This is a genomic window from Pantoea eucrina (assembly GCF_002095385.1).
Taxonomy (GTDB): Bacteria; Pseudomonadota; Gammaproteobacteria; order Enterobacterales; family Enterobacteriaceae; genus Pantoea; species Pantoea eucrina.
In genome coordinates this window covers 1-54776 of record NZ_MIPP01000002.1, presented here as the reverse complement: position 1 = coordinate 54776, position 54776 = coordinate 1, and the positions used below count along the sequence as shown (strand labels likewise).

The 54776-nt window shown below is 57.4% G+C and carries 56 protein-coding genes, 5 pseudogenes and 1 riboswitch (1 of these 62 running past the window's edge); of the genes and pseudogenes, 34 read left to right on the top strand and 27 right to left on the bottom strand.

What is annotated here, in order from left to right; all coding sequences use genetic code 11:
• Positions 1–368: the 5' portion of a cysteine hydrolase family protein gene (locus HA43_RS01565; RefSeq protein ID WP_094110781.1), read on the bottom strand. The gene continues 175 nt to the left of window position 1, outside the view; only the first 368 of its 543 coding nucleotides appear in the window; its start codon is at positions 366–368; the stop codon falls past the left edge of the window.
• 351 nt (positions 369–719) lie between these two features.
• Here HA43_RS01565 and HA43_RS01560 point away from each other — a divergent pair, with 351 nt between their 5' ends.
• Positions 720–1400, top strand: a complete 681-nt coding sequence (locus tag HA43_RS01560) for a DUF2268 domain-containing putative Zn-dependent protease (RefSeq protein ID WP_223811781.1) — start codon at positions 720–722, stop codon at positions 1398–1400.
• 119 nt (positions 1401–1519) lie between these two features.
• Here the strand turns inward: HA43_RS01560 and HA43_RS01555 are convergent, their stop codons facing one another.
• Together HA43_RS01555 and HA43_RS01550 are read right to left on the bottom strand one after the other, a co-directional pair.
• The gene (locus tag HA43_RS01555) at positions 1520–1879 is read right to left on the bottom strand and encodes a VOC family protein (RefSeq protein WP_342039319.1); all 360 of its coding nucleotides are present in this window, start codon (positions 1877–1879) and stop codon (positions 1520–1522) included.
• A gap of 19 nt (positions 1880–1898) precedes the next feature.
• Positions 1899–2882, bottom strand: a complete 984-nt coding sequence (locus tag HA43_RS01550) for an MFS transporter (protein WP_094110779.1) — start codon at positions 2880–2882, stop codon at positions 1899–1901.
• 67 nt (positions 2883–2949) lie between these two features.
• On the opposite strand from HA43_RS01550, the gene HA43_RS01545 reads away from it, so the two are divergent.
• The 3 genes and pseudogenes from HA43_RS01545 to HA43_RS01535 all read left to right on the top strand — a co-directional run bounded on the left by HA43_RS01545 (position 2950) and on the right by HA43_RS01535 (position 5081).
• Positions 2950–3258, top strand: a complete 309-nt coding sequence (locus HA43_RS01545) for a DeoR/GlpR family DNA-binding transcription regulator (RefSeq protein ID WP_094110778.1) — start codon at positions 2950–2952, stop codon at positions 3256–3258.
• 154 nt (positions 3259–3412) lie between these two features.
• A pseudogene (locus tag HA43_RS01540) lies at positions 3413–4094 on the top strand (hypothetical protein).
• Positions 4095–4121: 27 nt separating this feature from the next.
• Positions 4122–5081: a sensor domain-containing diguanylate cyclase gene (locus HA43_RS01535; protein ID WP_094110777.1), complete on the top strand. Its 960-nt coding sequence runs from the start codon at positions 4122–4124 to the stop codon at positions 5079–5081.
• Between the two features lie 24 nt (positions 5082–5105).
• Here HA43_RS01535 and HA43_RS01530 read toward each other — a convergent pair whose 3' ends face one another.
• Positions 5106–5369: a DUF2798 domain-containing protein gene (locus HA43_RS01530; RefSeq protein ID WP_040113687.1), complete on the bottom strand. Its 264-nt coding sequence runs from the start codon at positions 5367–5369 to the stop codon at positions 5106–5108.
• A gap of 123 nt (positions 5370–5492) precedes the next feature.
• Between HA43_RS01530 and HA43_RS01525 the strand changes: the two genes are divergently transcribed.
• On the top strand, positions 5493–6428 hold the full coding sequence (locus HA43_RS01525; RefSeq protein WP_052246552.1) for a LysR family transcriptional regulator: 936 nt from the start codon (positions 5493–5495) through the stop codon (positions 6426–6428).
• Here the strand turns inward: HA43_RS01525 and HA43_RS01520 are convergent.
• Entirely contained in the window at positions 6425–7600 is a 1176-nt protein-coding gene (locus HA43_RS01520) for an MFS transporter (RefSeq protein WP_094110776.1), read from the bottom strand. The genes HA43_RS01525 and HA43_RS01520 overlap by 4 nt on opposite strands.
• Before the next feature lie 131 nt (positions 7601–7731).
• Between HA43_RS01520 and HA43_RS01515 the strand changes: the two genes are divergently transcribed.
• From HA43_RS01515 to ahr, 3 genes are all read left to right on the top strand, one after another.
• Positions 7732–8610: a LysR family transcriptional regulator gene (locus HA43_RS01515; protein ID WP_071668431.1), complete on the top strand. Its 879-nt coding sequence runs from the start codon at positions 7732–7734 to the stop codon at positions 8608–8610.
• Between the two features lie 76 nt (positions 8611–8686).
• The gene (locus HA43_RS01510) at positions 8687–9073 is read left to right on the top strand and encodes a cupin domain-containing protein (protein ID WP_071668413.1); all 387 of its coding nucleotides are present in this window, start codon (positions 8687–8689) and stop codon (positions 9071–9073) included.
• 186 nt (positions 9074–9259) lie between these two features.
• A complete protein-coding gene (gene ahr, locus HA43_RS01505; RefSeq protein ID WP_040113682.1) occupies positions 9260–10276 on the top strand; it encodes an NADPH-dependent aldehyde reductase Ahr in 1017 nt (338 codons plus the stop codon).
• 39 nt (positions 10277–10315) lie between these two features.
• Here the strand turns inward: ahr and HA43_RS01500 are convergent, their stop codons facing one another.
• Both HA43_RS01500 and HA43_RS01495 read right to left on the bottom strand, forming a co-directional pair.
• Entirely contained in the window at positions 10316–12046 is a 1731-nt protein-coding gene (locus tag HA43_RS01500) for a DUF2534 family protein (RefSeq protein ID WP_094110775.1), read from the bottom strand.
• Positions 12047–12120: 74 nt separating this feature from the next.
• The gene (locus tag HA43_RS01495) at positions 12121–12519 is read right to left on the bottom strand and encodes a DUF2946 domain-containing protein (RefSeq protein WP_094110774.1); all 399 of its coding nucleotides are present in this window, start codon (positions 12517–12519) and stop codon (positions 12121–12123) included.
• Between the two features lie 186 nt (positions 12520–12705).
• On the opposite strand from HA43_RS01495, the gene HA43_RS01490 reads away from it, so the two are divergent.
• Positions 12706–13647: a D-2-hydroxyacid dehydrogenase gene (locus HA43_RS01490; protein WP_094110773.1), complete on the top strand. Its 942-nt coding sequence runs from the start codon at positions 12706–12708 to the stop codon at positions 13645–13647.
• Positions 13648–13650: 3 nt separating this feature from the next.
• Here the strand turns inward: HA43_RS01490 and glsB are convergent, their stop codons facing one another.
• Positions 13651–14574, bottom strand: coding sequence for a glutaminase B (gene glsB / locus HA43_RS01485; RefSeq protein ID WP_094110772.1), 924 nt, complete (start codon positions 14572–14574; stop codon positions 13651–13653).
• A gap of 266 nt (positions 14575–14840) precedes the next feature.
• Between glsB and clcA the strand changes: the two genes are divergently transcribed.
• Entirely contained in the window at positions 14841–16241 is a 1401-nt protein-coding gene (gene clcA, locus HA43_RS01480) for a H(+)/Cl(-) exchange transporter ClcA (RefSeq protein WP_094110771.1), read from the top strand.
• A gap of 113 nt (positions 16242–16354) precedes the next feature.
• Positions 16355–16888, top strand: a complete 534-nt coding sequence (locus tag HA43_RS01475; RefSeq protein WP_065647494.1) for a sterol desaturase family protein — start codon at positions 16355–16357, stop codon at positions 16886–16888.
• Here the strand turns inward: HA43_RS01475 and crtB are convergent.
• The 5 genes and pseudogenes from crtB to HA43_RS01450 form a co-directional block, all read right to left on the bottom strand.
• The gene (crtB, locus tag HA43_RS01470; protein WP_094110770.1) at positions 16827–17756 is read right to left on the bottom strand and encodes a 15-cis-phytoene synthase CrtB; all 930 of its coding nucleotides are present in this window, start codon (positions 17754–17756) and stop codon (positions 16827–16829) included. The genes HA43_RS01475 and crtB overlap by 62 nt on opposite strands.
• Positions 17753–19233, bottom strand: a pseudogene (locus HA43_RS01465) (phytoene desaturase). The gene crtB and the pseudogene HA43_RS01465 overlap by 4 nt, the downstream one beginning before the upstream one ends.
• Positions 19230–20402, bottom strand: coding sequence for a lycopene beta-cyclase CrtY (crtY, locus tag HA43_RS01460; protein ID WP_094110769.1), 1173 nt, complete (start codon positions 20400–20402; stop codon positions 19230–19232). The pseudogene HA43_RS01465 and the gene crtY overlap by 4 nt, the downstream one beginning before the upstream one ends.
• A pseudogene (locus HA43_RS01455) lies at positions 20402–21678 on the bottom strand (glycosyltransferase). The gene crtY and the pseudogene HA43_RS01455 overlap by 1 nt, the downstream one beginning before the upstream one ends.
• A 12-nt stretch (positions 21679–21690) precedes the next feature.
• On the bottom strand, positions 21691–22596 hold the full coding sequence (locus HA43_RS01450) for a polyprenyl synthetase family protein (protein WP_071668403.1): 906 nt from the start codon (positions 22594–22596) through the stop codon (positions 21691–21693).
• A 329-nt stretch (positions 22597–22925) separates the two neighbouring features.
• Here HA43_RS01450 and HA43_RS01445 point away from each other — a divergent pair, with 329 nt between their 5' ends.
• Positions 22926–23144: a hypothetical protein gene (locus HA43_RS01445; protein WP_040113660.1), complete on the top strand. Its 219-nt coding sequence runs from the start codon at positions 22926–22928 to the stop codon at positions 23142–23144.
• A gap of 38 nt (positions 23145–23182) precedes the next feature.
• Here the strand turns inward: HA43_RS01445 and HA43_RS01440 are convergent, their stop codons facing one another.
• Positions 23183–23890, bottom strand: a complete 708-nt coding sequence (locus HA43_RS01440) for a phage antirepressor KilAC domain-containing protein (protein ID WP_094110768.1) — start codon at positions 23888–23890, stop codon at positions 23183–23185.
• A gap of 264 nt (positions 23891–24154) precedes the next feature.
• On the opposite strand from HA43_RS01440, the gene HA43_RS01435 reads away from it, so the two are divergent.
• Positions 24155–25348, top strand: coding sequence for a zinc-dependent alcohol dehydrogenase (locus HA43_RS01435; protein ID WP_040113656.1), 1194 nt, complete (start codon positions 24155–24157; stop codon positions 25346–25348).
• Positions 25349–25389: 41 nt separating this feature from the next.
• Here HA43_RS01435 and HA43_RS01430 read toward each other — a convergent pair whose 3' ends face one another.
• The 3 genes from HA43_RS01430 to HA43_RS01425 are packed head-to-tail and all read right to left on the bottom strand — an operon-like array spanning position 25390 to position 26862.
• Complete coding sequence (locus tag HA43_RS01430) at positions 25390–25737, bottom strand: hypothetical protein (protein WP_040113654.1); 348 nt, start codon at positions 25735–25737, stop codon at positions 25390–25392.
• A gap of 21 nt (positions 25738–25758) precedes the next feature.
• Positions 25759–25932, bottom strand: coding sequence for a hypothetical protein (locus HA43_RS18960; protein WP_166714220.1), 174 nt, complete (start codon positions 25930–25932; stop codon positions 25759–25761).
• Between the two features lie 36 nt (positions 25933–25968).
• Positions 25969–26862 carry a helix-turn-helix transcriptional regulator gene (locus HA43_RS01425; RefSeq protein WP_094110878.1) on the bottom strand — a complete coding sequence of 298 codons (894 nt, stop codon included), beginning with the start codon at positions 26860–26862 and terminating at the stop codon, positions 25969–25971.
• 117 nt (positions 26863–26979) lie between these two features.
• Here HA43_RS01425 and HA43_RS01420 point away from each other — a divergent pair, with 117 nt between their 5' ends.
• The gene (locus HA43_RS01420) at positions 26980–28389 is read left to right on the top strand and encodes an MFS transporter (protein WP_094110877.1); all 1410 of its coding nucleotides are present in this window, start codon (positions 26980–26982) and stop codon (positions 28387–28389) included.
• Positions 28390–28392: 3 nt separating this feature from the next.
• Here the strand turns inward: HA43_RS01420 and HA43_RS01415 are convergent, their stop codons facing one another.
• From HA43_RS01415 to HA43_RS01395, 5 genes and pseudogenes are all read right to left on the bottom strand, one after another.
• Positions 28393–29481: an ABC transporter ATP-binding protein gene (locus HA43_RS01415; protein WP_094110767.1), complete on the bottom strand. Its 1089-nt coding sequence runs from the start codon at positions 29479–29481 to the stop codon at positions 28393–28395.
• A 3-nt stretch (positions 29482–29484) separates the two neighbouring features.
• Positions 29485–30432 (bottom strand): carbohydrate kinase family protein, encoded by a 948-nt coding sequence (locus HA43_RS01410; RefSeq protein WP_094110766.1) that lies wholly within the window; start codon positions 30430–30432, stop codon positions 29485–29487.
• A pseudogene (locus HA43_RS01405) lies at positions 30429–31267 on the bottom strand (carbohydrate ABC transporter permease). The gene HA43_RS01410 and the pseudogene HA43_RS01405 overlap by 4 nt, the downstream one beginning before the upstream one ends.
• Positions 31257–32165, bottom strand: coding sequence for a carbohydrate ABC transporter permease (locus HA43_RS01400; protein ID WP_094110765.1), 909 nt, complete (start codon positions 32163–32165; stop codon positions 31257–31259). The pseudogene HA43_RS01405 and the gene HA43_RS01400 overlap by 11 nt, the downstream one beginning before the upstream one ends.
• Positions 32166–32174: 9 nt before the next feature.
• Positions 32175–33410, bottom strand: coding sequence for an extracellular solute-binding protein (locus HA43_RS01395; RefSeq protein WP_094110764.1), 1236 nt, complete (start codon positions 33408–33410; stop codon positions 32175–32177).
• A gap of 255 nt (positions 33411–33665) precedes the next feature.
• On the opposite strand from HA43_RS01395, the gene HA43_RS01390 reads away from it, so the two are divergent.
• Complete coding sequence (locus tag HA43_RS01390) at positions 33666–34835, top strand: ROK family transcriptional regulator (RefSeq protein WP_040113642.1); 1170 nt, start codon at positions 33666–33668, stop codon at positions 34833–34835.
• A gap of 162 nt (positions 34836–34997) precedes the next feature.
• Positions 34998–35933, top strand: coding sequence for an ROK family protein (locus HA43_RS01385; RefSeq protein WP_040113640.1), 936 nt, complete (start codon positions 34998–35000; stop codon positions 35931–35933).
• On the opposite strand, the gene HA43_RS01380 is transcribed toward HA43_RS01385, so the two are convergent.
• Positions 35927–36808, bottom strand: coding sequence for a LysR family transcriptional regulator (locus HA43_RS01380; RefSeq protein ID WP_071668393.1), 882 nt, complete (start codon positions 36806–36808; stop codon positions 35927–35929). The genes HA43_RS01385 and HA43_RS01380 overlap by 7 nt on opposite strands.
• A gap of 120 nt (positions 36809–36928) precedes the next feature.
• On the opposite strand from HA43_RS01380, the gene HA43_RS01375 reads away from it, so the two are divergent.
• Positions 36929–37654, top strand: coding sequence for a pirin family protein (locus HA43_RS01375; protein ID WP_094110763.1), 726 nt, complete (start codon positions 36929–36931; stop codon positions 37652–37654).
• A 266-nt stretch (positions 37655–37920) separates the two neighbouring features.
• Complete coding sequence (locus HA43_RS01370) at positions 37921–38133, top strand: glycine zipper 2TM domain-containing protein (protein ID WP_040113630.1); 213 nt, start codon at positions 37921–37923, stop codon at positions 38131–38133.
• Positions 38134–38249: 116 nt separating this feature from the next.
• On the opposite strand, the gene HA43_RS01365 is transcribed toward HA43_RS01370, so the two are convergent.
• Positions 38250–38687, bottom strand: coding sequence for a 6,7-dimethyl-8-ribityllumazine synthase (locus HA43_RS01365; RefSeq protein WP_040113628.1), 438 nt, complete (start codon positions 38685–38687; stop codon positions 38250–38252).
• 548 nt (positions 38688–39235) lie between these two features.
• Between HA43_RS01365 and HA43_RS01360 the strand changes: the two genes are divergently transcribed.
• From HA43_RS01360 to HA43_RS01330, 8 genes are all read left to right on the top strand, one after another.
• On the top strand, positions 39236–39481 hold the full coding sequence (locus HA43_RS01360) for a type II toxin-antitoxin system Phd/YefM family antitoxin (protein ID WP_040113898.1): 246 nt from the start codon (positions 39236–39238) through the stop codon (positions 39479–39481).
• A complete protein-coding gene (locus tag HA43_RS01355) occupies positions 39474–39905 on the top strand; it encodes a type II toxin-antitoxin system VapC family toxin (protein WP_052246551.1) in 432 nt (143 codons plus the stop codon). The genes HA43_RS01360 and HA43_RS01355 overlap by 8 nt, the downstream gene beginning before the upstream one ends.
• Positions 39906–39949: 44 nt before the next feature.
• Positions 39950–40072 carry a hypothetical protein gene (locus HA43_RS19285; protein ID WP_255420987.1) on the top strand — a complete coding sequence of 41 codons (123 nt, stop codon included), beginning with the start codon at positions 39950–39952 and terminating at the stop codon, positions 40070–40072.
• Positions 40073–40333: 261 nt separating this feature from the next.
• A riboswitch (TPP riboswitch) is annotated at positions 40334–40454 on the top strand.
• Between the two features lie 122 nt (positions 40455–40576).
• On the top strand, positions 40577–41521 hold the full coding sequence (locus tag HA43_RS01350; protein ID WP_094110762.1) for an FAD-dependent oxidoreductase: 945 nt from the start codon (positions 40577–40579) through the stop codon (positions 41519–41521).
• Positions 41505–41702, top strand: a complete 198-nt coding sequence (gene thiS, locus HA43_RS01345) for a sulfur carrier protein ThiS (protein WP_040113622.1) — start codon at positions 41505–41507, stop codon at positions 41700–41702. Before HA43_RS01350 ends, thiS begins: the two co-directional genes overlap by 17 nt.
• Positions 41703–41705: 3 nt before the next feature.
• The gene (locus HA43_RS01340) at positions 41706–42464 is read left to right on the top strand and encodes a thiazole synthase (RefSeq protein WP_094110761.1); all 759 of its coding nucleotides are present in this window, start codon (positions 41706–41708) and stop codon (positions 42462–42464) included.
• 10 nt (positions 42465–42474) lie between these two features.
• Positions 42475–43443 carry a HesA/MoeB/ThiF family protein gene (locus HA43_RS01335; protein ID WP_094110760.1) on the top strand — a complete coding sequence of 323 codons (969 nt, stop codon included), beginning with the start codon at positions 42475–42477 and terminating at the stop codon, positions 43441–43443.
• A 105-nt stretch (positions 43444–43548) separates the two neighbouring features.
• Entirely contained in the window at positions 43549–44007 is a 459-nt protein-coding gene (locus HA43_RS01330) for a hypothetical protein (RefSeq protein WP_040113616.1), read from the top strand.
• Between the two features lie 403 nt (positions 44008–44410).
• On the opposite strand, the gene HA43_RS01325 is transcribed toward HA43_RS01330, so the two are convergent.
• A complete protein-coding gene (locus HA43_RS01325) occupies positions 44411–45325 on the bottom strand; it encodes a LysR family transcriptional regulator (RefSeq protein WP_040113614.1) in 915 nt (304 codons plus the stop codon).
• A gap of 137 nt (positions 45326–45462) precedes the next feature.
• Here HA43_RS01325 and HA43_RS01320 point away from each other — a divergent pair, with 137 nt between their 5' ends.
• From HA43_RS01320 to HA43_RS01310, 3 genes are all read left to right on the top strand, one after another.
• A complete protein-coding gene (locus HA43_RS01320) occupies positions 45463–46464 on the top strand; it encodes a zinc-binding alcohol dehydrogenase family protein (protein WP_071668389.1) in 1002 nt (333 codons plus the stop codon).
• Between the two features lie 218 nt (positions 46465–46682).
• Complete coding sequence (locus tag HA43_RS01315; RefSeq protein ID WP_094110759.1) at positions 46683–47450, top strand: transporter substrate-binding domain-containing protein; 768 nt, start codon at positions 46683–46685, stop codon at positions 47448–47450.
• A 39-nt stretch (positions 47451–47489) separates the two neighbouring features.
• Positions 47490–48593, top strand: coding sequence for a DUF2817 domain-containing protein (locus tag HA43_RS01310; protein ID WP_094110758.1), 1104 nt, complete (start codon positions 47490–47492; stop codon positions 48591–48593).
• Here HA43_RS01310 and HA43_RS01305 read toward each other — a convergent pair.
• Positions 48555–49325: a 2OG-Fe(II) oxygenase family protein gene (locus tag HA43_RS01305; protein ID WP_094110757.1), complete on the bottom strand. Its 771-nt coding sequence runs from the start codon at positions 49323–49325 to the stop codon at positions 48555–48557. The two genes, HA43_RS01310 and HA43_RS01305, sit on opposite strands and share 39 nt — an antisense overlap.
• Before the next feature lie 97 nt (positions 49326–49422).
• Between HA43_RS01305 and HA43_RS01300 the strand changes: the two genes are divergently transcribed.
• Genes HA43_RS01300 through HA43_RS01290 form a run of 3 tightly spaced genes read left to right on the top strand, consistent with a single transcriptional unit; the run spans position 49423 to position 51680 of the window.
• Complete coding sequence (locus tag HA43_RS01300) at positions 49423–50325, top strand: LysR substrate-binding domain-containing protein (protein ID WP_094110756.1); 903 nt, start codon at positions 49423–49425, stop codon at positions 50323–50325.
• A gap of 56 nt (positions 50326–50381) precedes the next feature.
• A complete protein-coding gene (locus tag HA43_RS01295) occupies positions 50382–51239 on the top strand; it encodes an AraC family transcriptional regulator (RefSeq protein ID WP_094110755.1) in 858 nt (285 codons plus the stop codon).
• Between the two features lie 33 nt (positions 51240–51272).
• On the top strand, positions 51273–51680 hold the full coding sequence (locus HA43_RS01290) for a DUF2000 domain-containing protein (protein WP_040113600.1): 408 nt from the start codon (positions 51273–51275) through the stop codon (positions 51678–51680).
• 20 nt (positions 51681–51700) lie between these two features.
• Here HA43_RS01290 and HA43_RS01285 read toward each other — a convergent pair whose 3' ends face one another.
• The gene (locus HA43_RS01285; protein WP_094110754.1) at positions 51701–52735 is read right to left on the bottom strand and encodes a LacI family DNA-binding transcriptional regulator; all 1035 of its coding nucleotides are present in this window, start codon (positions 52733–52735) and stop codon (positions 51701–51703) included.
• A gap of 210 nt (positions 52736–52945) precedes the next feature.
• Between HA43_RS01285 and HA43_RS01280 the strand changes: the two genes are divergently transcribed.
• Positions 52946–53974 carry an ABC transporter substrate-binding protein gene (locus tag HA43_RS01280; RefSeq protein ID WP_040113596.1) on the top strand — a complete coding sequence of 343 codons (1029 nt, stop codon included), beginning with the start codon at positions 52946–52948 and terminating at the stop codon, positions 53972–53974.
• 74 nt (positions 53975–54048) lie between these two features.
• A pseudogene (locus tag HA43_RS01275) lies at positions 54049–54776 on the top strand (iron ABC transporter permease); the annotation flags it as partial.

Sequence of the window (54776 nt, the reverse complement as noted above, 5' to 3'; positions counted from 1 at the left end):
GTCGTGTCCACACAAAATTCTGTTTTCATCCCGGCGATAACCAGTTCCCTGATACCTCGCTGGCTGAGCTGATGCTGCAGGTCCGTATTCTGAAAACAGCTGGGATGCTTTTTAATAAACACGACATCACGCTCAGCGTGCACGTTCATTTCAGGTATAAGTCGGGTTAACGGCCCCTGCTCTGAGAAAGGGGAGTCATCAGGTCCGGTATGGCGCGCAAAAAAGATGGGTACCTGAGCCCGCCTGGCTTTTTCAATCAGCAGACAGATATTCGAGAGTACAGAAGCCGCGGAATAGGGGGAAACCGGCCCGCGAAAAAGCCTGTGCTGCATATCGATAATTAAAAGCGCATTTTCAGAAATCATAATATACCTCCATTCGGTAAGTTATGAACGGAGAGATCGTTTTCCCCGTCCGGTCTGGCGGGGAGTCAGAGTCTGTTTTGTCAGGTGCCAGTCACAGATGCGCTCACGCCGCCGAAGGTGCCGGTGGTTGTGACGGTGGACCATAACTCACCTGTTACAACAGATATGTCCGTTGACTGATATCGGTTTTTTCCTGTGACATCCAGGCCAGATAATGCATGGTAATATGACTTCCGTTTTTCACATAAGGCCACCTGGTAATGTCTGATATAGCATCACTGCATAAAAGGCGGGCTTTGCGTCAGAAGCAGACAGCGCGATCTGCAATGGCGCATCAGGAGATTCGCTGTATGTTTGCTGGCAGGCGGATATATACTCTCGTTTTTGGATGGTGCTGACATGCCTCACATAACCCTGCATATTCTGAATGCCCAGAAAAAACTGACCGCTCACCGTGAATGGCTTCAGGCCAGCCTGACCGCTACCTATGAAAAAGCTCAGCGGCTGATGCCGGTTCCTTCGCTGGATGTGGTGGTTAAAGCCGGAAAGTTTGTGATCCCTGAAAAAGGGCACACGGGTTTTTGTCCTGAGCCAGGCGTTATCTATTTAACGGTCGACCCTGAAAACCCGGCATTCTGTAAAAATGAAGCACACTCGCTTGAGCGAATGTTTGCTCATGAACTGCACCATGCGGCCAGGTGGGCAGGGCCCGGATACGGCTCAACGTTAGGGGAAGCTATCGTTTCTGAAGGACTTGCCGGGCACTTTTCTCTCGAGCTTCTAGGCGGTAAACCTGAACTCTGGGAAAGCCTCAACTCAGATATTATTCAATCCTTCGCCCGGCAACTGCATGACAGCTGGCATCGCACCGATTACGATCACAATGCCTGGTTTTACGGAACCGGCGATTTGCCAAAGTGGCTGGGATACACCGCAGGCTTTGAGCTGATTTCCCGGTATCTGGCAGCCTCTCCGCATCCGAAAGCTTCCGCGCTGGCAGATATTAGCGCTGAGGATTTCAGGATGTTCATTTAAAAATATTCGTGTCCTGTTTATTCAGAACGTCCGTTTTGCAGGCAAAAACGGACGTTCTGGTTTTGACAATCAAAACAATAATGCAGCTGAGTTATAAGCAGGTTATTGCTCACAAAAATTCAACCCATAATTTCAATAAGATTGCTATCGGGATCCTTGATGATAGCTTCATAATAACCATCACCTGTGAGGCGAGCCGGACTCACTAAAATTCCATCTTCGGATGCTTTAATAACCATTTCATCAGCCCGGTGGCGGGAGCCAACGTCGATAGCAACATGCGCCCAGCCGGTAAGCTCTGCACCGTGTTGTTCCTCTGCCATACCCTTCAGGTGCATTAGCTCAATAGTAGGTCCTTCACTTAAGCTGATAAAATAAGAGGAAAAACCGGGCCGGTTTTTGCTGATATATAACGCATTAGGGGTTCCACCAAAATAGTCTCGCCAGAATATTTTTTGCGCTTCAATATTTCCGTCCATAAAGCTAAATGTGAAATTTTCATTTGTTCGCTCCTGGGGAATTCTTCCGGCTAAGGTTAAGTGTGAATGATATTGCACTAACAAACAGCATTAAAGCTGTAATCACTGAGAAAGCCAGCGCAAGAGAACTAAAATGAGCGACAAAACCGATAATAGCAGGACCACTTAATACGCCCATATAACCCATCGTCGTTATTGCCGGAACAGCTACGGATTGAGGCATTACACTCTGCTGACCCACGGCCGAAAACATCACCGGGACAATATTTGCACACCCTGCTCCGATTAGAACATAGCCAAATAGCGACAGGTGCCATGATGGTATGAACGTAATCAGTGCCAGCCCAATAGCCGCAGTCAGCGATCCGCCCACAACGACAGCTAATTGACCAAGATATTTTACCACCCGATCCCCTGTGAGCCGGGTCGCTGTCATGGCAATAGCAAAGCAGGTATATCCAAGCCCACCCAATGATTCAGGCATGTCTCTTACCTGCGTAAGATAAATTGCGCTCCAGTCAAGAACAGTGCCTTCAGTCAGGAACACTAATAAACAGACCATTCCCAGCGTCAGAACAACACCGTGAGGTACAGCAAAAGCCGGCCCTTCTTTAGGATTAGCAAAAGTCAGCAAACCCGGATAGCTCAGTAAAGCTAAAACAATCACAATGAGTACGATGAAGAGGGTAGCAGTAACAACATTAAGATCCGCAGACAGAAGCAAGGTCATCAAACCTGCACCAGCAATACCGCCAAAACTGTACATGCCGTGAAAACCGGACATCAGCGGAGCAGGCGCCTCTTTTTCCACCAGGATCGCCTGAATATTCATGGCGCAGTCTGTCACGCCAAGGCCTGTGCCAAAAAACAGCAGCACAACGCCCAGAAGCAACGGGTTATTAATCACAGCCAGCAGAGGTGTGCTGACAATAACTAATGCGATAGCCGCCATAATAACGCTGCGACAACCAAAGCGGCTGGTCAGTAAGCCTGTTACTGGCATAGCAATTAAAGCACCCTAATGCAGAAGTCATTATGCTGGGCGGGCGTGTTCAAAAAGTAAGCGGCGGTTGTGCAGGAAATACGGCAATAGCGCAATTGAAAAACATCATGTTCGATCAGCCTTTATCGGCGGGTGTGCAATGAGCGCGGAAGCCGGACTGACTGGTTTTGAGTATGAAGATTGCGAATTTAAAAAAGCAGCAATAGCCCGGAGTGAGCAGATTATCGTCGGACTGACAGCAGAAAAGATACCAGGCGTGGCACGATTTTTAGTTGCCGGCTGTGAGGAGATAGACATTTTGGTTATTGAGGGGGAAAGCGCTGAAGCGACCGGTATAAACCTCCTGTCGGAACACATGAAAATTTTATCTGTATGATTTTAATATATTTATTCTGCGTGCTATAGAAAGCGGCAAAAGTGACATCTGAGTATACAAAGTAAGCAATCCGCCAGGCCCAGGTCATTAGCCGTTGTTTCTGACAAATATATGACCACAAGCCGGTGCTTAAATTAATGCCTGAAGGGTTGCTATGAACGCAATAAGTTTGCAAAACAGATATCACGCTGTGAATAACAATACTGCGGCGTTGTGGGCGGAAAATGCAGGTATCGGGAAGGTCAGAGAGGAAAACTACTACGATCCGACCCGACCCGCGCTGGCAACGGGCATACGGCCCTCCGTGACCGCAGATATTTCACGCCTTATTGCGAAGTTAACTCAGCTCACCGCAGGTGACCGGCTTGCCGATACGTTGCCCGCCTGCGGTTTGCATTTTACTTTCTTACCCCTGACTCTGCCGCACTATCACGCAGATGAGCCACTGCCAGCGAAAGTGGATCAGTTAATGACTATCTGGCGTGAATTTGCAGCGGAAAAAGTTGTGATTACGCATCTGCGGCTGGTAGCGTTACCCGATCAGCTTTTGCTGGCGGGGATCCCGGCACATCCTGCGCTGGCGCTGCGCGAGCAGTTCTGTGCAAAGGTGCTCGATTCTCAGTGGAAAAATGAAATCCTGATGCGCCATGCCGGCAGAGCGTTGCCGGCTCCCTTCTGGCACAGCACGCTGCTGCGCTACGGGGCGGCGTTTTTACCTGAACCTGCGCGCGCGTTTTTCTTTAAGCATCAGGCCGCCACGTTCGGTGATGTAGCCGGGGGAACTGACGCTGGTGAAAACTAACTATAACTGGACAGAGTGCTATCCCTTAAAATAGTCCAGGGCGAAAAGAGAAGAGGTTGCTATGAAATTGCCGGGAATGCCGGAAAATGAAGCTGCGCGGCTGAAGTCGCTCCACAAACTTGGCCTGCTGGATACGCAGGACGATGAGCGCTTTGAACGACTGACCCGCATTTCCCGCCGGCTGTTTCAGGTACCGATAGCGCTAATCAACCTTATCGATCGCGATCGTCAGTGGGCGCTGGCGTGTCAGGGGATCAACGGCCGCGAGATGAAACGCGACATCTCTCTGTGCGCGCATGCCATTATGCTGGATGAGCCTTTAATCATCACAGACGCGCGCGAAGATGCGCGGTTTTATGACAATCCGCTGGTGACCGGCACGCCGTTTATCCGTTTTTATGTGGGGTATCCGGTGCGGCTGCCCGACGGTGCCGTTGCCGGTACTCTGTGTCTGGCTAACAGCGAACCGCGCAGCTTTACCGGTGACGACATTGCCGCAATGAAAGACGTGGCGGCGATTGTCGAAGATGAATTTCAGGTCACGCACATCGCAATGGTGGACAGCCTGACGGATATTCCCAACCGGCGCGGGTTTTATGCGATGGGAGAAAAGCGGTTTCAGCAACTGCAGCAGCAGGATCGCGACTTTGCCATCCTCTATTTTGACCTCGACAAATTCAAGCCTATCAATGACCTGTGGGGCCATGCAGAAGGCGACAACGTGCTGAAGATCTTCGCCGCGCTGCTCTATCAGCAGCTCGGACCGGATGACATTGCAGGCCGTCTCGGCGGCGATGAGTTTGCTGTATTGCTGGCCCGGCAAAGCGATGCTAAAGCCTACCTGTGCCGGCTGCGCGAGGCGCTGTCAGTATGGAATCAGCAGGCGGCTAAGCCCTACAACATTAATTACTCGTTTGGCATGATCGCCAGTGAGGCAGGCAAATATGCCTCGCTCGCGGAAATGATCGGCGAGAGCGACAGCGTGATGTATGCCGAAAAGCGTCGCAAAAAGCCGCGCTAAGCACGCGGCCAGCTGTGCAGGCGATTAGTGGCCGTGAACGGTTAGCGCCACCAGCCGGATAACCACCGGACGTACAAGCAGAATGCAGACAAAGGCAGCAGGCATCGCCACCTGATAAGCATTCATCACATTTGTCATATAATGCGGGCCTGGACCAGACTCTGCCAGCGTAATAACCAGGCTCATCAGAAACGCCATAATGGTCGCCATGTACAGAGAAAATATATAAGGGGTAACCCGATGTGGCAGCCGTAAGCGCACGCCAGCTGACGCAATTGCTTTAATCATAAGATCTCTCCTGACCGGTAAGTTAAGAAACAGCGGCTACCTTACGGGCCTGTGCCGGACAAAAAAAGCACAGATGTGCTTTAATCATTGCTAAGCAACATTTACGAAAAGAGCGGGCCGCTGATGGATATGCTGGGGTTGATCGACAATTTTGTTCGCGTAGTGGAAAACGGCACTATTGCCGCTGCTGCCCGCTCCAGAGGAATGAGTGCTGCAGCCGTAAGCCAGAGCCTGGCCCGGCTCGAAACACACCTCGGCGTGCGTCTGCTTTCACGTACCACCCGCAGTATGGTCCTGACGGAAAGCGGTCAGCGTTATTACGCCAAAGTCCGCCATATACCGTATGATATTGCGCTTGCTGCGCAGGCTGCCGCTGTGGAAACCGGACCGCAGGGTCCGCTGCGCATTGCCACCACCGCGGCGTTTGGCCGCTACGTGGTTGCCCCTCTTATGCCGGCTTTTAATGAAATGTTCCCCGGAATTGACATAGAACTGATCGCTACCGATCGTGATGTCGATCACCGGCTGGAAAATATCGATGTCAGCCTGCGCATTGAGGCGCAGCTGAACGATCGGCTGGTGGCGCGAAAAATCGCATCCCTGCCGTTTATTTTCTGTGCGGCACCCGCTTATCTCTCCCGTGCAGGTACTCCGCAACGCATTGACGAGCTGAGCGAGCACGCCTGTCTGGTGTTTCGTTATCCCACAGATGGCCGGTTTCTTCCCTGGAGCTTCAGCGCAGACGGGGAGGTTGTTACCGCCCGGCTGAATCCCCGTTTTATCAGTGACGATATCGATATTATTGCCAGAATTGCCGTCAGCGGTGGCGGAATTGCACGGCTGGCAAGCTTTATAGCCCGGCCGCTGATCGCCAGCGGCCAGCTAATCCCGCTGTTTACTGACGACAAACAGGCGATTCAGTCGCTGCCGATGATCATTTACGCCTGCGTCAGTGAGCGTTCCGCCCTGAGCGCAAAAGTCAGGGCGTTTATTGATTACATTGCGGCAGCGGTTGCCACAGATGAAAAGATGTCATCGGCGCCGGTCCGGGGTGATTAACGCGGAGTGCGCAGCCGCAGTATGAACAGGCTGCTGACGAGCATCACTGCTGCTGCCATCAGCACCATCTTCTGCAGGCCGATAAGCCCAGCCAGATGTCCTCCTGCCAGCGCACCGCTGCCGATGGCGGCATTAAATATCGCGACATAGAGCGCAGAAGCGGGCTGCGCGGCCGTACCGGCACTGCGCAGCAGCCAGGTCTGCAGCCCGACGAATATTACTGCGATCCCGGCGCTCCAGAGAGCCAGCAGCAGCGCGGTCAGGCCGTGCGGCAATGCGGCGATGCTGAGTGCGCCCAGCGCCAGCGCGCTCAGCAGCAGCGCTGAAAGAATCAGGCCCCTGAGATGCCGATCGATCAACTTCCCGGCAATCATATTGCCCGCTACGCCGGCGATGCCGGCCATCAGCAGCAGGGCGGAAACCGCAGCAGGGGCAATACCCTGCTTTAACGTCAGCAGCGGATCGATATAGGTAAACGCGGCAAAGTGCGCGGTGATGACGGCTGCCGTTGCGCCAAACAGCGTCAGCAGCGTGCGATGGCGAAAAATAGCCAGATAGTCATTCAGTTTTAAGGGGGCAGGAGGCGTCAGAGCCGGAAGCGTGCGCCAGAGAACCACGGCGGCGGCCAGTGCAAGCAGCGCAATGGCACCGAACGCGCTGCGCCAGCCGGCAGCAGCAGCCATAAAGCTGGCAAGCGGTACGCCCAGTACGCTGGCGGCTGAGACGCCGCCAAATATCACTGATGTCGCCAGTCCCAGCCTGCTGGCCGGCACCAGCCGGGCGGCAACGGTGCCAATCAGCGCCCAGAATACGCCATGGGCCAGCGCACCGGTAATGCGGGCGGTCATTAGCGCGGGCAGAGCGTAAGCGCGCATCGCCATCAGACAGGAGCCCGCCAGAATCACCATTAATCCAACCAGCATCGCCTTGCGCGGAGTGCGTGCCGGCAGCATGCCGGAGCAAAGTGCAGCCAGCGCAGCGACCCAGCCATAAGCGGTAACAATCAGTCCGGTGGTGGCAGCAGGCTGGTGCAGATCGTTTGCCAGGGCGTTCAGCATCCCTACCGGTGCCAGCTCGCTGGTGACAATAGTAAAAGCGCTGAGGCCGAGCGCGACAATAGCAATCCAGTTACGCGCTGGCACAGCGTGCGTAGCGATAACAGTGTCATTCATGGTGCAGTCTCCTTATGTTCAGATTCCGGAATTCTTAACCGGTTTAACTTCCCGGGGATGCGCAGTATCATCTGATCGAAATCGGGAAAACAGTGCGGAGAATGGAAGGTTATTTTCCATAAATGGAAACTATGAAGAGTGAATTTTACTGGGATGACATCAGGATCTTTCTGGCAATCGCCCGCGCCGGAACGCTGAGCGGCGCGGCGAGTGCGCTGGAAACCGGCATCGCGACCGTCTCCAGAAAGCTGGACCGGCTGGAGCAGTCGCTGGGACTGCCGCTGTTCAGCCGGCATCAGAGCGGATACCGGCTAACGGATGATGGCGAAGCGCTGCTGGAGCGGGCGGAGGCGCTGGAAGAGGCGGGGCGGGCGGTGACAGAAAAAGCGCAACTGCAGGGAGCGGTGGCCGGACTGGTACGGCTGGCAACGTCGGATAATCTGGCCACCCATTTTATTCTGCCTTCACTGCCGTCTCTGCTGCAGACGCATCCGGCGCTTCGGCTGGAGGTGCTGAGCGGGGTGCAGTCAGTCAATCTGCACCGCAGAGAGGCCGATCTGGCGATTCGTCTGGTTCGCCCTGAGGCGGGCAACCTGACCATCAGACGGCTGGGAACCCTGGGATTCGGTCTGTATATGGCGCCGTCATTACTGCACGCTTCAGCACCTTTTACCCTCAATGAAGCGCCCTGTATCGGCTGGTCTGAATCACACCAGCATCTGCCTGCCGCCCGCTGGATCAAGCGCGTGCTGCGCGGCAGGCCCTGCCGGCTGGAAGCCAACACGCTGACCGCGCAGGTTGCGGCGGTGACGGCCGGACTGGGCGTTGGCGTGTTGCCGCACTTTATGGCCAGAGCCAGCGGTTTGCATTGCCTGCAGCGCGACAGTAGTGCCGATCAGCCGCTGTGGCTGGTAATGCACGCCGATCTGGCAACGTCGGGTCGCGTACGCGCGGTGGCCGATCATCTTATCGGACTCTTCAGCGAATGCCGGGAGCAGCTTGAACGCTGAGCAAAATCCAGCGCGCGCGTCGGTAAGCGCAGCAATGTTCTACACTCCGGTAACGCGCAAAGTAACAGGAGAAAAGATGACGAACTCAAAAAACAGTGAAATCGTGCATGAACTGGTGTCAGAGAGCGGCACCGCATGGAACGGTCAGGCTTACGACTGCTATCCGTCAGGCAAGCCACAGATTTCCGTTATGCGCATGTCGCTGCCGCCCCACAGTGAACTGCCGTGGCATACGCATCCCATGCCCAACACGGCTTACGTGCTGTCGGGCCAGCTGATTATTGAAGATAAAGAGAGCGGCCGGCGCCAGCATTTTAATGCCGGTGAAGCGCTGAATGAGACGGTTAACAGTGCGCATCGCGGCTATACCGCTGAGCAGGCGACCGAGCTGATTATTTTTTATGCCGGGGCAGAGGGGCAGTCGCTCTCTGAGCCGCTGCCGGGTGAAGAGCCGGAGTTTTAGCGTTGAGCCGGGTGGAGAGTGACCGGAGGCGCAACAGCGCCGATCTGCACCCGGTTCGCTTTAACCCTTAATGCTTTTTGCGCCCCGCAGCGTTTTTGATCGGGCTGGTTGCCTGGTTGCTCGCCTAAATCATCACGGCGCCTCTGCTAAACTTGCCGGGTCGTAACTAAAAAACAGAGGACTGGAATGAAAATCAAAAGCTATGCCGCGATGAAAGCGGGCGAAGCACTGGTGCCGCACGAATATGAAGCTGGTCCGCTGAACGCGGAAGAGGTGATGGTCGAAGTGGACTACTGCGGTGTCTGCCACTCCGATCTCTCTATGATCGACAATGAGTGGGGCATCTCCTCTTTCCCGGTCATTGCCGGGCATGAAGTTATCGGCCGCATCAGCGAGCTGGGAGCCGCAGCGCAAAACAAAGGGCTGAAAGTGGGCCAGCGCGTGGGCATCGGCTGGACGGCGAAAAGTTGTCAGCACTGCGATGCCTGTATTAACGGCGAGCAGGTAAACTGCGAAAAAGGCTCTGTCCCGACCATTATGAACAAAGGCGGCTTCGCCAGCCACCTGCGTGCGGACTGGCAGTGGGTGATCCCGCTACCGGAATCAATTGATATCACGTCAGCCGGCCCGCTGCTCTGCGGTGGTATTACCGTATTCAAACCGCTGCTGATGCACAACATCAACGTTAACAGCCGCGTCGGCGTCATCGGAATTGGCGGTCTGGGCCATATGGCCATCAAACTGCTGCGTGCCATGGGTGCAGAGGTGACCGCGTTTAGTTCAAACGCCAGCAAAACTGAATCTGTTAAAGCGATGGGCGCCGATCGCGTGGTCAACAGCCGCGATCCAAAAGCGCTGAAGGCGCTGGCGGGTCAGTTTGACCTGATTATCAGTACGGTTGCGGTCGATCTCGACTGGCAGCCCTATTTCCAGGCGCTGGCCCCGCACGGTAAGTTCCATACCGTCGGTGCAGTAATGAAGCCGTTCCCGGTTCCGGCATTTACCCTGATCATGGGCGATCGCGCGGTAACCGGCTCCTCTACCGGCTCGCCGGGCCAGCTGCGTACGCTGATGCGCCTCGCCGCGCGTACTGATATCGCGCCGCAGGTAGAAGAGTTCCCGATGTCAAAAATCAACGATGCGCTGGAGCATGTGCGCGCCGGTAAAGCGAACTACCGCGTTGTGCTGAAAGCTGATTTCTGATGCAGAGATGAAAAGAGGTGGCTCAGCCACCTCTTTTTTTTACCCTTTGTTTGCTGAATCGTCCTGCTCGCCGAGAAAGAAGTACCAGAGCGGAATCGACATCAGTCCGGTAAATACCAGCGTATAGAGCGTAATCATAAAGCCCTGCGTCAGATACATGGTCAGCGACCAGTGGCTGAACGGAATACCATACTGATCGATCACGCCACCGATAATCGCATTACTCATCACCGTACCGACAATCAGCGCCAGAATGAACAGGCCGCGCAGAAAATAGCGCATCTCTTTACGTTTGACCGTAAAGCGGGCGCGAATAATGCCCAGCGGCGACTGCTGTGCAGCGAGGATCTCCGCTTCAGTCATTGGCGTACGCTGCTGTCTGCGCCAGCGCAGATAATCGATGGCTAAAAACAGCAGCAGGCTGACACCCATGACCGGCAGCGCATACCCCAGCGCTACGGCCAGCAGCAGGGAGAGCAGGCGCGCCGTGAGCGGCAGCGCCAGCCAGCTTGCCGTTAGCGTCTCAAGCGGGCTGGTAGCAGCCGAAGCGGGGCGGCGCAGCCACCACATGCGGTAGCCCAGCACAATCATGGTGCAGAGGCCGAGACCAAAGAGAGCCAGCAGCAGCTGATTGGGCAGACCAAACAGCACACCCATATGAGCATCCACGCCCCAGCGGGTCAGTTTTGCCACCAGCGGGAAGCGGGCAAATTCAGCGCGATCCACAATCGCGAAACTGTGCGGATCCACCGACACCGCATCCACCTGCGTGGGCCAGCGGCGATCGATTTCCGTAACGGTCCAGGCGCTGCCGCTGTTTTTCGGCTGGCGCAGCTCCACTTTCGCTGCATCAATCCCGTTCGCGCGCGCGGCATTCAGCGCCTGGTCCCAGTCAGCATCGGGCATATTGGCAGGCGCCGGTTTCATCATGGGCATGCCGGGTTTGCGCATCGCCGCCATATCGGTCACTGACATACTGTGATGATCGGCGTGCGGATCGGCGGGGGCGGCCGGTGCATCCGGATCGAGTACCGTTCTGACCTGTGGCGTCAGCCAGTTCAGCTCACTGCGCATTTTATCGATGTTCGCGCCTGCCCACTGTGACCAGGTGAGGCCGGTCACAGAGAAGAACAGCAGACCGAGCAGCAGCACCAGTCCCAGGGTGGCGTGCCAGTGGCGGCTGAAAGCCAACCCGCTGCGTGCCGGTTTAAGCCGGCGCTTCGGCCGGGTCGCCAGCCACAACACCACGCCACCCAGCGCGGCTACCCAGAGCCAGCTTGCCGCCAGCTCGCTGTAGTTGCGTCCGGCATCGCCCAGCAGCAGGCTGCTGTGCAGCAAATCGAGCGTGGTGCGCAGCGGCAGTATGCCGCTGGTTCCATAGACCGGCATATCTCCCTTTATCTGCAGGGTATAGGGATCGATAAACAGCGCGCGCGAGGTCGAGGCGCCCAGCGCCGGATCGCTGAACTGCACGCGGGTGGTCTCCTCTGCACCCGGTGCCGGTCGCACCGCGTAAATATGCGCATCTGCGCCAGCCCTGGCACGTGCCGCGCCGATCTGAGCCGACAGCGGCTGCGGTTCACCAGCGGGCGTTACCGTCAGCGCATCGTGATAGACCAGCTGTTCGAGCTGAGGCGTGAGCACATAGAGCGTGCCGCTCAGCGCAGCAATAAAGATAAACGGCGCAACGAACAGGCCGATATAAAAATGCAGGCGGCGAAGCAGATTGAGCACCGCGCCGCGCGGTGCTGCAGAATTAACAGCAGACAAAAGCGTCTTCCTTCTGAAAGTAAACAACCGGGGCGACGGGCAGCACGCTGCGTCCGCGCCACGTTAAAGCGGATTCAGTTAAGAAGCGGGGAAGGCGGTCCGCGCGGACGGGGTATGGCCACCTGCCTGCGCACTACGGGTGCCGCGCGCCGCGGCAGCGGTGGCGCACGGGAGTGAAGCAGCATCAGCCAGATAAAGGGAATAAACACCCAAATCATCAGCGGCACATGCACCAGCAGATCGCAGTAGCCGCAGGCAAGTTCGCCGTCGTCCGCGTCATGATGCATCATGCCCGGCATGGCGTGCTCCATCATCTGATGATGATCCATCTCCATCATGGCCGGGGCAGGCTGCGAAACGCGCTGCTGCTCAATCAGGCTTTTCGACACCACCGGCGCAACAAACAGCAGCAGCACCGCCAGAATGGCGAGGCAGGCAGTTAGGCGCTGGCGAAGTGCAGGTAAAACCGTCATAGCAGATAGCAGGTCACGTCAGAGAAGAGGCGGAATTGTAACGCGATTGCCGCTGCCGCGTTAAACAAACGCCGCCGGAGAGGGAAATAATTCGCATTTTTTGAAAAAGCTCACCCCGGACGCCGTTTTTGTTAACCTTAATGCAACCTGATGAGAACAGTGCAGAAACAATAAAGCGGAGCGAAGATGAAAATAGTGATGCTGGATGGTGATACGCTGCCCGAACGGCCGGCGCAGCCAGAATGGTGCAGTGCATGGGTCTGGCGCGGACAGACCGCACCCGCGGAGATTGTGTCTGCCCTGCAGGGGGCGACGATAGCCATGACCAATAAAGTCCCGCTGCGCGCCGACACGCTGCGGCAGCTGCCTGAACTGCGCTATATCTGTGTCACGGCTACCGGCTATGACTGTATCGACCTTGACGCCTGCCGGGCGCAGGGTATTGTGGTCAGCAATGTACCCGGCTACTCCACCCGCAGCGTGGCGGAGGGGGTAATCGCTGCGCTGTTCGCGCTGCGGCGACATCTGATGGATTACGCCATCAGCAGCCGCGACGCGTGGCCCGCCTCGCCGCACTTTTGTATCCATCGCGAGCCGCTGCAGGATATTCAGGGTGCGGTACTGGGCGTGGTCGGCAAAGGCGATATTGGCAGCGCAGCGGGTGAGATGGCGCAGGCGCTGGGTATGACGGTGCTCTATGCTGAACGGCCGGGGGCGGCAGCCGTCCGCGCCGGCTATACCGCCTTTGATGAGGTGCTGGCGCGCAGCGACGTACTGACGCTGCACTGCCCGCTGACGCCGCAGACGCAGCAGATGATCAACCGGCAGACGCTGGCCGCGATGAAACCGGGCGCGTTACTGATCAACACCGCTCGCGGCGGACTGATTGAAGAGGAGGATCTGGCGGCCGCGCTGCGTCAGGGAACCCTCGGCGGCGCGGCGCTGGACGTGCTGAGCAGTGAGCCGCCACACGCTACGCATCCGCTGCTGCAACCCGGCGTGCCCCGGCTGCTGCTGACGCCGCATATCGCCTGGGCAACCCGGCAGGGCGTGGCGAATCTGCTGCGCGGTATTGAAGCCAACCTGGAGGCGTTTGCGCAGGATAAACCGCGTAATCAGGTGAGCTAAGGGTCAGAATACCGAGCGGCCCAGGCGGTCGCTCAGCTTCTCCAGCAGCGCGGTGCCGGCCAGTGAATTGCCTGAGCGATCCAGCGCCGGAGACCAGACGGCAATGCTCATCTCCCCCGGGATCACCGCAATAATGCCGCCGCCCACGCCGGATTTGGCCGGCATGCCCACCCGCCAGGCAAATTCGCCGGCGCCATCATACATGCCGCTGGTCATCATCAGCGCATTCACCTGACGCGCCTGACGCGGCGAGATCACCGCCCGGCGATTATCCTGTGTGCGTCCCTGGTTGGCCAGATAGAGAAATGTACGCGCCAGTTCGTTGCAGCTCATGGCCAGCGAACAGTAGTGAAAATAGGTCTCCATCACCTTGCTGACATCGTTATTAAAATTGCCAAACGATTTCATCAGCCAGGCAATGGCAGCGTTCCGGGCAGAGTGCTCATACTCAGAGCGCGCGACGCCGCGGTCATACAGAATATCCTCCTGCTGCGCCAGGCCACGGACAAATTCCAGCATGCGCTGGCGCGGAGCCGTCAGGCGGCTCTCCAGCAAATCGCACATCACCAGCGCGCCGGCGTTAATAAAGGGGTTACGCGGTTTGCCCTGTTCCAGCTCCAGCTGGACCAGCGAATTAAACGCCTGTCCGGATGGCTCTTTACCCACGCGCTGCCAGATTTCAGCGTCTTCATACAGCGTCAGGGCCACCGTCAGCGACAGCACCTTAGAGATGGATTGCACTGAAAAGCGCGTAGCGGCATCACCCGCCTGATAGCACTCACCTGACGGGGTACAGATTGCGATCCCCAGCTGGTCAGGCTCCACGTCCGCCAGCGCCGGAATATAATCCGCCACCTTTCCCTGCTGCGTCAGCGGCCGGACCTCGCTGATAATCTCTTCAAGCAATGCGTTACTGAGTTCTGACACATCCCGCTCCGATAGTAATGAATCTGGCCACAAGGGCGATGGCCAGGATGATGGTGATTTGCAGGCGCCGCGTCAATCCGCCAGCCGCAATTCTGTGACACATTCTGTCGCGCGCGGTGACAGCGCGGTTGCGGACTGTATATGAATTAACCGCAACGTAAAATTCTGTTGCGAATGACCAGGTTACGGGCTGCCCGCTTTTGACTATGCTGGAACGGTGCAGGGCGCCGGGACGCTGCACATGGATTTCTGATGAGGAGAAACTGATGCCTGTTACACCTTCTGACGCTGAAGAGACTATGCGTCGCCCTGGCCGGTTTATGCGGCTGCAAACGCTGCTGCGCCGGGACACCACGCCGGTAAGGCTTTTGCTGCTGGCGGCGCTGGTCGGCACCCTGACCGGCCTGGTGGGTGTGGCATTTAACCGGGCGGTCAACCTGATGCTGCAGCTGCGTATCGATACGCTCACTGCACAGCATAGCGGTTTCGTGACCGGAGCGATCTCTGCCTTTGCCGCCTCTGCCATCATGGGCGGCGTGGGCTATTTTCTGGTGCGCCGCTTTGCGCCTGAGGCGGGTGGCTCGGGCATTCCGGAAATTGAAGGTGCGCTGGAAGAGCTGCGCCCGGTACGCTGGTGGCGCGTATTACCGGTAAAATTTTTTGGCGGCATGGGCGCACTCGGTTCCGGGATGGTGCTGGGTCGGGAAGGACCGACGGTGCAGCTGGGCGGGAATATCGGCGGCATGTGCAGCGATCTGTTTCGCCTGCGCAGCGCTGAATCACGCCACACGCTGCTCGCAACCGGTGCGGCAGCCGGTCTTGCAGCGGCCTTCAACGCACCGCTGGCGGGGATTTTATTTATTATTGAAGAGATGCGCCCGCAGTTTCGCTACAATCTGGTTTCAATCAAAGCGGTATTTGTTGGCGTCATTATGGCCAGCATCGTCTACCGGCTCTGCGAGGGCAATAGCCCTATTATCAATATCGGCCAGCTCAGAGATGCGCCCACTGATACGTTATGGCTCTATCTGCTGCTGGGGGTGGTGTTTGGCGCTGTCGGCGTCGCGTTTAACCGGCTGATCTTCACCATGCAGGATCGCTTTCAGCGTCTGCATCGCGGGCGCACCACGGCGTGGGTGCTGTGGGGCAGCGTGCTGGCCGGACTTTGCGGTGTACTGAGTATGCTGCTGCCGCAGGCGGCCGGTGGCGGGATAACGCTGATCCCGGCATTCTCTGGCGGCGAATATAGCGCGCTGATGCTGTTTGGTCTTTTTATGCTGCGCACGCTGGTGACGCTCTGCTGCTTTGCCTCCGGCGCACCGGGCGGCATTTTTGCGCCCATGCTGACGCTGGGTACGCTGCTGGGCACCTGTTTTGGCCAGATCGCTATAGCCTGGTTTCCGGCGTGGCATCTGGAAGCGGGCACCTTTGCGGTTGCCGGTATGGGTGCGCTGTTTGCCGCGTCGGTCCGCGCGCCGCTGACGGGGATTGTGCTGGTGCTGGAGATGACCAGCAATTATCAGCTGATCCTGCCGATGATCATTACCTGTCTGGGCGCTACGCTGGCGGCACAGTTTTTTGGCGGCAAGCCGCTCTATTCATCACTGCTGGCGCGCACGCTGGCGAAAACCCCGCTGAAAGAACCGCTGTCGCGCGATGCCAGCTGACCCGGCTGTGGCGGAGATAAGCGTGACCCTCGCGCTTATTTCACCTATGCTGACTTGCGGCATCCCGTATCGCAGTCCACCTTTACTCTTTGACCTTTTAAAATGGACGCACCATGCTCTGGTTATGGAACACGCTTATTTTGCTGGCAACCGTTGCACTGATGGAAGCAGTGGCGGCGCTCTCGCACAAATATATTATGCACGGCTGGGGATGGGGCTGGCATCTCTCTCATCATGAACCGCATACCAGCAGGTTTGAACTCAACGACCTTTACGCCGTTGTGTTTGCCGTGCTCTCAGTCGGGCTGATTTACTATGGCGTGCAGGGCATGTGGCCACTGCAGTGGATCGGCGCCGGTATGACCACCTACGGCGCGCTCTATTTTATGGTGCATGATGGGCTGGTGCATCAGCGCTGGCCGTTTCGCTACATTCCGCGCAAAGGCTATCTGAAGCGTTTATATATGGCGCATCGGATGCATCATGCGGTGCGCGGGCGTGAAGGTTGCGTCTCGTTTGGTTTTCTCTACGCACCGCCGCTGCATAAGCTGCAGGCTACGCTGCGTGAACGTCACGGTCGCAAACCTAACGCGGCCGCTGCCACAGACCAGCAGGACGCGGCTGCGGACGCGCCACGCGAGAAGTAAGCGCAATCCCCGCGCCTTTGAGCAGCAGCGCCAGCTTCTCCCCTTTGCTGGTGCGCTGCCGGGCATCCCAGGCCCGCATACCCGCATCCTGCACTTTTACCCCGATTTCGCGATACACCCCGTGGGCCGTCGCGATAGCCCACGCCGAGCGCAGCGGCAGATCGGGCAGCCCGCTGCGGGCCGAATAGTAGTAAGGCTCTGCCGCTGCTACCAGGCGTGCAGCCAGCGGCGCTATCGCCGCACGATAGTGGGGATCGGCCAGCTGACTGGCACGTAACCCGGCTTCCGTCAGCCAGCTTTGCGGCAGATAGCAGCGCCCGTTTTGCGCATCTTCAACAATATCACGTGCAATATTTGTCAGCTGAAACGCCAGGCCGAGATCGCAGGCGTGATCGAGTACGTTCTCATCGCGTACGCCCATTACGCGCGCCATCATCAGACCCACGACGCCCGCTACGTGATAGCAGTAACGCAGTGTGTCATCAAAGGTGATGTAGCGCTCTTCGCGCGCGTCCATAGCGAACCCCTCCAGATGATCAAACGCCAGCTGGGGCGGAAGTTCATGCGTCAGCGCCACTTCCTGAAACGCACGAAAGGCGAGTTCATCCATATGCGCGCCGCTGTATGCGCGGCGGGTCTCAATCTGCAGATGCTGCATGCGCGTTTGTGCGTCTGCCACCTGATGTTGCGTGCCACCTTCACCCAGCGTCTGGCCGTCAATCACATCATCACAGTGACGACACCAGGCATAGAGCATCAGCGTGCTGCGGCGCGTAGCCGGATCAAAAAGCTTTGCTGCGGTAGCGAAGCTTTTCGAGCCCGCCGCCATGGTCTGCGTGACCTGCTCAATCAGGGGAGGCTGATTCATCCGGCAAGATCCTCTACCATCAGCTGCGCGGTAGCTTTAGCTGAGCCGATGACACCCGGAACGCCAGCGCCGGGATGCGTGCCCGCACCAACCAGGTAGAGATTGCTGATGTCGGCGTCGCGGTTATGCGGCCGGAACCAGGCGCTTTGGGTAAGGATCGGCTCCAGCGAAAACGCTGAGCCCTGATGTGCGTGCAGCGTGTCGCGGAAATCTTCCGGCGTAAACATACGCTGTGTCACTATCTGATCGCGCAGGCCTGGCATGTAGTGCTCCTCAAGATAAGCAAAAATACGGTCGCGGAAGCGCGGCCCTTCCTGCTGCCAGTCGATTGCGGCAGTGCCAAGGTGCGGAACCGGCGCCAGCACATAAAAACTGCCGCAGCCTGCCGGTGCCAGCGACGGATCGGTGGTGCAGGGTGCATGCAGGTAGAGCGAGAAATCGTCCGCCAGCTGGCTGCTGTTAAATATTTCATTAATCAGCTCGCGGTAACGCGGGCCGAAGCAGACCGTATGGTGCGCCAGCTGAGCGTGCGGCTGGTTCAGGCCAAAATAGAGTACAAACAGCGAATTACTCATTCGCTTCCGCTTCAGCGTGGCGGCGCGCTTACGAGCGACCGCATGGTGCTGCAGCAGCCGGTCATAGGTATGTACGACATCAGCATTGGAGGCTACGGCACTGGCGTCAAAGCGACGTCCATCTTTTAGCTGCACGCCGCTGATGCGATTACCCTGCGTTTCCAGCTGGCTCACTTCGGCATTAAGCAGCAGCTCGCCGCCGAGGTCGCGAAACAGCCGCGCCATGCCATCGACCAGCGCGCCGGTACCGCCTCGCGGAAACCAGACGCCCCATTCGCGTTCCAGCGCATGAATCAAAGTGTAGATAGAGGATGTTGCAAACGGATTACCGCCCACCAGTAAAGAGTGGAACGAAAAGGCCTGGCGCAGATGATCGTCCTGAATAAATTTTGCCACCATATCGTATACGCTGCGCCACGCCTGCAGGCGGCCCAGCTGCGGGCCGGCGCGCAGCATATCGCGAAAATTCAGGAATGGCACCGTGCCGAGTTTGAGATACCCCTCTTTAAATACCGCCTGTGAATAGGCAAGAAACCGGCGATAGCCTTCAACATCCTGCGGATTAAACGCGGCGATCTGCTGCTCCAGCAGGGTCTGATTATTGTCATAATCAAGCACCTTGCCATCTTCCCAGCAGAGACGATAAAAGGGCGTGACCGGCATCAGCTCAACGTAGTCGCTGAGTTTTTTTCCGGCCAGCGTGAAAAGCGCTTCAATGGCGCTGGGATCGGTGATCACCGTCGGACCGGCATCAAAGGTAAAGCCCTCATCCTGCCATACGTAGCGCGCCCGCCGGGTTTATCACGCTGCTCCAGTAGCGTGGTCGGAATACCAGCCGCCTGCAGACGAATAGCCAGAGCCAGGCCGCCAAAGCCCGCGCCAATCACATAAGTACGTTTCATTCTTTCTTCCCTGGTAGCGAAGGAGTCATCAACAGTGCGCGCAGCGCTTCTCCCACCGGCACCGGTGGTTTACCGCATAATATGCGTGCTTTATCCCTGAGAAAGAGCTCTCCGGCGTAAAAGCGACTGATAAGACCGGCATCAAGCCGGTAAAAACGTTGCATAACCTGCCAGCGTTTTTCCGGCCGTCCGGCAAGGAACAGCATACGATTGAGCAGGCGGAAAAAATGCTGCTCGCGCCACTGGCGGCGGGCAAACTGTTCAATACGCTGGCTGAGCATTTCTGCATTACAGGGCAGGGCAGCCGCGATCTCATCCGCCAGCGCAACGGCAGAGGGCAGCGAATAGCCCGTGGTCGCATGAAACAGTCCGGCGCGCAGCCCGCTGCAGGGCTGACCCTGCTGCTGCTGCCAGAAGCGTTCAATATCACCATCAAGCGTGATCGGCAGGGAACCCTGTTCTTCACGCAACAGGCGGCTTAGCTGCCAGCCCTGCTGCTCTGCATAGTGCATGATGTTTTGTCGTGCCTGTTCGCTATCGAGCGTGGCGTGATTGATATAGTGGGTATCTTCAATCAGCAGCCGTTCAGCGCTGAGCGGCAGGGTATAGACAAAGCGATAGCCGCTGTGCTGATCGACCGTGGCATCCATCAGTACCGGCTGCTGCAGGCCGTGCGGACGCGCCAGATGCCACTCCTGACCGACAAACGACTGATAACCAAGCCGCAGATGTGGCGTGGGCTGCAGGCCGCGTCCATCAATCACGGCGCGGGCGTGCAGCACATCGCCGTTTTCCAGGGTTACGCTTTGCGGTGTTACGCTGCGCACGGGCGCTGCAGTGCGCAACCTGTCTCCCAGCGTTTCGCGCAGATGGCGGGCGAAGTCCTGTGAGGCGACGGAACAATACTCCCCGCGCAGATTACGCCGCAGCGCCGGAAAGCGGACCTGATAGCCTGGCCAGCGCGCGGATAGCAGCGGCTCCAGCCAGGTAAACTGTGCGTCACTGACATCGTCGCGGTGAAACGACCAGGTATGATTGCCTGCCGGCTGAGCGGCACTCTCCAGCAGCAGAATGTCAGGGGCCGGCTGCAGCTGCATCAGCCGCAGGGCGATCAGCCCGTTTGCCAGCCCGGCCCCCACCAGAATAAGATCGGCATGCGTTTCTGACATCAGGTCGCCTCCGCCAGCACAATCTGTTGCCGGCACAGCGCCTGTTCAGCGATATCAGCCGCACGCTGACAGCCGCCAGCGCGCTGCAGCTGCGCCTGAATCGCGGACATGCGCAGACGGTAGTGAGAATCGGACAGCAGCAGTTGCAAATGTGTCTCCAGCTGATGAGTACGGCTGAAGCGTGAGGCGCGACGCCCCACGCCATGCCATTCGATACGCGATGCCACACCGGGCTGGTCAAACGCAATAGGCAGCGCCAGCATTGGAATGCCCTGCGCCAGCGCTTCCAGCGCGCTGTTCAGCCCGGCGTGCGTAATAAATACCTGAGCATGCTGCAGGGCAGCGTGCTGGTCGAGAAAATCGGTTACCCAGCTGCTCCAGCCAGCTCCAGCTTGCGTACCTGATGCGCGGTCAGCCCGCCGCAGTGGGCAACAACCAGTGATAATCCGAGATTGCAGCAGGCGCGCGCCAGGCGCAGAAAGAGCCGAAAGCGGCGTCCCTGAAGTGTACCCAGCGAAGCGTAAACCACCGGCTGACGCAGCGCGGGCCACGGCGGCGGCAGATGAGTCGTGATACTCTGCTGACGCAGCGGCCCTACGGCGTGATAGCAGGCGGGAAGCTGATGGCGCGGAAAATCAAATGCCGGCACCAGCTGGCTGATTTGGGCCAGCGATGAGAGGCAATCCTGCAGGCCTGAACGTGGCGATAAACCAAATGCGCGCGCATGGTAAGCGATAACGTGGCGATGACGACGCATGATGCGGTCATACATGCGGCTGCTGGCCGCAAAACGCTTCAGCGCCTTCTCATCCTGACCATAGCGAAACGACATCACCGCCAGCGGAATGCCCGCTTCGCGATTAACCGGCAGCGCGCAGGCAACGGAAATAAACGGCAGGCCCAGCGCCTCAGCCACCAGCCCGCCCGCTGCCTCCATCTGATCGGCAATCACGCCATCCACCTGCAGTTTTTTCAATGCCGCCGGTAATTCACGACACAGCATATCGGTGGTTTCAGCCATATCATTGATTACGCGAAACAGGGAAAGGCCACCGGGCGCGGCCAGGCGTTGCAGAGCCGCCGCCAGAGAGCCGGCCGGATGAGTTTGTTCACCCACCGGGGTAAAGGCGATGCGTTCATCGGTCAGCAGCGTACGTGCGTCGGCCTGCTGGATAAAGGTAATATGATGCCCGCGGCTGATAAGGGTCTGTGCCAGTGACTGAAGCGCGTGAAAATGGCTATAGAGTGGCGGCGCAATAACGGCAAAATGCCCCATAGATGATCCGCGTTAGTTGAACATTGCCAGCTGCTGATTAAACAGGGCATGCATATATTGACGGGTTGCAACGCCGCGGTGACAGGCGCAGGCAAGATGTTCATCAGCGGAGCGCAGATGCTCACGCAAACGGCGCTCCGCACCGTCAGCACCCAGCATCTGAACCAGCGTCGATTTGCCCTGATCTTTATGAATATCTTTACCGGTATGTTTGCAGCCATCAGCAAGATCGTCCAGGAGCTGAAAAGCCTGGCCCAGATCCTGCGCAAAGTAGCTGAGTTTCTGACGCATTACCGGCGCAGCATCAGTCACAATCGCCGCCATCTGCAGCGCAGCGCGAAAAAGCACGCTGGTTTTCAGTTCGTTAGTTATGGCAATCGCTTCCGGGCTGCGGCTCTGTCCACCTTCATGCAGATCCTGAAACTGCCCCTGAACCAGCCCCTGCAAACCTACCGCCGCAGAGAGTTCAGCAATGGCGTCTGTTTTGTGCTGGGAGGGCAAATCCGGCGCGAGCGCGATAACTTCATAAGCGCGGCTGAGCAGCGCGACTGCTGCCAGGATAGCCACGTTTTCGCCAAACTCGCGATGCACGGTGGGACGACCGCGTCGCATCAGCGCATCGTCCATGCAGGGAATATCATCCAGTATCAGCGAGGCCGCATGCACCATTTCAACCGCGCAGGCGAGATCGAGAATGCCACGCTTTGTCAGGTCATAGCCCATGTCACGCGCCGCCAGTAACAGCAGCAGCGGACGTATGCGCTTACCGCTCGGCAGCGTGCCGGCACGCATAGCGGCCCGCACGCGATCGGAGGGCTGTCCGGCTGGCAGTAGCAGCTCAAGATTCTCCTGCAGAGCATGGCAAAGCTGGCGAAGATCGTTTTCCTGATTTGCTGCAATTTCGGCATGGGCGGTCATAGCGGCTATCCATGGTTAATAAACGTGGCGCTTTTTTTATTAACCGTAGACTGCGCAGGGGAAGAATGCCAGCGGTGATGACACGTTAAGTCTCAGAAACCAATTATTTATATTAATTTACCGTTCCGGCTGGCTGGTATGGCATCAGGCCCGGCAGATCGGAATACATTGCTGTCAGCATCCTCAGAAACAGCAGCGCGCAGAGCAGGGAAGAGAGGCAGAAGAGGTTATTTTTTAACCTAAAAAAACGAACTTGCCGATCGCGATCAAATTTCAGCCATCAGCATTGCAGGAAGATACCTTTAGTCAGGAAATAACCGGAGGCAGCAATGAGCAAATCACTAATGCGTTTATCGGATATGGCGCGCTATCTGGGCGTCTCTCCCGCCGTGCTGATTCGCGCTATCTGTAATCGCGGCACGCTGGAGAAGGTGCCGCTCCCCTCTGCAATTGATGAAGAGCTGCCGCTCTCCAGCCGGTGCTGGTCACCGCAGGAGGTCAGGCAGTTTCGCCATCAGCTACAGCGTCAGCGGCATCAGCACAAGTAAGCAGGCAGAGCCGATGTCTGTTCATCGGCTCTGCTGTATCAGGCGGCGACGCCTGCAGGATGAGAGGCCAGGTGACCCGCCCACAGGCTTGCAACCCATTTCACGCCTTTTGCGGTAAAGCGGGCCTGTGAGAACGCGTGCTGATTTTCACCCGTACCGGTGCGGAAAGAGAAATAGCCCGCCTGCACGTGATGTTTCTGTGGTGCCAGCGTATTTTTCTCGCGGTACATAATATTGCGTTCAAGCAGGAACTGCCGGAAGTCAGTCTCTTTGACCTTCAGCATTTTACAGAGCTGACGAAATCCCAGCGCTTCATTGACCTCAGTAAAACGGTCAAAAAACTCCGCTTTTGGTGCAGAGAGTGCCAGCTGCTGCTCTGCGCGCCGCCGCTGTTCAAATTGCTCCGCCCAGGCACGGGCTGCTTCGGCCGGATCCGTGAAGTCCGGCAGCTGAGCGATCTTTTCTTTCTCCTGCCAGCGATCGAGCAGATCGGCAGTAAAGCCGGGCGAAAGTCGGGCTATGGCGAGTAACGAGTCGCGTTTATTGAGCAGAAACTCCTGACGGCTCTCACCTTCATGCTCGTAAAGACTGACCGTAACAGGCTGGGAAAGGCGCTGTGCGGTTTCCAGGCTTTTAATCAGGCGCTTCACTTCGCCGTGCGTGATGCCAGTCAGTCTGGCGAGGTCACGGCTGCTCATCAGCAGAGACGCGGTTTGAGCAGCAAGAATTTCCGTTGAGATCATCATTCGTATCACCTCTTAAAACGTCATTCAGTCATCAAGACTGCTGGATAAGTATACAACTTACTGTGGTTATATCCAGTGTTTTTTTTAACCAATTTGGTAGTTTTTCTGCTGCTGAGCGCCACGTTCCGGCGCAGCTGCAACGCGGTTGCACCGCGCGGGCAGAACTGCCGATGCGCTTGCCTAATCAGCAATTGATGCCAGGCTCAGGCAATTCGCCTTAAATAATGTCAGGCACCTGCTGCGCTTATTAATGAGGAGTTAAGAATGAAAGCGTTAACCTATCATGGCCCGCACAAAGTACGCGTTGAAACGGTTCCCGATCCGGTATTGCAGGAAGCGGATGATATTATTCTGCGTGTCACTGCAACCGCTATCTGCGGTTCTGATTTGCATTTATATCGCGGTAAGATCCCAAAAACTGAACATGGCGATATATTTGGTCATGAATTTATGGGTGAAGTGGTGGAAGCTGGCAGTGCCGTAACCAATGTGGCGATTGGCGACCGCGTGGTGGTGCCGTTTGTGGTCGCCTGCGGCGACTGCTTCTTCTGCCATCTGCATCAGTATGCCGCCTGTGAAACCACTAATCCGGGTCGCGGTGCGATACTCAATAAAAAAAATATCACGCCACCCGCCGCCCTGTTTGGGTTCAGTCATCTTTATGGCGGAATACCCGGCGGACAGGCAGAATATGTTCGCGTGCCGAAAGCGAATACCGGCCCGTTCAAAGTGCCGCTGGCGCTGCCGGATGACAAAGTGCTGTTTCTGTCCGATATCCTCCCGACCGCCTGGCAGGCGGTGCAGAATGCCGGGCTGGATAAAGGCTCAAGCGTCGCGATCTTTGGTGCCGGCCCGGTAGGTCTGCTTAGCGCCGCCTGTGCAAGGCTGATGGGTGCCGAAGATATCTTTATGATTGATCATAACGCCTATCGTCTGGAGTTTGCCCGTCAGCGCTATGGCGTTACGCCGATAAATTTTGACGAGATTGACGATCCCGCAGCCTGGATTATTGACCATACCAAAGGGAACCGCGGCGTGGATGCGGTGATTGATGCAGTGGGCTTTGAAGCCAAAGGCAGCCTGACCGAAACCGTCCTCAGCAATCTGAAACTTGAAGGCAGCAGCGGCAAAGCGCTGCGTCAGTGTATTGCGGCCGTACGTCGCGGTGGGGTGGTCAGCGTGCCGGGCGTCTATGCCGGTTTTATCCATGGCTTCATGTTTGGCGATGCGTTCGATAAAGGGCTGACTTTCAAAATGGGACAAACGCACGTGCACGCCTATCTGCCACGGCTGCTGTCGCTGATTGAACAGGGATTATTAACGCCGGAAGAGATTGTTACGCATCATATGCCGCTGGATGCGGCGGCAGAGGGGTATGAGATCTTTGATAAACGCAAAGAGGATTGCCGCAAAATCATTCTGGTGCCGGGAATGAAATCGGCTACTGCTGAAGCCTGACGCTATGGAGGCTGCCGCGTGGCAGCCTGCATAACAGAAATTCAGCGTACGCTGCCTTCGTCACGGTCGCTGAGTTCAGAAAGCGACACTTCAACAAACGGCATGTTATCCAGCCTGTCGCCGTAATCTTCACTGACATCAGGCAGGCTGGTGAACTGACCATCAACAAACAGAAAACTCAGATGCCGTTCAACCTCTTCCAGCAGCTCATCCACCTCTTTTGCGGTTTCACCCTGAGCGTTTTTACCATCCAGTTTCCAGCGAAAATGATTACCCACGATTTCTGCGCTGCCAATATCAACTACTTTGGCATCGATATTTTCTAACAGCAGACGCTGGCGGGCAAAATAAAGCAGATAGGGCATCCGATCGCGATTAATTTCAGACATACATTACTCCTGAATAATATTTCAGTGCGGGAAATAGTTGCGTACAGCATATACCGACCAGTAAACCGCGTTCAGGCCCAGCCAGGCCCAGCAGCCCCAGTAAGCAACGGGTTCACGCCGGGTACGCAATTTAGGCAGAAATGCCAGCAAATAACCCGCCGCCGCAATAAGCGCAACGAAATAAAGAAATTTCATGCTTTCTCCTGATTATTTATCATGAAGTAAGCATAGTCAGATTAACGCATTTGTGGAGCGCAGCGCCTGATATCCGGCAATGAGTTTTTCCAGTGCCGCTGCGCTTGTTTCGTCCGCCGGGACGTAAACCAGCAGGCGGTCACCATTGCGTGAAGCGGACCACCAGTTATTCTGACGCAGCGTAAATTCCCCGGTTTCCGCCCGCCAGAAACGCTTGATCCGATTCTCCACTTTTCCCAGCTCGTAACGCTGCCAGGTCTGTGCAAATTCATCAGAACTGTTAATCAGCCGGGTGAGAAAGCTTTCCCAGTGCGGATCGCCAAGGTGTTCTCCCATCTGGCCGCGAAACATGGCCACCATCTGCGGCATGACTTCATCCCAGTCGCGTATCATGCCGCGCCAGCCGGGATGATTAAACGCCAGCCAGATACAGTTGCGATCCTCAGCCTCTACGCTTGCCAGATCTATACCCATCAGCGCACACCACGCAGCGTTATAGCCAATGATGTCAAAACGCGGTGTCTCAATAATGGCCGGCAGCTGGATAGCATCCAGCATCTGCTGATTATGCTCAGCGAGTTTGCAGCAGGCGGCAACCTGAAGGGCGGGCAGTTTATGACCGGCGAGTGAGAAAAGATGCTGCGTTTCAACATCATTACACTGCAGTGCTGATGCGATCGCCGTCAGCGTTTTCAGCGACGCTTTAATATCGCGACCCTGTTCCAGCCAGGTGTACCAGGTGACGCCGACATCAGCCAGCTGGGCGACCTCTTCGCGGCGCAGGCCCGGCGTGCGCCGCTGGCGCATACGCGGCAGACCCAGCCTGACAGGATCGAGGTTTTCCCGTCGGGAACGCAAAAAGGCGCCCAGCAGTTTGCGATTCGTATGAACCTCTTTTTCAGCAAAGTTTACAGCGGGTTGAATCGACATCAGCGTCATTTCTCCGGCCAGACGGGTGGTTTTAATACCATGATAATCAAAAACTGGTACCCGGTTATTTTTCAGCAGATGCTATGCCGCAATGAACACGAAAACAAGGTGAAACTGATGCACACTCCGCAACTTCGTCAGGCGGGTCTGATGGTACTGCTGGCCGGACTCTTACTGCCTATGATCGACTTTTCAATCGTTAACGTGGCGCTGGATGCAATGGCGCATAGCCTGCAGGCAACGCCCACCCAGCTGGCGCTGATTGTTGCTGTCTATGGTATTACTTTTGCCGTTTGCCTCGCGATGGGAGGGCGGCTCGGAGATAACTATGGGCGGCGCCGGGTTTTTATCAGCGGTGTCGGGATCTTTGCCCTGGCTTCGCTGCTGTGCGGTATGGCAAGCGGGGCCGGGATGCTGATGTTTGCCCGCGCGCTGCAGGGAGTGGGTGCGGCACTTATCGTGCCGCAGATCCTGGCAACGCTGCATATTACGCTGCAGGGCAGGGAGCATGCGCGGGCGATTGGTCTCTATGGCGGAATGGGCGGGCTGGCGTTCGTGATTGGTCAGGTGCTGGGCGGCTTTCTTATCAAAGCCGATCCGGGTGGGTATGGCTGGCGCAGCGTGTTTCTGATCAACCTGCCGATCTGTCTGGGCGTACTGGTGGCTGCGCGCCGCTTTATTCCGGAAACCCGCAATGCGACCCGCGTACCGGTTGATATCAGCGGTGCGCTGCTGCTGGGCGGAGCCACAGGCGCACTGTTGCTGAGCCTGGCGCTGGGGCCGGTGCTGAACTGGCGCTGGCCATGCGTGCTGTTACTGCTGCTGGCGCCGCTGTTTTTGCTGCAGCTGCGACGGGTCTCTGTGCGTGCTGAAGCGTCAGGCCATTCACCGCTGCTGCCCCCGTCACTGCTGCGTTTACCCGGCGTGCGTTTCAGCCTTACGCTTGCCGTTATCTTTTTCTCCTGCTGGAGCGGGTTTATGTTTGTCATGGCTCTGACGCTGCAGTCCGGGCTTGGCTTCAGCGCCTTTGACTCCGGTAACGCTTTCATAGCGCTGGGGGTAGCCTATTTTATCGGTGCCATGCGGTCGACCGCACTGGTCACGCGCTTTGGTACGCGCACAATGCTGCTGGCTGGCTGTGCTATTCAGATCACCGGCCTGCTGGCTCTGATGGCAACCCTGCAGCTCCGGTGGCCGCAGGCGGGTATTCTTGCGCTGGCGCCAGCCACGGCACTCATTGGATTTGGTCAGTCTTTTATTGTCAGTACCTTCTACCGTATTGGCATGCGCGATATTCCGCATCATCAGGCGGGCGCCGGCAGCGCCATGTTGTCGACCGTGCAGCAGTCGGCGATGGGGCTGGGGCCGATGCTGCTGGGCGGCGTATTCTGCCATTTCAGCCAGACCGGATCCTGGCTGAGTGCTATCAGCGGTACGCTGGGGACTGAACTGCTCTCCATGCTGGTACTGGTGGCGATCGCCTTAATGCAGCATGACAACGTGGCAACCACACCCGCAGAAGGATAACGTTCACGGTAACGGCGGCGCTTCCGGCAGACGCTGGCCACTCTGCGCATCGAACAGGTGGATTTTTTCCATGCGCAGCGCAATCGTCAGCGGATCGCCGCTGCCTGCTGCGTGACGGCCAGGTACCTGCATATGCAGCGTATGCCCGTGCCACGTCAGATGCAGCAGCGTGGATTCTCCGGTGATCTCCGTAACGGCGACCTGCGCCAGACTGCCCTGCATCGCCGGTATCAAATCGTGGGGGCGGATGCCAATCATCAGCGCAGCCCCTTCCTGTGCCGCGTGCTGCCAGCGCGGAGGAAGCGGCTGCCAGAGATCTTCACATTCAATGCCCGGCACGCCATCACGCGTTACCAGGTGCGCCGGCAGCAGATTCATCGGAGGCGAGCCGATAAAGCGGGCGACAAACAGATCCGCAGGACGATCGTAAATGCTGAGCGGGGCGCCCTGCTGAACGATCTGACCTTCGCGCATTACCACAATCTGATCGGCCAGCGTCATCGCCTCGACCTGATCGTGCGTGACATAAATCATGGTGGTTTTAAAACGCTGGTGCAGCGCTTTGATTTCCGCCCGCAGCTCCATGCGCAGCTGAGCATCGAGATTAGATAGCGGTTCATCAAACAGGAAAACCTGAGGATTTCGCACCATCGCCCGGCCCATCGCCACGCGCTGACGCTGGCCGCCGGAGAGGGCGCGCGGGTAGCGCTGCAGCAATTTATCGATACCCAGAATAGCGGCAACGCGCGCAATCTTACTCTGCTGCTCCGCGCGGCCCACCTTTTTAACCTGCATATGAAAGGCGAGGTTTTCAGCCACGGTAAGGTGCGGATAGAGCGCGTAGCTCTGGAACACCATCGCCATGTCGCGGTCGGCCGGGTCGCGATCGCCAATCGGTATATCGTTCATCAGAATGGTTCCCTCTGACAAACTATCCAGCCCGGCCAGCAGCCTCAGCAGCGTGGACTTACCGCAGCCGGACGGGCCAACCAGTACGGTAAAACTGCCATCGGGAATGCTGAGACTGAGCGGATGCAATACCGTCTGTTTGCCGTAGCGTCTGGCGACGCTGACGAGCTCAATACTGGCCATAAATTACCTCTCCTCTGCTGAAAATGGCAGCTGTTGCCAGCCGGGATAGCGGCGTGGCTGCGTGCTGATCGCCTGTGATGCCACGGCAATGCCCCACTGCAGCGCGCGGCTCAGCGGCTGCTGATGTAACAGCGCGGTGAGAAAGCCGGCGTTGAAACTGTCACCGGCTCCTATGGTATCCACGACGGTGACGGGAGTGGCAGGCTGTTCCAGCCACTGCGCACCCTGCCAGCAGGCGGCACCGGCACTACCGCGCTTCACCACGCAGCCGCCACGTCCGCTCAGGGTTCCCGCCAGCTGCCGTGCGCTCTCCGGCAGCGTTGCCGCCGCGCCGAGGCCCAGCGTCTCTGCTTCATTCAGTAACAGCCAGTCGCAGAACGGCAGCCACCGGGCAACCTGCTGCCGTACTTCTGTGCTCCAGCCCTGCGGAGGCCAGCCGGTGTCTACGGCGATCGCAAAGCCGCGCTGGCGCAGCGCCTGCAGCAGCGCGGCATAGTGCGTAGTGAGTGCCAGACAGAGAAAAGTGCCGCACAGCAGGACAATATCTCCCGGCGAGGCACGCGGCGGGATTTGATCCAGTACGTCATCCGCGCTGAGCTGCGCCACGTGACCAAAATTGCTCAGAAACGAGCGCTCGTGATCGCTGTGCGTAATGCCAACGGTGACAGACGTTTCGCAGGCGTAGCGTCTCCAGTGCGCCGCACTGTTTGGGAAGTAGCCCGCCAGCCAGGCGCTGAGGCCATCATTCCCCTGATTAGCGACAGCGCGATGGCGAACCTGCATCGCTTCCAGTGCCAGCGCACAGTTACCCGCCGAGCCGCCCGGACGCAGTTCACTCTGAGGGAGCATGACTTCAGTGCCGCGCTGTGGCCAGCTATCCAGCGTACCCATAATTAAATCGGCGTTAACGTTGCCAGCGACGTAGAGCGTTGCGTTACAGTCAATTGTCATCCTTTACTCCCGCCGCTGGCCAGACCGCTCACCAGCGTTTTCTGCAGCCAGACAGCAATTAACAGAGGGGGAACCGAAGCCAGAATGCCAACCGCGGCAATCAGGCCGTCATCGGTTGCGCGTCCGGCAGTAAAGCCGGCAATGGTCACCGGCAGCGTTTGCGCCGTAATATTGCTGGTGAAGAGCAGGGCATAGAAAAATTCATCCCACGCCAGCAGCCAGCCAAACAGCGCTGCGGCGCCCAGAACCGGTTTTGCCAGCGGCAGCGTGATGCGCAGCAGCACCTGCCACACCCGCAGGCCATCAAGCCGCGCAGCCTGTTCAATATCACGCGGCAGAGTGTCAAACTGGTTTTTGAGCATCCAGGTCAGAAACGGCAGGATCAGCGAACAGTAAACGATAATCAGACCCGGGCGGGTGTTCAGCAGATCCAGCTGCTGCAGCAGAAAGTAGAGCGGCAGTACAAAGGCCACCGGCGGCACCATATAGATGGCCAGTGACGCAAACAGCCAGCCGTCGCGTCCGGGATAGCGCGAAAAGCTGAAAGCAGCCGGGATCGCCAGCAGCAGACAGACCAGCGTTCCTCCCGTCGCCACCAGCAGACTATTACCCAGCGCATGCAGAAACAGGGTTCCCGGTTCACCCGGCGCCAGCGACAAAAGCCGGCCGTAGCGGCTGAAATCCCACTGGCGCGGTATCCACTCCAGCGGCACGCGCGTCAGGTCGCTGGTGGCGCTGACGCTCATCAGAAACAGCCAGCCCATCGGGGCCAGAACCGACAGCGCCACGGCGCTGCCGCCACATATTTAGCCACAGATATCATCTTACGCTTCATGGGCACTCCCCCGGCGACGCTGCCGCCACAGCAGCAGCATATAGAGCGCAATCAGTACGGCACACAGCAGCGTCATCAGGATGGCATAGGCCGCTCCGCTGCCGGCGCGCAGATAGCTGAACGACTCCTGATAGACGTAGAAACTGAGCGTTTTGGTGCTATCTACCGGCCCGCCCCGGGTCATGACATAGATGATGTCGAATATTTTGAACGCATCAATGGTGCGCAGCACCAGCGCCACGCTGAGCGCTCCGACGATGGCCGGAAAGGTAATGGCGCGAAACCGTCGCCAGGCTGAGGCGCCGTCCAGGCGCGCCGCCTCAAAAAGATCGTCCGGAATCGACTGCAGCGCAGCCAGCACCAGCAGCGTAACCAGCGGATAGTTCTTCCACACATCAGCAAACATCACGGCGTTAAGCGCTGAGTCGGGTGAACCCAGCCAGCTGCGATAGCCATCCAGGATACCGAGCTGTGTCAGCAGCGCGTTGACGCTGCCGTAGTCCGGATTAAAATTAAGTCGCCACATCATCGCGTTAACGATTGTCGGCAGCGCCCACGGCAGGATCACCAGCACGCGCAGCACGTTGCGGCCGGTAAACCGCTGATTAAGCAGCAGCGCCACCAGCACGCCAATGACGGCCTCGAAAGCAACCGACACCAGCGTAAAATAGAGCGTGCGCCACAGCGAAAGCCGGAAGTCGGGATCGCTTAAGGCGTACAGGTAGTTCTCCACGCCGATCCAGCCGGGCGCATCGCCGCTGCTTATCAGGGCTGCGTCGGTAAAACTCAGCCAGATGGTCCGCATCAGCGGCCAGGCGGTAAGCAGCAGCATGACCAGCAGCATGGGGGCCAGCAGCACCCATGCCTGCCGTCGCTCACGTTGACGCAAACTCAGCATGCCCGCTCCTTAGCGCAGCCGCGCGGCACTTTTATCGACCGCCTGCATGGCGGCTTCCGGGGTCGCGCCGCCGGTCAAAACCTGCTGCAGCTGCTGCTGCAGCGTGCTGGAGAGACGCGAATAGTCTGCGGTTTCAGGACGTGACAGCATTACGCTCAGCGACGTGTCCGCTGCCTTAATCAGGCTCTCCTGATCTTTCATCACCGCCGCATCCTGATAAGAGCTTTTCCAGATAGGCAGGCTCAGACGGGCATAGTTGTTCTGCACCGGCTGAGAGGTCATGTACCGGATATACTGCCACGCCTGATCGGCATGGGTGCTGCCGCTGGCGATCCCGAGCCCCATTGAGCCGTTGACCGCGCCCGCTTTGCCTGGCGCATCGCCAGGTGCAGGCATAATGCCAACCTGACCCGCAACTTTGCTCTGTTTTGCATCGTTGGCCATGTTGTACATATAGGTCCAGTTCAGCGCGAACGCGGCGTCGCCATTGGAGAACGCTTTGCGCACATCTTCTTCCAGATACTCACGTGAGGCGGGGTTAGTCAGTCCGTCATCAAGCGAGCTTTTCATCAGTTTTACCGCCTGCAGTGAAGCGGGGCTGGAGAAGTTAAGTTTGCCGTTCTGGTAGAACTGCCCGCCAAAGCCGGAGACCAGCGTGGTGTAGTCGCATACCAGCGCTTCCGCCTGAGACCAGCTCCACACCAGCGGATAATTCACGATCTTTTTCTCTTTAATAATGCGCGCGTCATCCATTACCTGCTGCCAGGTTTGCGGCAGGTCGCGGATGCCCGCTTTCTCCAGCATCGCTTTGTTGTAGTACAGATATTTGGTGTCCAGAATCCACGGCATACCGAGCGTTTTACCGTTGAACACCACGGTTTTAAGCGCACCGGGGAAAATCTGCGCCTTATCTTCGGCACTGATACGGCCGCTGACATCCTGCAACAGGTTAAATTTTGTGAATTCCGCCGGCCAGATCGCATCAAAAAGCACCACGTCGTAGCCATTTCCGCCCGCACCCCGTGCCGCGACAATCTTGTCGTGCAGCGCTTCATACGGCACAAATTCAAGGTTGACCTTAACGTCCGGATTCGCTTTTTCAAAAGCCTGCGTCATGGCGCGAATATCGCTCTCGCTATAGGCTGCCTGAGTCATAAACAGCGCATTGAGTGAGGTGGCCGCCGTCGCGCTGGCAGCGCTGGCGAGCAGAAACAGTGCCAAACAACCGTGAACCGATTTTTTCATGATATGTCCGCCTGAAAGCTGTGAGAGATTAATTAAATCAATTTGATTGATTTAATAACGTGCGCAAAAGTGTGCGTCAGTTGCCATGCCACAGAAAGGTAAGCAAGCGATGTGCCAGAAACGATCTGCTGCGGGTCCTGCTTCTACTTTGCACGTTTTCCCGCCGCTGTCAGGTAAACAGGTTGTAAAATGTGCCAGCGATCATAGATATTGTTGCGGTGGCAGAGCGGCCAGGCGCGAAAAGGAAATAGCACGATGAGAACATCAGGGACTAACCTTGAACACGCGCGGGCGCATAACCGGCGCGTGATCATTGAGGCCATTCGCCTGCACGGTGAACTGACACGGGCTGAGCTGGCGCGGCTCACGGCCCTGACCGCGCAAACGGTATCTAATATTGTCGCAGAACTTGAACAGGCGGAACTGCTGATAAGCCATGGACCGCGACGTCAGGGACGCGGACAGCCCGCTATTCCCGTCACGCTGAATCCGGCCAGTGCGTTTTCAATCGGTATTCATCTTGATCACCAGACGCTGCTGATGGTGCTGGTAGATTTAACCGGCGAAATTCATTTTCGCCGTCTCATTATGGTGCAAAAACCGGAGCCTGCTGCCACGCTGGCGCGCATCGTCTCGGTGCTGGATGAGATTAAGTCGCAGCTGGGTGCGCGCTGGCGCAAAGTGCTGGGTATCGGCGTTGTGATGCCAGGGCCCTTTGGCGTTGAGGGACTCTCTTCACTGGGGCCGACCACGCTGCACGGCTGGGAAGATGTCGATATTGCAGGAGAGCTGGCGGCACTCAGTCAGCTGCCGGTGACGCTGGAAAATGATGCCACGGTAGCGGCAATTGGCGAACGCTTTCACGGCGTGGCGCGCCATCTTAATTCGTTTATCTATCTCTACATCGGTACCGGGCTGGGTGCAGGTATCATTGTTGATGGTCACGTCTGCAGCGGTGATGCACATAACGCCGGTGAAGTTGGCCATATGGTGGTGGATCCCGGCGGGCGCGACTGCTACTGCGGCAATCAGGGGTGCCTGGAACGCTATGTCTCGCTGCAGGCAGCCTATGAATTCTGCGGGCTTGATCCCATGACCGCGCTGCCGGACGATTTGCTGGCGGTGCCGGCAGAGCTGTTTGACGCGTGGATCGCCACTGCGCTGACGCCGCTGCGCCAGGCCATCAATATGCTGGAGTGCATCTTTGACGCGGAGAGCGTGATTATTGGCGGTATGATCCCTGCTGCCCTGCTGGAGAAAATCGTTGCGCGCCTGCCGCCGCTTTACCAGTCTGTGCGCGGGCGCTACCTGACCGCCACGCGCATACGGACCGGAATGAGCGGCAGTGATACCGCCGCGCTGGGTGCGGCAGCGCTGCCGCTGTTTGATGAGTTTAATCCGCAGTTTCAGGTATTAATGAAATGAGCATGATGATGCGCCAGGCTGGCGCCGGTAATCCTGCGCGGCGTCTGCATACCTTTTAGCCGTTTATTGCGCCGATGCGAAAAAACCTGTGCGGCCCGTTTCCTGCCGGCGTTATTTTATTTACATTGCCAGCAACTTTTTGCTGACCCAGCGGACTCTGCAATGACTATTCCTGCCTTACCGGTAATCTGCCTCGATCTTGGCGGTTCATTTATTAAACTTGGCGTGATGACGCAGGCTGAGCAGATCCAGCTGCTCGATCAGCAGCCGATGCCCGCCCGCTCCTGGGAAGCGTTTTGCGCTACCGTCAGCGATACGATCGCCAGACATCAGGCACATTTCAGCGCGCACTCCCCGGTCGCGGTTTCCACCGCCGGAATTGTCGCGCCACTGAGTGGCGAGATGTTTGCCAGTAACATACCTGCCTTTCACGGACGTCATATGGCGCAGGAGCTTGGCGCATACCTGCAGCGTCCGGTCACGGTCCATAACGATGCCGACTGTTTTGCCGTTGCGGAGGCGCTGGCCGGGGCCGGACAGGGGCATAAAGTGGTGCTGGGCGCTATCCTCGGTTCAGGCGTGGGCGGCGGACTGGTTGCAGATGGCCGGCTGATCACCGGTCAGAATGGCTTAACCGGTGAGTGGGGACATGGCCCGATCACGCTACGCGAAGTTGATATCGCAGGCAAAACGGTTGCCATACCGCGTCAGCCGTGCCCGTGCGGTCAGAGCGGCTGTCTTGATACTTATGGCGGAGCGCGCGGTCTGGAAACCCTGCACCGCGTGCTGCATGATGAAACGCTCAGCAGCAAAGCGATCGTTTCACGCTGGCAGGCAGACGAAAACCAGGCGCAGCAGACGCTGGAGGCGTGGCTCCAGCTGGTGAGTGAGCCGCTGGCCTACACCGTTAACATCACCGGAGCGAGCTGCGTCGCCGTCGGCGGCGGGCTGGCCTCCGTTGTTCCGCTGATAGCTGCCCTTAACGAGGCGGTGCAGCAGCGGGTGCTGCGCCGTACGCCGCAGCCGCTGGTGATCCCCGGCCGCCATGCTCATCAGGGTGGCATGCTGGGTGCAGCGCTGCTGGCGCTGGCTCACTGAGCCGCCAGTTTTTGCTGTAAAAACGCAATAAACTGCCGGTGGATCTCGCTGCGCTGGCGATGCTGCGGGTAGAGCGCATTAAGGTGCAGCGAGGCGGGCTGCCACGCATCCAGCACGCGTATTAATTCACCGCTGGCCAGCGCCGGCGCCACGATAAATTCCGGCAGCAGGATCAGCCCCAGCCCGGCAATCGCCGCATCGCGCAGCATTTCACCATTATTACTGACCATCGGCCCCTGAACTGCCACGACGCTGCGCTGCCCGTCCCTGAACAGCTCCCAGCCCTGCTGACTTTCCCGGCCGTAGCGCAGGCAGCGGTGCAGCGACAGTTCCGCAGGCGTCTCCGGCGCTCCGGCGCCCTGAAGATAGGCAGGGCTGCCGCAGATCAGCCGCCGGAATTCGCCCAGCCTGCGTGCGATCAGGCTGGAGTCGGGCAGGGTGCCGATGCGAATAGCCATATCAAATCCTTCTCCCACCATATCGACATGGCGATCGGCCAGCTCAACCTGAAACTGCAGGCCGGGATGCAGCGTGAGGAATTCAGCAATGTAGGGGGAGAGATGCGTAATGCCAAACGACATCGGCACGCTCAGACGGAAGTTACCCTGCAGAGCCTGATGACGACCGGATACTGCCAGTTCCGCTTCCTGTACATCATCCAGTATGCGCTGTGCGTGATGCGCAAACAGCAGACCATTTTCTGTCACCGAAAGCTTGCGGGTATTCCGGTTGAGCAGGCGGGTGCCCAGCGCCGCTTCCAGCGCCGCCATGCGGCGGCTGACATACTGCTTTGAAAGCATCAGCTGTTCAGCGGCTGCACTGAAGTTGCCCGCATGGATAACAGCAACGTAAATACGAAGATCGTCTATCTGCATAGTGTCCACTAATTCGTGACAGTGATTGTCATGACAGCACATTGTTGAGCAAATCAGTTTACGTATACTGAATCACATCAGGAAGCAAAATCGTTTCCCTTACTTATTCAGGAGCAGATCATGATTGAACAACGCCTTTCAAATCAGCGCGGCACTGGCGATCACGGCTGGCTGTATTCACGCCACACCTTTTCCTTTGCAGGCTACCGCGATCCACAGCAGGTGGGCTTCTCTGATCTGCTGGTGATTAACGACGACCAGGTTGCACCCGGTCGCGGCTTTGGTGCCCATCCGCACAATAATATGGAGATCATCTCCTATGTGCTGGAAGGTGCTCTGGAGCACAAAGACTCAATGGGTACCGGTTCTGTTATCGTGCCGGGTGATGTGCAGCTGATGAGCGCTGGCAGCGGCGTGACGCACAGCGAGTTTAATCACTCGAAAAGCGACAACGTGCATTTTCTGCAGATCTGGATTGTGCCGGCAGAGCGCAATACCGCGCCAGGCTATCAGCAGGTTTCCGTGGCGGAACAGGATAAGCGCGGCAAACTGCGCCTGATTGTCTCGCCGCAGGGCGAGTCCGGTTCGCTGCAGGTGCGACAGGATATGCGCACCTATGCCGGCCTGTTCAACGATAATGAGCAGCAGACGCTGACGCTGGCAGCCGATCGCTACGCCTATATTCATGTTGCGCGCGGCAGTATTGAGGTTAACGGCGTGCGCTTCAGCACGGGCGACGGCGCGCGGGTGCGTAATGAAACGGCGCTGACTTTTGCGAACGGTAATGATGCCGAGGTGCTGGTGTTTGATCTGCGTCCGCTTGAAGTGAATCATCCTCAGCGTTAATAGCCAAAAAGGGTAGCGTGCTGCGGCGCGCTACCCTTTATTCATAACTATTCTCCATTATTTCTTCACCATTGGCTGTTTTATCAGCGCTTAATTCGGAACCCGGACAGGGCCAGACTAAAATAAGAATTTTTACCTTTCTTAAATTTCTGCAGCACTTTAAATTCGCATCCTGAGACCCATGCCGCCTGCTGGCAAAGGGCGATCAAATAACTAACAACATTAACCTGATTGCATTCCATTATTAAATGGTAATGAGGATTTTGATGACTTTAAAACGCAGCTTTAATATTGCCGCCGTACTGGTGCTGGCTTTGTCTGTTACCGCATGCAGCGGCATGTCTCATCGTGGTAAAAATACCGCAATTGGTGCTGGTGTCGGCGCCCTGGGCGGTGCTGTGCTGACCGGCGGCAGTACCTTCGGTACGCTGGGCGGGGCGGCTATTGGCGGATTGATTGGCCATGAAGCAAGTCGTTAAACAGTAAATATGACAGGACGCGCATAATGGTATTATTGCGCGTCCTGTAAATAAGCTTATTTCTGCATTGCACGCCATTATTAAACAGGCGGAACAAACGTAATGCTTTATCAGCCTTAATCAATATTAAGCTGATGGATAGCCAGCACGGCTCGTGCAGCTTCTTTTCCTTTCTTAATAAAATGCTCGGTATAAAATGATTCCAGTTCATTGACCGGCTGAAAATTATGTGGCGTCAGTGAAACAGAAAACACCGGTACGTTGGTACTGAGCTGCACGCTCATCAGGCCGTCAACCACTGCCTGCGCAACAAAATCGTGACGGTAAATCCCGCCATCCACGACCAGCGCGGCACAGACAATGGCATCAAAACGACCGGTTTCGGCCAGGCGCTTTGCCAGCAGCGGCATCTCAAAAGCACCGGGCACATCATAGGTTTTCAGCACGCTGTCTGCGCCCTGCTCATTGAATTCACTGACAAATCCTGCCAGCGCATTGTTCACAATATCTTTATGCCAGCCAGCCTTGATAAAGGCGATTCTAATCTGTTCCATAAGTCTTCCGTCATTTGCCAAAGTAGAGTAGGCGGATAATTATCCGTAAAATCTCATCATTTTCATTAACATGAGTGTGTATAACATAGGCTGAGAGCGCGATCCACTCCGTTGCGATGCAGGTTTTTCATGTCATCTTCGGGCCGAAATCACGCTAGCGAATCTTGTGAAAAGTTGGCGCTGAAACTTTCCATTTGAGCCCGGTCTTCTCGCGTGCGCGGGTAAAGGCAACCATGATCTGATTTAAGCTCAACGCCGGGACCACGCGATCTGAGTCGTTGCTGAGCGCTCAAAGCTGATCAAGAACATCCAGGACTGAACGTTTTGCACCCATTAGCGTGTTGGCCATATCAATGACGATTTTCATCCCTGTTTAGCTTTGTTCGATGCAAATTTTCCGATCCCGAATATTCATCCATTTCATAGAATAAACATCGGTTATCAAATAAGAGTATTAATATCAGTTGCTTATATAAAATATGGCCACTTGACCACTTTTATCAGGTAGGTGATAATATGACCTCATGACCGCAATTAATGAGGTTAATATGAAAGTCCTGAATGTAGCCGAATCGAAAGCTCGTTACTCTCAGATTTTGAGTTCAGCGAGTAGCGGTGAAAGTTTCATCATTGCTAACCACGGCGATCCGATAGCCATGATAGTTCCTTATAAATCAGCGCCTCTGTTAAACCGTGTTGGCTTTTTAGATCATAAAAAGTATGCCATTCCTGATAATTTCAACGATTTCATGTCAGATGAAATCCAGTCGATGTTTGAAGGTGGCAATGACTAGTCCTGTAAGAACGCGGAACATCTTTAATCGCTATCTTCTTGATACTCACTATCTTATCTGGGCTTGCGCAGACTCTAAGCGTCTTCCGCAAGCCTGTTTCGATCTGATTGTTGATCCCTTAAACGAGCTATATTTTTCCGCCGCATCTATTCATGAAATCGCCATAAAATTCGCGTTAGGTAAACCTCATTTTACGGTTGATCCAGAGGAGATTTTGCGCGGCTTGCTCGCAAACGGTTATAACGAACTTCCCATTTCATCACATCACACCGTAAGTCTTAAACGTTTGCCTCGTGATATGCACGGCGATCCGTTTGACCGGCTGATCGTTGCTCAGGCGAACATGGAGGCGCTGACCTTAATCACGGATGATGAAAAAATTATTCGATATTGTTCAGATTACATTCCGATGAAAACGTTCTGATAAAAACACACCCGTCCCGAGCGGGTTTTTTATGGGCTAAATTCATGCATGAAACAATGACCGGGATCGAGCTGGGTGGCGTGCCCGATCGCACCTTCGGCAAAGTTTATTACCGCAGCATTACCGACCCACAGGAAGCAGCCAAAGCCCTCGCCGCGACGAATTAAGGCTTTGAGTCTTTCATGATCCCAGACGTAAACGTGGCATTACATTCGCTGTTTTCCGTAGAAAATATATTAATTTAATGTGATCTGATTTCTGGTCTCAGACGCCGATAAGCCAGAAAACCGCGTTCAAAACGGCTTCTAAGTTATTGTTTAAAAGTGTTGAGAAACCGTAAACAGTCGTTTTTTGCAGTGCAAGATTTAAGCGCCTGAAGAGAGCCTTAAAAGGCTCTCCTTGACGGCGTGATGCGGCTTGAATAAAACTAAAGATGTCGGGGGAGTCTCGCCACAGAGACTGAGAGGCTGATAGCGCAACCGCGCGGTTCAGCGACCCTTTGAACCTGACCCAGTTGATACTGGCGTAGGAAGACTGAGGGCGCCAGACCGGTGCCGTCCGGGATGTTGCAGCAAACGGCTGCACCTCCTTATCTCCCTTCCTGTATCCGCGGGTCTCAGTCAACACTGAGAGGCCGATGTGACCCTTATTTTTTATCCGGAAAACCGACAATGAGCCGCTGGAGCGTGTTAGGCGCAGGCGTCAGCGGGCTATGCGTGGCAACCCTGCTGGTGGAGCGCGGTGAATCTGTTGAAGTCATCGATGACGCGCAGCGTCTGCCCGCATCCTGGTATGCCGGTGGCATGCTGGCACCCTGGTGTGAAGCAGAAAGCGCCCCCGCCGACGTTATTTCACTGGGTCAGCATGCCGCTCGCTGGTGGCAGCCGCGCGTAAGCTGCGTTGAGCATCAGGGCACGCTGGTGCTGGCTCCGCCACGCGACAGTCAGGAGCTGAACCGTTTTGCGCGCCTGACTCACGCGCATCAGTGGGTCAATCCGGCAGAGGTAGAGCCGGCGCTGGAGGATCGCTTCGCACGGGGGCTGCTGTTTGCGGGCGAAGCACATCTTGATCCCCGGCTGGCGCTCACTGAGCTGCGCCAGAAGCTTGAGGCGCACGGTGCAACGTTCCATCACTCCGCGCCTTCCGGACAGATCATCGATTGTCGTGGCATTCATGCCCGCGACGCGCTGCCCTCGTTGCGGGCCGTGCGCGGTGAAATGATCATCTTACAGAGTCAGGATCTGCACTTTTCGCGGCCACTTCGTCTGCTGCATCCGCGTTTTCCCTGCTATCTGGTTCCGCGGCGTAACGGCTGCTTTATGCTGGGTGCCACCATGATCGAGAGCGATGATGACAGCGCGATCAGCGCCCGCGCCATGATGGAGTTGCTGAGCGCCGCCTGGGCGATACATCCGGCGCTGGCTGAAGCGCGCATTATCGAGAGCGCCAGCGGCCTGCGGCCCGCCTGGCCGGATAACCTGCCCGAAATTCGTTATGAAAACGGTATTTATTATCTTAACGGCATGTATCGCCACGGCTTTCTGCTGGCGCCGATGCTGGCAGAGCAGCTGATGCAACAACTGATTCAGGAGACCCCTTATGCAAATCCAGCTTAACGGACAGATCGTTGAAACCCAGGCGCAGACAGTCAGCGAACTGCTGCAGGAGCAGCAAATCGACGCCAGCTGCGTGGCGACAGCGCTGAATGGCAACTTCGTGCCCAGAAGCGCTTACTCCCGTCAGCCGCTTGCGGCAGGCTGCCAGCTGGAAGTCCTGTCACCGATGCAGGGAGGGTAACGCATGTTTTACGACTTTACGGGCGCATCGCGCTTTCTGCTGGGTACAGCAGGGTATCCGTCACCGGCCATTCTGCAGCAGGCGATAGCGGCGGCGGGCAGTGAAATTATTACCGTAAGCCTGCGGCGGGAGGGCAGTGCGGGTGCCGCGTTTCGCGACCTGCTGGCCAGCCTTAACGTTCGCGTACTGCCCAATACCGCAGGTTGCCACACGGTGAAAGAGGCGGTAACCACGGCGCATATGGCGCGTGAGCTGTTCAATACGGCCTGGATCAAACTTGAGGTGATTGGGCATGCCGATACGCTGCAGCCCGATCCGTTTGCGCTGGTGGAAGCCGCACGCATCCTGTGTGCTGAAGGATTTAGCGTATTTCCCTATACCACGGAAGATCTGATTGTTGGCGAGAAACTGCTGGCTGCCGGCTGCGAGCTACTGATGCCCTGGGGCGCACCGATTGGCTCAGGGCAGGGCCTGCGTAATATTGACGGATTGCGCGCCATGCGGGCGTGGTTCCCGGATACGCCGCTGATTATCGATGCCGGGATCGGTGCTCCTTCCCAGGCGGCGCAGGCGATGGAGCTGGGCTTTGACGGCATTCTGCTTAATACCGCCGTCGCGAAAGCGGGCGATCCCATCCGCATGGCAGCGGCGTTCAGCCAGGCCATTGCTGCGGGGCGCAGCGCCTGTGAGGCAGGGCTGATGGAAAAGCGCGATATGGCGATGGCATCAACGCCGGTATTCGGTCTGGCCACACTAAGCTGAGGAGAACAGGATGGAACGCTATCAGCGACAGATGATACTGCCGGAAATTGGTGCGTCAGGGCAGCGTAAGCTGGCGCAGGCGCGCGTGCTGGTAGCCGGCGCGGGCGGTCTGAGCGCGACGCTTCTGCCGCAGCTGGTGGGGGCCGGCGTGGGGACGCTACGTATTTATGATGCCGATGAAGTGGCGCTGCATAATCTGCATCGCCAGACGCTCTTTACGCAGCAGGATATCGGGCAGTCAAAAGTGCTCAGCGCGCGTCAGGCGCTGACGCAGCGCAATCCTGAGGTCAATATCGAAACCTGCGCACAGGCCCTGACGGCCAGCAACATCGCGCAGGCTATGGCTGACTGTTCGCTGGTCATCGACGCGGCCGACAATTTTGCCGTGACCTGGCAGCTTTCAGACGCCTGCTATGCGACCGGTACACCGTTTATCAGCGCTTCAGTGCTGGGCCGGCAGGGCTATGCGGGCGGATTTTGCGGAGGTGCGCCCAGCTACCGGGCGCTGTTTCCCCGGCTGCCGCGTACGGCTGCCAGCTGCAACACGGCAGGGGTGATGGGGCCGGCTGTGGCCGCGCTTGGCGCGATACAGGCGCAGATGGCGCTTACGGTGCTGCTTGATCTGCAGCCGTCTCCGCTGGGATTACTGGTCAACTGCGATTTTGTGAACTGGCACTTTCGCGCGTTTCGCTTTGATGAAGCGCAGGAGCCTGTCGTGCCGGGCGTGCCCTTTATCGACTGCTCGCTGCTTACCCCGGCAGATTGTATTGTCGAGCTACGCAGCCGGGATGAAGCGCCCCACAGCGTGGCAAGCCAGGCTGAGCGTATTTTGCCGGCAGATCTGGCGGCCTGGCAGCCACCCGCTGGGCGGCGCATCGTGCTGGTTTGCGCCAGCGGTATACGCGCCGCACAGGCGGCCAGCGAGCTGGCGGAGCGGGGCTATACGGACCTGGCGATTCTGGCGGCCAGCAGCAGTTAGCCGGCGGCAGGTTTTTCGGAAAATACTGGAATCCTGTGACTGTTATCACATGAAAAGCCACGCTAAACTAAACGCTTCTCATTTTGCTAAGGGATGATCGTCACAATGCTTTCACGTTTTACACTGGCTTCTTTAACCGCTGCCTTACTGCTTACCGGCTGCGCCCGTCATCACGCTGATGAGACTGCCAGCACCGCGCCGGCAGAGGTGAGTGCTGCCGCACCGATTGAGAACAGCAACACCGACACGCCCTTTGCCAGCGGACCTACGGTAATCAACGTTTCACACCTGGTTACGCGCACGGATGATGGATCGGCAGTGTATGTTACCGTTGACGGCCAGGAAGCGGGCATGCTGAAAAAAGGTGAGAATAAAGAGATCCGCGTGGCGGCAGGCAAGCATGAAATCGGCGGCTATGTACAGACGCTGTTTGGTTTTGGCAAAGTCACCATTCCGGGCGTTGATATCACCACGGATACGGCTAAGCCGAAACATGTGGTTTATTCAGTGACCCGCCAGCGTCCGCAGTTCAGTGAAAGCAGTACGCCTCCCGATAACTCCTGAGAAAGTGCGGTGCTGCAGCACCGCTCCCTCCCGCGATATTCATCTGGCTGTCTGACATCAGCTCAGCAGCGCATGAATAACATCAATGACATTGATTACCACAATAAACAGCACGAGGTGTGTGAGCAGGTTGCGCGATCGGGGTCTGGAATAAGACATTATCTATCCTGAATAGTTAGCCTGACAAATATGTGCTGTGGCTTACTATTACTGATTCAGAATAAGAATACCATGCCAGGCCATCTTAAACCGGAGGCGGACAAGGGTTACGCGTCAGGAAAAGCTGACCGGCTCTGGTTTGATAGCGTAAATGCAGAAGAGAATAGAGAGGAATCCGAACGGGATTATTCGTGATGCTGGCGCTGATAAGCGTGAGAATAGCGGTTAACCGCTGGCTCACTCATTAATCTTTGCCCGGCAGCGACACGCTGTTTTGCAGATGCTCACGTAAGTGATGGTGCAGGGCGCGAATCGCTGGCGAGAATTGCCTGCGGTGCGGACAGATCAGATGCAGTGGCGTCGCCTCACCTTTTACCTCAGGCAGAATCAACTCCAGCCTCCCCTGATGTACATCCTCAGCCACATCCAGCCAGGACTTATAGGCGATACCCATTCCTGCCAGCGCCCAGCGGCGTGCGACTTCCGCGTCATCACACATAAGGCGGCTTTTTACCGTGATAAGCTGCGCGCCCTCCGCCTGCGGAAAGCTCCATTTATCATATACGTGGCCTCCCATCATAAACGGCAGACAGTGATGGCGGGTGAGATCGGTCAGCGCGGCAGGCCGGCCATGTTCAATAAGATAATCGGGTGATGCGACCAGTACCCGCCGGTTATTTTCAGCCAGCGGCAGCGCAACGTAGCTGCTCTCCTCTAATTTGCCGTAGCGAATAGCGATATCTACCGGATCGCGGAAGACGTTACTGACCTGATCGGAGAGTGAAAGGCGCAGCTGCAATCCGGTATGCTGACGGCAGAAACGGGTCAGTAACGGCAGCAGGATATGCCGCCCGATATCGGATGGCATCGCAATTTTCAGTTCACCGCGCAGTTCGTCGTCATGACGCTGCAGACTCTCTGCACCTGCCTGCATCAGCGCCAGCATCTCCTGTGCAAAAGGCAGATAGCGCTCACCTTCGGCGGTCAGCCGCAGACTGCGCGTTGAGCGCGCAAACAGGCGACGATCGAGATCGCGCTCCAGCCGCTGAATCGCCGCGCTGACCTGACCCGGCAGCAGGTTTGCTTCGCGCGCGGCACGGGAGAAGCTGCCCAGCGCAGCTGAGCGGACAAACAGCGTAATATCTTCGAGACGAACCATGACGTTTTTACCTGGCAAACCGGATTTTCACTCTACGAGTGAAAGTCTTCCCCTGCAACGTCGATTTTTCCATGCGCCATTGCCCGCTATGCTTGATGGGTATTCAGAAAATCTGTCAATCACCATGGAGATAAGGCATGAAAGCCATTGTTTATAGTCAGAACGGCTTACCCATTTCGGATGAAAATGCGCTGTATGACGCTGACGTTGCCAAACCTCAGCCCGGCGCCCGCGATCTGCTGGTCAAAATCAATGCCATTGCGGTGAATCCGGTCGACACCAAAGTACGTAAAGGTGCCGCCACTGAGCAGCCGCGCATTCTGGGCTGGGATGCCGTCGGTGTGGTAGAGGCGGTGGGTGAAGCGGTTACGCTGTTCCGCCCGGGCGATGAGGTGTTTTATGCCGGCGATATCAGCCGGGCCGGCAGCTATGCAGAGTATGGTCTGGTGGATGAGCGCATCGCCGGCCACAAACCGCGCTCCCTGAGCGACGCCGATGCGGCTGCGCTGCCGCTGACGTCACTCACCGCGTGGGAGCTGCTGTTTGACCGTCTTGAGGTGCAGGCGGATGAGAACGCAGCGCTGCTGATTGTGGGCGCGGGCGGGGGAGTCGGTTCTATTCTCACCCAGCTGGCACGCAAACTCACCGGGCTGACAATTATCGGTACGGCATCCCGTCCTGAGACTGAAGAGTGGGTGCAGCAGCAGGGCGCGCATCACGTTATCAATCATCACCAGCCGCTGGCGGAGCAGTTGCGTGCGCTCGGCATCGACACGGTGAAGTATGTTGCGTCGCTGACCCATACCGACAGCTACTATACGCAGCTGATTGAGGTGCTGGCGCCGCAGGGCAAGCTGGCGCTGATTGACGATCCTGAGACGCTGGATGCCATGCCGCTTAAGCGTAAAGCGATCTCATTACACTGGGAGCTGATGTTTACGCGCTCGCTGTTTGAAACGCCGGATATGCAGCGCCAGCATGAGATTCTGCAGCGTATCAGCCAGCTGATTGATGATGGCACCCTGCAGACCACCGCCGGGGAGCATCTCGGCAGCATCAATGCGGCTAACCTGCGCAAAGCGCATGCGTTGATTGAGAGCGGACGCGCGCGCGGCAAGCTGGTGCTTAGCGGTTTCTGATAACGTGATTCACCCGGCACGGAGCGGCCGCTTCGTGCCGGGTTTCAGTCAGGAAAACGTCACCCGCTGCCTTAAGCTAATCTGATGGCCGTCGTAATTTTCGCTAACCCCCTAACTATTATAAGAATTTGCTCTGCAAATCGTGGCTGCCGCTCTGGCTGAATGCTGCGGGTCATGATATGACTGCTCTCTGTGCTTTCAGCCTTCCGGAGAGAATTATGTATAAGCGAATTTCACTGGCTCTGCTGCTCTCGTACTGCGTTATTCAGTCAGCCGCGGCGCAACAGACGCTGCGTTTTGGCGTCGATCCCACCTTTCCCCCTTTTGAATCCAAAGCCAGCGATGGCTCGCTGCAGGGGTTTGACATCGATCTCGGCAACGCCATTTGTGCCCAGGCCAAAGTGAGCTGCAAATGGGTTCAGATTGGCTTTGATGGCTCTATTCCGGCGCTGCAGGCAAAGAAGTTTGACGCGATTTTGTCAGCCATGTCGATGACGGAGAAACGACGCGAGCAGGTTGCATTCAGCGATATGCTTTATGTCACCCCCAGCGCGCTCATCACCCCGGCTGACAGCGCCCTGACTGATGATATCGCCACGCTGCGCGGTAAAAACATCGGCGTAGCGCAGGGGACTATTCAGGAAACCTACGCGCAGACTTACTGGGCACCCAAAGGCGTCAGCGTGGTCTCCTATCCCAACCAGATGGAGATTTATCCCGATCTCGTTGCCGGACGCCTTGATGGCACGCTGGCGAATGCGGTGTCTGCCGATCAGGGCTTCCTGAATACCGCAGAAGGAAAGAAATATGTGAATAAAGTGACCCTGACCGATAAAGCCGTATTAGGTAACGGCGTGGGAATCGGGCTGCGCAAAGATGATGTCGCAAATCTTAAACTGATTAATGCGGCTCTGGCAGAACTGCACCGCAACGGTACCTACGATCGTCTGGCGCAGAAGTATTTCAAATATAAAGTCTACCCCTGATCGGGATGTGTGGATCCGTTATCTGCCAGCAGGAGAATTATGCATAACCTGACCGATTACCGCACGCAACGGGCCCGCTTCCTGGCTGCCGTTGAGCATAAAAAAGGGGTGCTGCACACCTGGCAGCATCCGTTATGCGGTCCGGCCGGTGAAGCGCTGTTTACCGATCTTGCCGTGATTGGCAACCCGCACGCCTCGCGCGTCATGCTGATTATCTCCGGCACGCACGGCGTGGAGGGATATTACGGGTCGGATAATCAGATAGAGTGGCTGAACAGTCTCGATGCGGCCCGCTTACCGGCAGAGTGTGCCGTGATGCTGATTCATCTGCTGAACCCGTGGGGAGCGGCGCATCTGCGGCGCGTCAATGAAGAGAATATCGATCTGAACCGCAATTTTATTCCGTTCAGCGCGCCGCTGCCGGATAACGCTGACTATGCACGCTATCACGCGTTTTATCACGGCGAGCGGGCAGAGGCGGATCGGCTGCTGGCTGCCGCGCTGCAGCGCGACGGCTGGCCGGCGATCAAGCGGGTGGTGGAGGCCGGACAGTATCAGCACGCTGATGGTCTGTTTTATGGCGGAAAGCACGCCACCTGGTCGCAGCAGACGCTGCAGAAGATCGTAACCGGGCATCTGCTGCGGGCAGAACAGATCCTGAGTTTCGATCTGCATACCGGCGCAGGCGCATGGGGACACCCGATGCTGCTGGGCATTGCGCAGAAGCAAGTTCCTGTGCACGCCCGGGGACGCGAGCTGTATGGTGAATGGCTGACGCTGATCGATACCGGCAGCGGGCAGGAGAGCGCCACCGGCATCACGGCAACGGCCACCGGTTACGTTTCGCAGTTTCTGCTGGATCAGCTGCCGCACGGTGCCATCCTGCCGCTGGTGGTGGAGTGTGGCACTTACGCGGGTGAGGAGATGCACCGGCGGGTGCGGGACGATCACTGGCTGCACTTAGAGGGCGATGTGCAGAGTGCGGCCGGGCAGGCCCTCAAACAGCAGCTGGTTGAGGGGTTCTGGCCACAGGACCGCGACTGGCGCGAGCTGACGGCATTCCGCACGCAGCAAATTTTCCGGCGCGGCTGGCAGGCGCTGCTGTCACAGCCGGCCGTAAAACGTCATGCGGGCGGTCTCTGACAGCGCAATTCCTGGCTGCGTATTGTAAGCGAGCACCGCCAGCATGCGGGTGATATCACCTTCGGTCGGCGTTACGCGATGAAGCGAATTGCGTCCGCGAAACAGCACCAGATCGCCCGCCTCAATCGCCAGCGCATCCGGCGTGCGGGCTTCATTGAGCACTGCGGCGACGCCGTCGTAGTTCATCTCGCCCGCGTCAGCATCGCGCAGATCGCGTACGTACTGGAACACGCCGCCTGCCTGCGGCTTCTGCAGCAGCAGGGTAATGGCAAAGGAGGAGTTGTCGAAATGCCAGCCCAGCTCCTGACCCTGTGCGGCATAGTGCAGGTTGATTGACGAGAGCGGATCGGCATAAGGATAGAGGGCGCTCTCGTTCAGCACGTCGCAGAGAAACTGCTTAAACAGCGTGTCGTTGTACAGATGACGCAGCGGTGAGTCGTGAGCGATCGCCTCATCGGTAATACAGCCTTTGGTGCTGATGACATCGCGGTTACGGGGGTGGTCTGCGCTCAATGTCTCGTCTGTTTTCAGCAGATAGACGTTATGATTGCTGCGCGTATGCCAGGCAAGATGGCGCTGCGCGTTCCCTTCTGTAATGATAGCCTGCAGCGCTGCTGGCTGCAGAAATTGCCGCAGCACCAGGGCGCCGTGTTGTTCCAGCTGCGCGCGACACTGCGCGCGCCAGTCAGCGTCCGCCAGCGGATGCAGGTCACAACGTATTAATCCAGACATAGTGCGGTTCCCGATAGCAACAGTGTACTGAAACTCTACGTTGCTGCGGCGGGAATGCGTAACGATAAATCATTACTTCCCTGCTAAGGAAACGTTAATGTCCGTCAGTGCTTCGCGTCTGCCAAAGATCAGCCTTATTCTCGCGTTCAAAGCTGCTGCAGAGCTGGGCAGTCTTGCAAAAGCAGCCGCGCACCTGGCGCTGACGCCGGCGGCGATCAGCCAGCAGATCCGCCAGCTGGAGACGCTGCTGGGTCACGCTCTGTTTGTGCGCACGCAAAACGGGGTCATGCTGACAGAGAGCGGCCGGGCCTATCTGCGCTATGTTTCAGAAGCGTTTGATATCCTGCGGATGGGACAGCTCAGTCTGCGCCAGGCGGCCAGCCGGCCTGCGCTGACTCTGTACGCACTGCCGGCGCTGGCGTCAAAGTGGCTGATGCCGCAGCTGAACCACTGGCGCGCGTGCTGTCCCGCGAGCGACCTCTGCCTGCATGGCACCCATGCACAGGTCGACTTCAGCGCCACGCCGGCTGATTTCGCTATCGTATTCGGTGACGATCGCTATCCGCAGCTGGAGAAACAGCGGCTGTTTCATGACGAGGTGCTGCCGGTAGCCAGCCCGGCGCTGCTGCAGCGCTTCCCGCGCGATCGGCTATTTAACCAGGCGCCGCTGATCCATCTCGACTGGGGCAATGAGGGGCGTTTTCTGCCGGACTGGCAAAGCTGGCTGCAGGCGCGCGGCCACGGCGAACCCGCGCAGCAGCCCGCTTTCACCTTTAACCTCACGTCGCTGGCGATAGATGCTGCGGTTGCGGGGGCCGGGCTGCTGCTGGGTCAGCGGCGTCTTATTGCCGCTGAGCTGGCGCGGGGCGATCTGGCGATCGCAGATAGCTTCAGCCTGCCGCTCAGTAAGCCCTACTATCTCGCCTGGCCGCAGCGCACGCTGCAGCAGCCCGACGCCCGGGCGCTGATAGCGTGGCTCACTGCGCTTGCGGCCGCCTGATTTTACCCGCACGCTGTAGCCAGATAATCTGCACCGCTGCCGGAAGGGACGAGACTATGTCAGAAAATAAAGATTGGGTTGAGCTGCGACGCGACCAGGAGACCGGCATTGAGAGTATCAACGCCCACTTCAGCGGTCACGCTTACGACGCACACGATCACGATGAGCTGCTGGTCGGGGTGACCCGGCAGGGACTGCAGCGCTTTAACTGCCGTCGCGCACTGCATACCAGCACCCCCGGCCGCGTCATTCTTATTGAACCGGGCGCGGTGCATGATGGCCACGCGCCGGAGGCTGCGGGTTTTACCTATGTCATGCTTTACCTGCCGCAGCCGTGGGTGGCTGACATGATGCAGCAGCGCGGACAGGGAGATATCGCCCGGATCGGCGGCGCATTCCGGCATACGCTGACGGATGACGTGCAGCTTGCCCGCGCCACTGAAGAGGCGTGGTATGCCATTCACCAGCGCGAAGGGCGTCTGGCGCGCGATCAGACGCTGGAGCAGTTGATAACGCTTTTGTCGCGGCATCTTGAACGGCGTCCGGAGCGGCCTGAGACGGCGGCACAGCGTCAGATGCTGCTGCTGCGCGACTATCTGCATGATTTTATGGCACAGGATATCGGACTCGACGAACTCTCGCGTCTTGCCGGGCTGGATCGTTTTCGCCTGACGCGCCAGTTCCGGCAGGCGTTTGGTCAGTCGCCGCACGCTTATCTGGTGCGCCTGCGGCTGCGCGCGGCGCGCGCGCTGCTGGCGCAGGGCGTGGCACCGGTTGAAGTCGCTGCCCGCACCGGGTTTGCCGATCAGAGTCATCTCGGCCGCTGGTTCCGGCGCGCCTGGCATATGACGCCGGCGGCCTATCAGCGGGCGTGCACAAACGTTCTATACGGCGCACCGCCGCATCAGGAATGATAGCGTTTTCCTTTCTGAAGAGAGCGTTATGCCATGTCTGACACCAAAATTGCCCTGATCGTACGCGATGATTTAGCCACCTGGCAGCGTCTGAACGTGGTGGCGTTTATCGCTACCGGCCTTGCCGCCGGGGCACCGGAGATGCTGGGGGAACCCTACATCGATGCGCAGGGACGTCACTATGGCCGGATCGCCGGACAGCCGATGCGGGTGTTTTCCGGCAATCTCGCTGGCCTGCAGCGCGCGCATCGCCAGGGGCTGGAGCGTGAACTGACGCTGATACCCTATGTAGAAGCGATGTTTTCTACCGGCAACGACGCGGCTAACCGCGAGGTGTTTCTGGCAGAAAACGCGCAGGAGATGAATCTGGTTGGCCTGGCGCTTTTTGGTCCGAAAAAAGCGGTCGACAAAGCGATCAAAGGGCTGGCGCTGCATGAGTAGTCAGCCCGGCTGACGCGGCGTCATCCGCCGCGCACCGAGCCGCGCCAGATCACCTCTGCCTGATAAAGACGCGACGCGGGCGGCTCTCCATCCGTACCGGAGGCACCATGCTCGCCCGATTCCGTGGCGCTAAGCCAGGCCACGGCGTCACGTGCAAACTGCTCTACTGGCTGTGCAAAGGTTGTCAGGTTATAGGACGCCCAGCCCGCCTGCGCAATGTTGTCATAGCCGAACAGGCAGAGATCGTCTGGCACCCGTAGCCGGAAGCGGTGACGCGCTTCATCCATCACGCCGCAGGCGATAAGGTCTGTCACGCAAAATATCGCATCAGGCCGCTGCGCGCGCGTCAGCAGACGGTGTGCCAGAATTTGTCCGCTCTCATATGAGGTTGTCCCAAACCTCTCAACGGTAACGTGCAGGCCAGCGGCATCCGCAACGGCCAGAAACGCCGCTTCACGCTTCTGCAGACTGGGCGTGCCGGCCAGCGAGTTAGCAAAGGCAAGATGGCGGCAGCCCGCGCGCTGAAAGGCCATAACGGCGGTTTCAGCAGCGCTTTGCGCGTCCAGATGAATGCTGAGCGAGCCTGGCAGCGTTTCATCGCGGTTAATCAGAATGATGCGCTGTCCGTGCCGGTAGCACTGGGCGGTGATGGCACGGTCCGGCATGCCTGACAGGATAATCGAGGCGTCGGCGCGGAAATTGATCGCCTGCAGCAGCGCGGCCGACACGCTGCTGTCAGAGCGATCGGTATTGATCACCATCGCCACTTTGCCCGCCTCCTGCAAAAATTGTGTCAGCCAGCGCACCAGCGTCGCGCGGTAGGGCGTGGCGATCTCTGAGACAATCAGACAGACAATGCCGCTGCGGTTACGCACCAGGCCGCGTGCCAGATGATTTACGTGATACCCCAGCTCTTCTGCGGCTTTCATTACTCTGGCCCGCGTAGCGGCAGAGACGCTGGCACCCGGCGTAAAAGCACGTGAAACGGCTGACCGGGAGACTCCGGCCCGCGCTGCCACATCCTGCGCGCTGACGCCCGCTTTATCGTTATGCATGGTTACATCCTCAACTCCCGTCGCTTAACTGAGTCTGCCGCAAATTGCAAAGCTGTGCAAATTATCCTTCGGCTTAAATGTTGCATTTTTGTGACGCAGGCAGTCAATTGCAGAGTACAGCGTTTGACAGCCTATTTTCTGTCCGTTACTAATTTGCACACACGTGCAAATAACAATTAATGCGCACCCTCTGCCCGACAGGAGACTACTATGCGAACCCTATCCCTTGCCGTTGCTCTCACCCTCTCAGCGGCTGGCCTGCCGATAACCGCCTCAGCTGCAGGCAATCTTAATATGATCTGTTCAGCGGATGTCGTGGTGTGCGAACAGATGACGCGTATTTTCAGCCAGAGCCATCCTGACATCAAAGTGAGCATGGTGCGGCTGTCAGCCGGTGAAGCCTACGCTCGTCTGCGCAGTGAAGCGCGTAATCCGCGTACCGATATCTGGTGGGCCGGCACCGGCGATCCGCATATGCAGGCGGCGGCGGAAGGACTGACGCAGGTCTACAAATCACCGCTGCTCGATCAGCAGCAGCCATGGGCACAGAAACAGGCGGAAAATGCCGGTTATCGCACCGTGGGGATCTATGCGGGGGCGCTGGGCTGGGGATACAACACGAAACTGCTGGCAGAGAAAAAACTGAAAGAACCCACCTGCTGGGCGGACCTGCTTGACCCGGCCTTTAAAGGCGAAATTCAGATCGCTAATCCGAATTCATCCGGCACGGCATACAACACGCTGGCCACGCTGGTGCAGATTATGGGTGAGGACAAGGCTTTTGATTATCTGAAAAAACTCAATGCCAATATCTCACAATATACCAAATCGGGTTCGGCACCGGTGAAAGCCGCAGCGCGCGGTGAAGCGACGGTCGGTATTGTGTTTATGCACGATGCCGTCGCCATGCAGGTTGATGGATTCCCGATAAAAACCGTTGCGCCGTGTGAAGGCACCGGCTACGAAATCGGCTCGATGTCAATTGTGAAAGGCGCACGCAATCTGGCCAATGCCAAAGTCTGGTATGACTGGGCGCTCAGCGCAGAAGCGCAGTCGCATATGAAAGAGGCGAAGTCATTCCAGCTGCCCTCTAACCGCACTGCGGAAATCTCAGAATATGCGCCGCGTTTTGAGAACATCAAACTGATCGATTACGACTTCAAAACCTATGGCGATACGGCCAAACGTAAAGCGCTGCTCGGCCGCTGGGATAAAGAGATCGGCTCTGGCGCGCAGTAAGCCCATCTATGCAGACAGATATTCCGGGCTGGTGCAGATCGCGCCAGCCCGCTCCCTCCCGTTCGAGGTGTTATATGAATGCACATAATCGCCGTTTGACAGGCGCTCTGCTATCGGGGGCCGTAGCGCTGGCGCTGCTGCCCTGGTACAGCCTGGAAGCGGGTTTTTTTGATACCGGCTGGATCCTGTCGCTCTGGCGTGATGAGGCCAGCGCGCCGGCGCTGTGGCAGCTCGCGGCACATCCGTGGCTGTGGGGCGCGCTGACCCTCTGGCTGTTATGCGGTGTCAGTGGCCTGATGCCGGGCAGACAGCGCAGCGCGCTGCTGCTGTTATTCAGCGCGCTGGGGATTCTGTTTCTGGTGATTGAGGGCCATGCCATTGGCTACAGCGGCTGGAGCTGGCTGTGGCTGGAGAATCAGTTTGGCACGCTGGAACAGGGGCAGCCTGCAATGGGAGCTGGCGCAATTTTACTGCTGACCACCTTTCTGCTGCTTTTCGCCTTTGCGCTGGCCGAGCGCGGCGTGCTGAGAGGGGATGCGTTTGTTGTGGCGGCGCTGGTGCTGATCACCGCGCTGGTCAGCGTATTTGTGCTCTATCCGGTGCTGAGTATGTTTGTGGTCTCCGTACAGGATGTTGACGGCAGCTTTCAGCCCGATGGCCTGTTAGCTAACCTGCAGGATCCCTCAATCTGGAGCCTCTCCTGTCTGGCGGGCGGCAGCTGCGGGACAGCCTGGCGCACGCTCTGGCTGGCGCTGATGACGGCGACCGGCTCCACGCTGCTGGGCTCGCTTTCGCGCTCGCC

Bases quoted from the DNA above. Each gene is read 5' to 3' on its own strand.
- HA43_RS01555 (WP_342039319.1), bottom strand. From the start codon at position 1,879: ATGGACGGAAATATTGAAGCGCAAAAAATATTCTGGCGAGACTATTTT.
- HA43_RS01550 (WP_094110779.1), bottom strand. From the start codon at position 2,882: ATGCCAGTAACAGGCTTACTGACCAGCCGCTTTGGTTGTCGCAGCGTT.
- HA43_RS01535 (WP_094110777.1), top strand. From the start codon at position 4,122: ATGAAATTGCCGGGAATGCCGGAAAATGAAGCTGCGCGGCTGAAGTCG.
- HA43_RS01530 (WP_040113687.1), bottom strand. From the start codon at position 5,369: ATGATTAAAGCAATTGCGTCAGCTGGCGTGCGCTTACGGCTGCCACAT.
- HA43_RS01525 (WP_052246552.1), top strand. From the start codon at position 5,493: ATGGATATGCTGGGGTTGATCGACAATTTTGTTCGCGTAGTGGAAAAC.
- HA43_RS01520 (WP_094110776.1), bottom strand. From the start codon at position 7,600: ATGAATGACACTGTTATCGCTACGCACGCTGTGCCAGCGCGTAACTGG.
- HA43_RS01515 (WP_071668431.1), top strand. From the start codon at position 7,732: ATGAAGAGTGAATTTTACTGGGATGACATCAGGATCTTTCTGGCAATC.
- HA43_RS01510 (WP_071668413.1), top strand. From the start codon at position 8,687: ATGACGAACTCAAAAAACAGTGAAATCGTGCATGAACTGGTGTCAGAG.
- ahr (WP_040113682.1), top strand. From the start codon at position 9,260: ATGAAAATCAAAAGCTATGCCGCGATGAAAGCGGGCGAAGCACTGGTG.
- HA43_RS01495 (WP_094110774.1), bottom strand. From the start codon at position 12,519: ATGACGGTTTTACCTGCACTTCGCCAGCGCCTAACTGCCTGCCTCGCC.
- HA43_RS01490 (WP_094110773.1), top strand. From the start codon at position 12,706: ATGAAAATAGTGATGCTGGATGGTGATACGCTGCCCGAACGGCCGGCG.
- clcA (WP_094110771.1), top strand. From the start codon at position 14,841: ATGCCTGTTACACCTTCTGACGCTGAAGAGACTATGCGTCGCCCTGGC.
- HA43_RS01475 (WP_065647494.1), top strand. From the start codon at position 16,355: ATGCTCTGGTTATGGAACACGCTTATTTTGCTGGCAACCGTTGCACTG.
- crtB (WP_094110770.1), bottom strand. From the start codon at position 17,756: ATGAATCAGCCTCCCCTGATTGAGCAGGTCACGCAGACCATGGCGGCG.
- crtY (WP_094110769.1), bottom strand. From the start codon at position 20,402: ATGTCAGAAACGCATGCCGATCTTATTCTGGTGGGGGCCGGGCTGGCA.
- HA43_RS01450 (WP_071668403.1), bottom strand. From the start codon at position 22,596: ATGACCGCCCATGCCGAAATTGCAGCAAATCAGGAAAACGATCTTCGC.
- HA43_RS01445 (WP_040113660.1), top strand. From the start codon at position 22,926: ATGAGCAAATCACTAATGCGTTTATCGGATATGGCGCGCTATCTGGGC.
- HA43_RS01440 (WP_094110768.1), bottom strand. From the start codon at position 23,890: ATGATGATCTCAACGGAAATTCTTGCTGCTCAAACCGCGTCTCTGCTG.
- HA43_RS01435 (WP_040113656.1), top strand. From the start codon at position 24,155: ATGAAAGCGTTAACCTATCATGGCCCGCACAAAGTACGCGTTGAAACG.
- HA43_RS01430 (WP_040113654.1), bottom strand. From the start codon at position 25,737: ATGTCTGAAATTAATCGCGATCGGATGCCCTATCTGCTTTATTTTGCC.
- HA43_RS18960 (WP_166714220.1), bottom strand. From the start codon at position 25,932: ATGAAATTTCTTTATTTCGTTGCGCTTATTGCGGCGGCGGGTTATTTG.
- HA43_RS01425 (WP_094110878.1), bottom strand. From the start codon at position 26,862: ATGTCGATTCAACCCGCTGTAAACTTTGCTGAAAAAGAGGTTCATACG.
- HA43_RS01420 (WP_094110877.1), top strand. From the start codon at position 26,980: ATGCACACTCCGCAACTTCGTCAGGCGGGTCTGATGGTACTGCTGGCC.
- HA43_RS01415 (WP_094110767.1), bottom strand. From the start codon at position 29,481: ATGGCCAGTATTGAGCTCGTCAGCGTCGCCAGACGCTACGGCAAACAG.
- HA43_RS01410 (WP_094110766.1), bottom strand. From the start codon at position 30,432: ATGACAATTGACTGTAACGCAACGCTCTACGTCGCTGGCAACGTTAAC.
- HA43_RS01400 (WP_094110765.1), bottom strand. From the start codon at position 32,165: ATGCTGAGTTTGCGTCAACGTGAGCGACGGCAGGCATGGGTGCTGCTG.
- HA43_RS01395 (WP_094110764.1), bottom strand. From the start codon at position 33,410: ATGAAAAAATCGGTTCACGGTTGTTTGGCACTGTTTCTGCTCGCCAGC.
- HA43_RS01390 (WP_040113642.1), top strand. From the start codon at position 33,666: ATGAGAACATCAGGGACTAACCTTGAACACGCGCGGGCGCATAACCGG.
- HA43_RS01385 (WP_040113640.1), top strand. From the start codon at position 34,998: ATGACTATTCCTGCCTTACCGGTAATCTGCCTCGATCTTGGCGGTTCA.
- HA43_RS01380 (WP_071668393.1), bottom strand. From the start codon at position 36,808: ATGCAGATAGACGATCTTCGTATTTACGTTGCTGTTATCCATGCGGGC.
- HA43_RS01375 (WP_094110763.1), top strand. From the start codon at position 36,929: ATGATTGAACAACGCCTTTCAAATCAGCGCGGCACTGGCGATCACGGC.
- HA43_RS01370 (WP_040113630.1), top strand. From the start codon at position 37,921: ATGACTTTAAAACGCAGCTTTAATATTGCCGCCGTACTGGTGCTGGCT.
- HA43_RS01365 (WP_040113628.1), bottom strand. From the start codon at position 38,687: ATGGAACAGATTAGAATCGCCTTTATCAAGGCTGGCTGGCATAAAGAT.
- HA43_RS01360 (WP_040113898.1), top strand. From the start codon at position 39,236: ATGAAAGTCCTGAATGTAGCCGAATCGAAAGCTCGTTACTCTCAGATT.
- HA43_RS01355 (WP_052246551.1), top strand. From the start codon at position 39,474: ATGACTAGTCCTGTAAGAACGCGGAACATCTTTAATCGCTATCTTCTT.
- HA43_RS19285 (WP_255420987.1), top strand. From the start codon at position 39,950: ATGCATGAAACAATGACCGGGATCGAGCTGGGTGGCGTGCCCGATCGC.
- HA43_RS01350 (WP_094110762.1), top strand. From the start codon at position 40,577: ATGAGCCGCTGGAGCGTGTTAGGCGCAGGCGTCAGCGGGCTATGCGTG.
- thiS (WP_040113622.1), top strand. From the start codon at position 41,505: ATGCAAATCCAGCTTAACGGACAGATCGTTGAAACCCAGGCGCAGACA.
- HA43_RS01340 (WP_094110761.1), top strand. From the start codon at position 41,706: ATGTTTTACGACTTTACGGGCGCATCGCGCTTTCTGCTGGGTACAGCA.
- HA43_RS01335 (WP_094110760.1), top strand. From the start codon at position 42,475: ATGGAACGCTATCAGCGACAGATGATACTGCCGGAAATTGGTGCGTCA.
- HA43_RS01330 (WP_040113616.1), top strand. From the start codon at position 43,549: ATGCTTTCACGTTTTACACTGGCTTCTTTAACCGCTGCCTTACTGCTT.
- HA43_RS01325 (WP_040113614.1), bottom strand. From the start codon at position 45,325: ATGGTTCGTCTCGAAGATATTACGCTGTTTGTCCGCTCAGCTGCGCTG.
- HA43_RS01320 (WP_071668389.1), top strand. From the start codon at position 45,463: ATGAAAGCCATTGTTTATAGTCAGAACGGCTTACCCATTTCGGATGAA.
- HA43_RS01315 (WP_094110759.1), top strand. From the start codon at position 46,683: ATGTATAAGCGAATTTCACTGGCTCTGCTGCTCTCGTACTGCGTTATT.
- HA43_RS01310 (WP_094110758.1), top strand. From the start codon at position 47,490: ATGCATAACCTGACCGATTACCGCACGCAACGGGCCCGCTTCCTGGCT.
- HA43_RS01305 (WP_094110757.1), bottom strand. From the start codon at position 49,325: ATGTCTGGATTAATACGTTGTGACCTGCATCCGCTGGCGGACGCTGAC.
- HA43_RS01300 (WP_094110756.1), top strand. From the start codon at position 49,423: ATGTCCGTCAGTGCTTCGCGTCTGCCAAAGATCAGCCTTATTCTCGCG.
- HA43_RS01295 (WP_094110755.1), top strand. From the start codon at position 50,382: ATGTCAGAAAATAAAGATTGGGTTGAGCTGCGACGCGACCAGGAGACC.
- HA43_RS01290 (WP_040113600.1), top strand. From the start codon at position 51,273: ATGTCTGACACCAAAATTGCCCTGATCGTACGCGATGATTTAGCCACC.
- HA43_RS01285 (WP_094110754.1), bottom strand. From the start codon at position 52,735: ATGCATAACGATAAAGCGGGCGTCAGCGCGCAGGATGTGGCAGCGCGG.
- HA43_RS01280 (WP_040113596.1), top strand. From the start codon at position 52,946: ATGCGAACCCTATCCCTTGCCGTTGCTCTCACCCTCTCAGCGGCTGGC.